Origin of the sequence: Halomonas sp., assembly GCF_014859505.1 — a bacterium.
Classification (GTDB): domain Bacteria; phylum Pseudomonadota; class Gammaproteobacteria; order Pseudomonadales; family Halomonadaceae; genus Halomonas.
In genome coordinates this window covers 1-55,322 of sequence record NZ_JACUUD010000008.1, presented here as the reverse complement: position 1 = coordinate 55,322, position 55,322 = coordinate 1, and the positions used below count along the sequence as shown (strand labels likewise).

The window sequence follows — 55,322 nt, the reverse complement described above, 5'->3', positions numbered from 1 at the left end:
TCCAGCGCCTCGCGCAGCACCGTCTCGCCGTCCCGCGGGGAGAAGCGGCGGATCACCCGGCCGTCCCTGCCCACCAGAAACTTGGTGAAGTTCCACTTGATCGCGGTGGTGCCCAGCACCCCGGGAGCCTCCTTGCGGAGCTCCACGAACAGCGGGTGGGCGCCGGCGCCATTGACCTTCACCTTCTCCATCAGCGGGAAGCTGACCTGATACTCCCGGGCGCTAAGGGTGCAGAAATCCAGGGCGGATTCCGGCGACTGGCCGGCGAACTGGTTGCAGGGAAAGCCGATCACCGCGAAGCCCCGATCGCGATAGCGGCGGTAGAGACGCTCCAGCTCCTTCAGTTGCGGCGTGAAGCCACAGCGGCTGGCGACGTTGACGATGAGCAGCACCTGACCGCGCAGCGCGGCGAAGTTGAAGGGTTCGCCCTGGGCGGTGCGGCACTGGTGGTCGTGGATGGACATGCGCGCCCCTTCGTGGTCGATGACTGTCACGATGCCACGCCGCCTGCGCCCGCGCCACCCCCCTGGCGGCGAGGAAGGCGCCGCAACCGGCGACGCAGCCGGCGACGCACTTCTGCCACCCGCCGGGCCAGCTGGCGAGTTCGCTCGCGATGCTCCTCTCGCCCAAGGGGGGCATAGCGCAGGCGCTCCAGATGATGGGCGCATTCGCGCAGCGCCGGCCCCGCATCGCCCGCCTCATCGGCCACCCGCCGCAGATGGGCCGAGGGGGACTCCCCGGGCCGAGCGCCCAGGCCGCGGCGCGCGAGCCAGTCCTGCAGGCGATGAATGCGCAGCGCCTCGTTGCGCCCCTCCCGGTGATGCCGCCAGGCCAGGCGCAGCAGCGCCGCCAGCCCGGCAGCGATGCCGGCCGCCATCAGCAGTCCCAGCAGGCCGCCCAGCCAGCCACGCCCGGGGGCCAGCGCCACGAGGCGCTCCCACAGGGCGTGGAGCCCCGCGGTCACGCGAGCCATCAGGGCGTTGCGCGCCTCGCGCTGGTAGCCGATGACCCCGCGCTGCCACTGGTACTCCAGGCGCTCCCAGTCCAGGCGCAGCCGATTGACCCAGCCCACCTCGCGCATGCGCAGCGGCGAGAAGGGAGCATCGGCCAGGAAGGCCTCGCGGCCATCATCGACGGCCTGGGCGCCCTCCTCGATGCGCTCCGGGGCGATGGCCGCGGTGGGGTCGATGCGCTGCCAGGCGCCATCGAGCCACACCTCGACCCAGGCGTGGGCGTCGTAGTCGCGGATGGTGAAATGGCCGTCGGGATGGCGCTCACCGCCCAGGAAGCCCGCCACCACACGGGCCGGGAGGCCCACCGAGCGGGCCAGCACCGCCATGGCCGAGGCATAGTAGGTGCAGTAGCCGGCCTGGCTCTCGAAGAGGAATTCGTCGACCCGGTCGGCGGAGGTCAGCCGCGGCGGCGACAGCGTATAGCGGAACGGCGCCCCGCCGAAGCGGGCCATGATGGCGGCCAGGAAGGCGCGGGGCTCTCCGCCGCTCTCTCGCCACATCCGCTCGGCCAGTTCGCGGGTGCGGGGGTTGCCCTCGGCGGGCAGCAGGGTGTGCCAGGTGGGGCCGGCGGGGTCGGGGTTGGCCGGCGCCTGGCCGGTGCTGCTCATGCGCAGCAGGCTGCGCGAGGCCAGCGGCGAGGTACCCTCCAGGGTGCCATCGGCCAGGAAGCGCAGGGGCTCGTCGCTGGCCAGCGCCGCGCCCAGCGAGGGACGCCAGGGGCGGCTGTCCGGCTCCAGCAGCAGCTCCGCTTCGAAGCGCGGTTCCCCGTCGAGCCAGGGCGACCGGCGGCCCTCGGCAACGAACTGGCCCAGCGGGCGACCCAGGGTACTGGCCAGGCGTTCGGGGGGGGTCCGACGCCAGCGCTCGCCGTCGAAGTCGGAAAGCGTATAGACCCGCCAGTAACGCTCGGCGGGGGTGGGCTCGGCGCCGTCGAAGCGCGCCCGGAAGGCGCGGGCATCGCTGCGCGAGAGCTGGGCGATGTCGCCGGGGGCGATCTCGTCGGTGAGCCCGGTGGAGGCACGGTCGGCCTGGGGCAGGTTCCACAGCGGGCCGATGCGCGGAAAGACCGCGAACAGCATCACCATCAGCGGCGCCGAGAGGATCAGCAGCCAGGCGCTCTCCCGCCAGGCCCGACGCCCGTCACCCCCGGAGAGCCACACCAGCGAGTGCACCAGCCAGGCCAGCGCGACCAGCCCACCGGCGGCCATGGGGATGCCCTGGTCGTGCAGGAAGGCCACGGTAATGGCCACCAGCCCGATCGCCACCACCACCCGGCCATCCCGGCGGGTGTGGGTCTCGAGCAGCTTGAGCAGGTAGACCCCGACCAGCAGGCCGATCATTGACTCCATCTGCCCCAGGGTGCCGTAATGCAGCCACAGGGCGCCGGTCAGCACCCCCACGCCGGCCAGGCGCAGCAGCACCCCGGCACGCCCGAGCCGCCGGCGCAGCTGCAGATAGCGATAGCCGGCCACCAGAGCGGCGATGCCCGCCAGCCAGGCGGGCATCCAGGCCAGGTGCAGGGCCAGCACCAGGCACTGGCCGAGGAACAGCTGGCGCAGCATGGCACCGCTGAGCATCCGGCCGTCGGCCAGCACCGCCTCGCCGCCGACGCGGCCGGTCATGTTCCGCCTCATCTTGAGCCTCATCGTCCGGCTTCCCGTTCGCCCGCAGGGGAAAAGCGTGCCAGCGCCTCCAGGGCCCGGCGGCGCTGGTGGGGACCCTCCCCCTGGGGCAGGGTCACCCCGGGCAGGCGCAGGCCGTAGCGGTCGCCGGCGCGGTGGTGGGCCAGCACCCGGGCACAGAGCAGGGAGAGCCGCCGCTCGGGGTCGCCACGGCAGGCGTCATAGTCGAGCCAAAGCTGCTGGCGGGGCGGCAGGCTGAAGGCCTTGGCGGCCAGCACCCCGGTGCGACTCCACTGCTTCCAGGCCAGCCGTGCCGGGCTGTCGCCGGGTTCGGCGCGGCGCAGGCCGGCGAAGTCGGTGGCCTCCAGGCCCGCGCCGGCGTGACGGTGCTCGGCCTCGTCCTCCTCCAGGGGGCACGGATAGACCAGCAGCCGCTCGTCGCTCTCGAGCCAGGCCAGGGCGCGCACCAGCCCCAGCGGCCAGCGAGTCTCCAGCCGCAGCAGCGGCAGGCGCTGCTCGCCCCGCACGGGGGCCGGCAGAGCCAGGATGGCCTCTCCCTGCCCCTCGGGCAGATTGATGCGCGCCGAGGCGCCTCCGGCGTGGAGTTCCAGCGCCGTGCGCGGCCGCCCGCCGGCCAGCGCCACGCCCAGGCGCGCCTCGCCGCCGGCGAACACCTCGTGGGGCAGGTGCAGGGTGGGGGTGACGCCGAGCAGGTTGCGCCAGGCGCGCAGCAGGGCCACCACCCCCAGGCCGAACAGCCAGAACGCCAGCAGGTAGGCGAGTGTGTTCTGGTAGTTGATGCCGAACAGCAGCAGGAGCAGGAACAGCACTGCCCAGCCCAGCCCGAAGCGGGTCGGCAGCAGGAAGAGCCGCCGCTGGGGCAGCGCAGATCCCGGGGCGATCGCCATGCGCCGCCACCAGCGCTCGCCCAGTGTCGCCAGCCGCATGCTCAGGTCGTCACCGGCACGCGGGCCAGCAGATGGCGCGCCAGGGCCTCGCCCTCCTCGCGCCGGCCGTTGCTGAGGCGATGGCCCGCCACCGGCCCCCACACCGCCTGGACGTCCTCCGGCAGCACATGGTCACGCCCCTCGAGCAGCGCCCAGCCGCGGGCCGCCTGCAGCAGCGCCAGCGCACCGCGGGTGGAGAGCCCCCAGGCCAGCTCCGGGTGGTCGCGGCTGGCCGCCACCAGAGCCTGGACATAGTCGAGCAGCGCATCGGCCACGTGAATGTCGTCCAGGCGCGCCTGCCAGGCGCGCAGGCGCTCGGCATCCAGCAGCACCGGCAGGGCATCGAGACGGACCCGCCCGGCGCGGCCGCGCAGGATCTCCCGTTCGGCGCCGCGGTCCGGGTAGCCCAGTGAGAGGCGCATCAGGAAGCGGTCGAGCTGGGATTCCGGCAGGGCGAAAGTGCCCGCCTGCTCCTGAGGGTTCTGGGTAGCGATCACGAAGAAGGGATCGGGCAGCGCCCGGGTCTCCCCCTCCACGGTCACCCGCCCCTCCTCCATGGCCTCGAGCAGGGCGCTCTGGGTCTTGGGGGTAGCGCGGTTGATCTCGTCGGCCAGCACCACGCCGTGGAAGATGGGCCCGGGGTGGAAGGTGAAACGCGCCTCGCGGGGGTCGAACACAGAGACCCCGAGCACATCGGCGGGCAGCAGATCGCTAGTGAACTGCAGGCGTTGCATGTCGAGCCCGGTGACCCGCGAAAGCGACTGGGCCAGAGTGGTCTTGCCCAGCCCCGGCAGGTCCTCGATCAGCAGGTGGCCGCGGCACAGCAGGCAGCAGAGCGCCAGGCGCACCTCCCGGGACTTGCCGAGCACCACCCCCTCCAGGGCAGCCACCACGGCCTCCAGGTCAGTGAGCCGAGCCGGGCGGTTCATGGCGCGACCTCCAGCAGGCCGCCATCGAGCAGCGCCTGCAACGCCTGACGAGTATCCGGAGTCACCCCGGGCAGCGCCAGGGCCTCGCCGGGCGTGCGCCAGAAGACCTCGGCCACCTCCTCCGCCTGCAGCGCCAGCGGGCCGTCGTGATCGACCAGGAACAGGCTGCCGAAGATATGGTGGCCACCCTCGGCGTGGACGAAGCCACCCGCGGGCCTCAGCGGCACGCCGCGGATGCCGAGTTCCTCGGCCAGCTCGCGTCGCGCCGCCAGGTGCTCCGCCTCGCCGGCCCCCACCACGCCGCCGGCGGCCAGGTCGAGCCCGCCGGGGAAGACCTCCTTGGTGAGGGTGCGGCGCTGCACGCAGATCTCGCCGCGGACGTTGCGCACCACGATATAGGTGGCGCGATGCCAGAAGCGGAAACGCCGCATGGCGGCGCGCCAGGCGCTGCCGCAGGGCCGGTTGCGGGCATCCACCAGTTGGATGCGCTCGCGGGCGACATGCGGCGTCGGCAGCGTCTCGTCGCTAAGGGCGTCGGTCATGGGCATCTCCCCGGGAAATGCTCCAAGCCTACCCAGTCGGCGCCGCGGCGTCACGTTGACCACGCCCCATCCGACCACCATGCTCAGTGCAACCCTTCTCTGCTGGAGGTACGCCATGTCCGACCACGCTCCCCGCACCCGGCTGGCCACCCATCGGGTGACCAACCAGCCCCCCCCGCCGGGCGACATCGACCTGCTGAGCGGCGACGCGCCCCTGCGCGAGGCCCTGGCCCGGGAGGCGCCGGACTGGGTGGCTCGCCGCCTGGCCCCGCTGGGCCGCGAGGCCGGCAGCGAGCGCGTCCAGGCACTCGGCGAGGCCGCCAACCACCACCCGCCGGAGCTGCGCCTGTTCGACCGCCACGGTCGGCGCCTCGACGAGGTCAGCTACCATCCCGCCTACCACGAGCTGATGCGCCTGGCCATCGACCACGGCTGGCATGCCGTGGCCTGGCAGGAGGAGGGCCGCGGCGGCCACCAGGCCCACGTGGCGGCACTCTACCTGCTGACCCAGGTGGAGCCGGGGTTCTGCTGCCCGGTGACCATGACCCATGCCGCCATGCCGGTACTGCGACACTCCCCCCGGGCGAAGGCCCACTGGGCGCCGGGGCTGCTGGCCTGGGACTACGACCCTCGCCCCCTGCCGGCCGAAGAGAAGACGGGCCTCACCTTCGGCATGGCGATGACCGAGAAGCAGGGCGGCAGCGACCTGCGTGGCACTTCCACGCGAGCCGAGCCCCTCGCCGCCACCCAGGCCGAGGCCGCCGAGGGGGGCTGGCGGCTCACCGGCCACAAGTGGTTCTGCAGCGCGCCGATGTCCGACGCCTTCCTGACCCTGGCCCAGACCGACGCCGGGCTCGGCTGCTTCCTGGTGCCGCGCTTCACCCCGGACGGCGAGCGCAACGCCATCGAGCTTCAGCGCCTCAAGGAGAAGTGCGGCAATCGCGCCAATGCTTCGGCGGAGATCGAGTACCGCGGCGCCTGGGCCGAGCCCATCGGCGCGCCGGGGCGCGGCATCGCCACCCTCCTCGAGATGGTCCAGCAGACCCGCCTGGACGCCGCCACCGCGCCGGTCGGCATGATGCGCCAGGCACTGCTGGCAGCCTGGCGACACGTGCGCGAGCGCCACGCCTTCGGCCGGGCGCTGGCCGAGCAGCCGCTGATGCGGGCGGTGATCGCCGACCTGGCTCTGGAGGTGGAAGCCGGGGTGGCCCTGGCAATGCGAACCGCCCGGGCCTTCGACGGCGCCGCTCGCGGCGACGAGAGCGAACGCGCCCTGGGCCGGCTGCTGCCGGCGCTGGCCAAGTACTGGCACAACAAGCGCAGCCCCGGCTTCATGGCCGAGGCCATGGAGTGCCTGGGTGGCATCGGCTACGTGGAAGAGTCGCCCCTGGCGCGACTCTACCGGGAGGCGCCGGTCAACTCGATCTGGGAGGGATCCGGGAACGTGATCTGCCTGGACGTGCTGCGGGTGCTGGGCCGCCACCCCGAGGCGCTGGCCGCCTGGTGGCAGGAGGTGGCACCCGCCCGGGGTCAGGATCGCCGGCTGGACGCCGCCCTGGCCGAGCTGGAGCGGCTGGTGGCCGAGCCCGCCGAGCGGCTGGAGCCCCGTGCCCGCTGGCTCACCCAGCGACTGGCCCAGTGCCTGCAGGCGGCGCTGCTGGTGCAGCACGCCCCTGCGGAAGTGGCCGACACCTTCTGTGCCACCCGGCTGGGCGACGAGGCCAGTCCCGCCTATGGCGTGCTGCCCAGCGGCTCGCCCTGTACCGCGCTGCTGGCACGCATTGAGTCATGAGTCGATCCCACCTCGAGGATCGCCTCCGCGGGCATCGGGCGGGCCAGCCCGTAGCCCTGCACGTGGGTGCAGCCGAAGCGCTCCAGCAGCGCCAGGCTGGCAGGATCCTCGACCCCCTCGGCCACCACCCGGATGCCCAGGCGCCGACCCAGCAGGGCCACCGCCTCGACGATGGCGGCGTCCTGGGACTCCTCCTGGAGATGCTGCACGAAGCTGCGATCCACCTTGAGTTCGCTGATCGGCAGCATCTGCAGCCGCGCCAGTGACGAGAAGCCGATGCCGAAGTCATCCACCGAGACCTCCAGCCCCCCCAGGCAGAGCCGCGCCGCCACCTCGCTGCCCAGCAGCTCATCCTGCATGGCGGCGGTCTCGGTGATCTCGAGCACCAGGGGAGGATCCTCGGGGGAGCGCAGGCAGGCCACTTCCAGCAGGTCAGGACACATCAGGTCATCGGCGGTCACGTTGACCGAGACCGATGCCGAGACGCCTTCGCGCAGCCAGACGGCCGCATCGGCCTGGGCACGCGCCAGCACGTGGCGGGTCAGGCGCTTGCCCTGGTCCAGGGAGAGCAGGGGCAAAAAGCTCGCCGGGCCGATCAGGCCAAGGGCCGGATGGGTCCAGCGCACCAGGGCCTCGACCCCGCTGAGCCGGCCCGTGGCGAGCTCGAACTGGGGCTGATAATGCAGGGTGAGCTCGTCCCGGGTGAGGGCCTGCTCGAGCTCGTCGGCGCTGAACAGCGGCTCGCCCCTCGCCTCCAGCGGCGCCCGACAGCCCACCCTCAGGTTGTCCAGGCAGCGGCGCAGCTCGGTCAGACGCATCGGCTTGTCGAGGCAGCCCAGCATCTGCAGGCCCAGGGTATGCCCCACCCGCTCGGCGATCCGCGCGATCTTGCGCTCGACCCCGGAGAGCAGCAGCACCCAGTCGCGGTAGCCGGTGGCCGCCAGGCGGCGCAGCAGCAGAAAGCCGTCCTCGCTGCCGAACCCCAGCCCCAGCACCACCAGGCGCGGCGGCCGCGCGACCACCGCCGCGAGCAGCGCGGTCGAATGCTGGAAGTAGCGGGTCTCCAGACCCAGTACCTCGAACTGCAGGGAAAGCACGGCGGCGACGTCCGGGTCGGCCTCCAGGACCAGCGCAAGTGGTGCAGGGGAGGAGTCGTACATCGGCGGGATTCCGGTCAACGAGTAACCAGAGCGTAACACCGCCTGATGAAACTCACACGACAGGTATGATGACCGGCATCAACTTTGCCTACGCCAGCGGCCCGGCCACCACGCGCAACGCCAGGGCCAGCAGCAGCACCCCGGTAATGCGATTGATCCAGTGGGAGCGCACCTGGAGCCAGGGCAGCACCCGGGAGTGGGAGAGCCCCACCGCCACCAGAACATACCAGGCGCCGTCGATGATCATCGCCGTGAGCACGATCACCGCCTTGGCGGCCAGGCTCATGTCGGGCGTGACGAACTGGCTGAGCAGGGCGATGAAGAACAGGATCAGCTTGGGATTGCCCAGCGCCACCAGCATGCCCTCCCGGGCCGCCTGGCGCCGGGTGGTGGGCACCGCGCCGGCCTCCAGCGGGCCGGCGCGACCGGCACGCAGGGCCTTGAGGCCGAGCCAGGCCAGATAGGCCGCGCCGGCCCAGGTGATCATCTGGAACAGCATCGGCTGGCGCACGATCAGCGCGCCTAGCCCCCACACCGTCAGCAGCGCATAGAGCCCAACGCCCAGCGCATGGGAGAGCCCCGCCACCACCCCGGGGGCGCGACCGCCGCCCAGCGTATGGCGCAGCACCAGGGCCAGACTTGGGCCCGGCGACATGGCCCCCATGGCGCAGACTGCCGCCAGGGAGAGCCAGAGAGAAAACGGCATGCTGGTAAACGCCCCTTCAGCGGTGGAACTGCTTCTCGCGTTCCGGCTGCCAGAAGATGGCATCGACGCGCAGCTTGACCTCGTGACCGTCCGGCAGCGGCCAGTCGATGGTGTCGCCGATGCGCAGGCCGATCAGCCCGGCACCCACCGGCGCCATGACCGAGATGCCATCCTCGGTGGTGGCCAGGGCGTGGGGGTAGACCAGAGTGCGGATCATCTGGCGGTTGCGGGTCAGGTCGGTGAACTGGATCCGGCTGTTCATGCTGACCACGTCCTCGGGGATCTCCTCGGGATCGACGACCTCGCCTCGCTCGAGCTCCTCCTCGAGGGCATCGGCAACGAACAGATCCTTGTCGCTGGCATCGTCGATCAGACGCTGCAGGCGCTCGGCATCGAGCCGATTGATGATAATGGGGGGGCGGTAAGACATGCGACCTCCTGATAGCTCGTCAACGCAGAGAGAAAGCCTTGGCGGCCATCCAATAAAAACAGCCCTCCACCCGAGAGGGGGGAAGGACTGTCGAATTCATCCATCATAAGCCCAATGAAGCGGCTTGTCAGGCCCCCGTGCCCGGGCCGCGATGCCGGGTGGCCAGCACCACCGCCCCCACCACAGCCAGGGTCAGCCCCACGAAGGCCACCGGATTCCAGGCGCTCCAGCCGAATAGCCCCAGCGCCACCCCGAGGACAATCAAGCCCCAGGCAAAGCTCTTCACACCCATGACATGCTCCTTGACCCCATGACACGCCCCCCCTGATTGTCGTCAATCACCCAGCATGGGGCCACCGGCCGCCACCTTCAACCGCAGCGGGCCCCACCACCTCATGACCGCAACGGCCCTATCGGCGCTCGTTGACAAACTCGTTGACAAAATCGTCCTCTCGGCATTGTTGACAACGCTGGCCATTAGGCTCTATGGATATGATCAAAGGCATTCGCCTTTTCCCGGCCACCCCGGGTCTTCCGTTCACACAGGATGCTGTCCATGGACGCCGTGCCCTGTCGCCCGTCTCTGTCCTCCGAACTGATCGACCAGCCGCTTGCCGATCCCGAAGTCCCCGACGCCTGCCTGGTGTTCGATACCGTTCTCGCCCGCCGCCTGGCCCAGGCCAAGGCGCTGCTCGACCGCCTGGAGCGCGACAGCGACTCCCGCGATTTCAGCGCCCTTGCCGCGGCACGCATCGAGTTCGCCCAGGCCTCCCGCGCCGTGGCCGACGACCTGCTGGGCCGCGGCCTGGGGTAGCAGCCTGCCGCCGTTCCCCATGGCATGATGCCGCTGATGCAGGCCGAGGAGTGGCTGACCCGAGGCGAACTGGTCAGCATCGCCCCCGGCCAGGTGCTGGAAGTGCCGCTCTACTGGCACTTCTGGCGCCACAGCGGCGAGCTGATCGAGCGTCTGACGGCGGCGCTGGACAGGGTGCAGCTGCGCTGATTTTGAGCACGGTTCGCTTCCAGAGCCTGGCGACCACGCTGACAAGACACTGATTATCATCCCTGTATTCACTGCCCCTGCCGATCGATGTGTCCTCGGCTCAGATTAGGGTAGCTGCATAAACCATTCTTTGCTGCAATGCAACAAAAAAGAGCCTATGGTGGAAGGTGTCCCACTCAGGAGGACTACTACCATGCAAGATTCCAACGCATTCACCTTCGATACCGAAGTCCTCGCGTTCTGGCATTGCCAGGCACAATGGCAAAGCGCCGCCTTCGAGGCCTACGTGGCCTACCTTGGCTGACACCCTGCCGCGGCCTGCTCGACACGTCCGGCGGCGTGACGCCGCCACGGCGCTACCGGCAGGATACCGGAAGGCCGTCATCTAGGCAGGGTGCAGGCAGGAGGCCCAGCAGCAAGTCGCCCTTCGAGGGGAACGCCACTCCTGGAAGGGCGCCCTTGCATCGGTACCACTGGCCCCTCACCCTGGCCGACAGACATCGCTGGCCCCGCCTCGGTGAGATTGGCTCGGGCGCCGCCGCCTGTCCTAGACTGGCGAATTCCCCGTCCCGCGAAGGAGAGACACCATGCAGTCACGCTACTTCACCATCAACGACGTCCCCCAGGGCACGCCGGCTCGCGAGCTGTTCGAGCTGCACGAGGCCGAACTACCCGCCCTGGCCGAGGGCGAGGTGCGCATCCGCAACAAATGGCTGTCGGTGGACCCCTACATGCGCGGGCGAATGAGCGGCGTGAAGACCTACATCGACCCTTTCGTCATCGGCGAACCGCTGGAAGGCGCCGCGGTGGGCGAGGTGATCGAGTCTCGTGACGCACGCCTGGCCGTGGGAGACAGGGTCCGCCACATGGCCGGCTGGCGGGACATTGCCCAGCTGCCGGGCGACCAGGTGGAGCCGCTGCCGAACATAGAGGTGCCGGAGCAGGCCTACCTTGGCGTGCTGGGCATGCCGGGCATGACCGCCTGGACAGGCCTGAACAAGATCGCCGAGATGCAGGAGGGCGACAATGTGCTGGTCAGCGCCGCCAGCGGCGCGGTGGGCTCGCTGGCCGTGCAGCTGGCCAAGGCTCGGGGCGGCACCGTGGTGGGCATCGCCGGAGCCCCCGAGAAGCTCGCGTGGCTGGAGTCCCACGGCATCAAGGCGGTGAGCTACCGCGACCGGGACACCCAGCAGCTGACCGAGGCGTTGCAGGCGGCCTGCCCCGAGGGCTTCGACGTCTATTACGAGAACGTCGGCGGCGTCTGCCTGGAGGCGGCCCTCAACACCCTGCGCACCGGTGGGCGCATCGCCGTGTGCGGAATGATCACCCGCTACAACGCCGAGGGGCCGACACCCGGGCCGAGCAACCTGGCCATGGTGCTGATCCAGCGCCTGCGCATGCAGGGCTTCATCATCTTCGACCACTGGGCCGACTATCCGCGCTTCCTGGAAGAGGTCGGCCCGAAGGTCGCCAACGGCGAGATCGACTACGCGGAGACCGTCGAGGAAGGCCTCGAACGCACGCCGGATGCCTTCCTGGCCCTGTTCGAGGGCGCCAACACCGGCAAGATGCTGGTAAGGCTCTGAATGACCTTCGCAATGGCTCCCCCGGAGAGAGACACCATGAACGCCATCAACCCCGACAAGCTGCACCACAGCAAGTGGACCGCGGCACGGCCCCGGAACAAGGAGAAGCACTTTCTGGTGACGACGCTGGAGCGCGATGAAGAGGAAAACGTGGTCGCGGTAACGCTCGAGGCCGTCTACACGAACCGAGAGACCACCCTGCCCTGGCAGGCGCTCAAGGATGACGACACCTGGCTGATGGGGTGGCGCTGATCGTCCACGCCAGGCATCAGAGCCTAGTCCGGCTTGCCCACCAGCCAATGTGTCACCCCCAGCGCCAGCACCACGGCGGCGATTGCCAGCATCTCCATGGCGGTGACGGTGGCGATATCCAGGATGATCACCTTCCGGGCGATCGCCATCAGCGCCGTGGCCACCACCAGGCGGATGGGCAGGATATTGGTGCCCAGGTAGAGGCGGATATTGACGAAGATCTCGACGGCGATCAGCACCACCATGAAGGCGCCGAAGATCACGAAGATGTCGCTGACCTCGAACAACAGCACCGGCGGCGAGATGAACTTGGTGTAGAGCACGTACATGACATCCAGGACACCCCAGATGATCACCAGCACCATCAGCACCGCCAGAAGCCTGATGGCATAACGGATGATGAGATGCAGCCGTCGGATCAGCGGGTCCTCGTGCTCCTTGGGCAGCTCGTCATGCTGCAGCTGCGGTCCGCGGTGCCTGTCGTGGTCATGCTGTTCCATCGCCGCCTCTCCCGGTAGCTCCCCAGCGGGGTCGGCTCCATTGATGCCCGACCGCGCGGCGCTGTCAATCCATTCCGCGCGCCCGGCATGGCGGCAAGCTCAGCCGAGCCGGGTATTGCCCTCGGCATCGATGTGCAGAGAGACCGGGCAAGGTCAGATCCCTCCAGAAGCAGGAAACCCGCCACATGGGCGGGTTTCCTGTCGGTCTTACGGCGCGGGATCACTCCCACTCGATGGTGGCCACTGCGCGCTGGGCAATCCACCGCACCCACCTTCGTCAGCCAGGCATCAGCACCCTTCCTTGGCCGCCTCCAGGACTCGCTTCTGGCGCGCAATGGCATTGCTGATGACCTTGGCACGCAGCGCCTGCTTCTGCTCATCGGAGGCATGCCGCTGAAAATGCGTGAGTGGAGTAGATTTCACCATTTTATGCTTCATGCTCAAACCCCCTCCGGGAGCAAGGCTTCCAGTTCATCTCGAGTGTAGCGCTCGGGTAGAAAACCATCAATCGACGCTATGTCAGTCTCCCATCGCTGGTTCGAGCCATCATTGTCCTTGATGATCATGTCCAGCGCCACTCGCCCACCATACTCCTGCTTGAGTTGCGTCACGACATCCTGAACGTCCAGGAACTGGCGGATGAAGCTCTCGCGGGGAATGTTGCGTCCTTCGACCTTCTCCCGACCGCACACAAACTGCCAGGCAAGCAGAGGGTTTTGATATACATAGAAAACTTGCACATCCCGCTGTCTGCGCAAGGAGCGAGCAATGTTCTTCCTCGCCACCTCGAGGCTGGCCAGGGTACCGTCCAGGATGAACGATTGCCGCTGCTTGAGCATAAGGTCATGAATCCGCTCTACCAGAAGGGATACCGCACTCTGAAACAGCCAAGAGTTGCTTCCTGTGTAGCCAGGAAGCTCCTCCCGCAGGTCATCGGGGTCGATGCGCAGGATGCCACCCAGGCCATCGCAACCTTCTGCCCTGAGCTCATCGATGGCCGCCACATACTCCTTTGAAACTTCGGTCTTGCCCGCGCCTGGTGATCCCGCCATGAAGATCGAGATCGGTCGTTCCTCGGCTGAGTAGCGCTCCAGGTTCGTTCTCTCCCGGGCAATACGCTGCCGATGGCTTCGGGCATAGGCCACTGCCTGGGCTATGAGCTCATCATCGCTGGCCATATCCGCTTCCTTGGGACCATGATTTCGCTCCCTCATCGAAAAGGCCACCTGACTGCATGGGTGGCCTCATCATTCCTAATGGCTGGCGCTGCGTCGCACCGTGATCACTCCCACTCGATGGTCGCCGGCGGCTTGCTCGAGACGTCGTAGGTGACGCGGGAGACGCCACTGATCTCGTTGATGATGCGGTTGGAGACCGTTTCAAGGAGCTCGTAGGGCAGGTGGGCCCAGCGGGCGGTCATGAAGTCGATGGTCTCCACGGCGCGCAGGGCGATGACCCACTCGTAGCGGCGGGCGTCGCCGACCACGCCGACGGACTTCACCGGCAGGAAGACGGCGAAGGCCTGGCTGGTCTTGTGGTACCAGCCGGAATTGTGCAGCTCCTCGATGAAGATGGCGTCGGCCTCGCGCAGGATGTCGGCATAGGCCTTCTTCACCTCGCCGAGGATGCGCACGCCCAGGCCCGGCCCCGGGAAGGGGTGGCGGTAGACCATGTCGTAGGGCAGGCCGAGTTCGACGCCGAGCTTGCGCACCTCGTCCTTGAAGAGCTCGCGCAGCGGCTCGACCAGCGTGAGCTTCATGGTCTCGGGCAGGCCGCCGACGTTGTGGTGTGACTTGATCACGTGGGCCTTGCCGGTCTTGGCGGCGGCCGACTCGATCACGTCCGGGTAGATGGTGCCCTGGGCCAGGAACTCCACGCCCTCGATCTTGGCCGCCTCGGCGTCGAAGACGTCGATGAAGGTGTTGCCGATGATCTTGCGCTTGAGCTCGGGGTCGGCCTCGCCCTCGAGCCGGGAGAGAAACAGATCCTCGGCGTCGACGCGGATCACCTTGACGCCCATGTGGCGAGCGAAGGTCTCCATTACCTGGTCGCCCTCGGCCTTGCGCAGCAGGCCATTGTCGACGAACACGCAGGTCAGCTGGTCGCCGATGGCCTTGTGCAGCAGGGCCGCCACCACCGAGGAGTCGACGCCGCCGGAGAGGCCCAGCAGCACGTGGCGGTCGCCCACCTGCTCGCGCACGCGATGGATCTGGTCCTCGATGATCTGGGCCGGGGTCCAGTTGCACTCGGCCTGGCAGATCTCGACCACGAAGTGCTCGAGGATGCGCTGGCCCTGGAGGGTGTGGGTCACCTCGGGGTGGAACTGCACCCCGTAGAAGCGCTTCTCCTCCCAGGCCATGGCGGCGATGGGGCAGCTCGGTGTGGAGGCCGTGACGGTGAAGGCGTCAGGCACCCGGGCCACCTTGTCACCATGGCTCATCCACACGTCCAGCAGGCCCTTGCCGGTGGCGTGGTCGATATGGTCGGAGATGTCGCGGAACAGCGCGGTCGGCTCGTCGACGCGTATCTGGGCGTAGCCGAACTCGCGGACGTGGGAGCCCTCCACGGCGCCGCCGAGCTGCTCGGCCATGGTCTGCATGCCATAGCAGATGCCCAGCACCGGCAGGCCCATCTCGAACACGCACTGGGGGGCGCGGGGCGAGCCCAGCTCGGTGACGGATTCCGGGCCGCCGGCGAGGATGATGCCGTTGGGGTTGTACTCGCGGATCTCGGCCTCGGTGATGTCGAAGGCACGGATCTCGGAGTAGACGCCGATCTCGCGCACGCGGCGGGCGATCAGCTGGGTGTACTGGGAGCCGAAGTCGAGGATCAGGATCTTGTGGGCGTGAATATCGGTCATGAAAGCATCTCGGTATGGCGGCAAGCCGGATCCAAAAGCGAGCGGCGGGGTTGCCCCCGCCGCGTCAGATCAGTGTGCGGGATCACCCGGCCCGGTAGTTCGGGGCTTCCTTGGTGATCTGCACGTCATGCACGTGGGACTCAGCGAATCCGGCCCCGGTGATCTGCACGAACTGCGGCTTGGTGCGCATCTCCTGGATGTCGCGGCAGCCGGTGTAGCCCATGGAGGCGCGCAGGCCGCCCATCATCTGGTGGACGATGGCGCTCATCATGCCCTTGTAGGGCACCCGGCCCTCGATGCCTTCCGGCACCAGCTTCTCGGCGCCGGCGTCCTTGTCCTGGAAGTAGCGGTCGGCGCTGCCCTGGCTCTGGGCCATGGCGCCCATGGAGCCCATGCCGCGGTAGGCCTTGTAGGTACGGCCCTGGAACAGTTCGACCTCGCCCGGGGCTTCCTCGGTGCCGGCCAGCAGGCCGCCGACCATCACCGCACTGGCACCGGCGGCGATCGCCTTGGCCAGGTCGCCGGAGAAGCGGATTCCGCCATCGGCGATCAGCGGGATATCGAAGGGCTCGAGGGCCGCGGCCACGTTGGCCACCGCGGTGATCTGCGGCACGCCCACGCCGGCGACAATGCGGGTGGTGCAGATGGAGCCGGGGCCGATGCCCACCTTGACGGCGTCGGCACCGGCCTCGGCGAGGTCACGCGCCGCCTCGACGGTGGCAATGTTGCCGCCAATCACCTGGATCTTCGGGAAAGCCTCCTTCACCCAGCGCACCCGGTCGATCACGCCCCTGGAGTGGCCATGGGCAGTATCGACCACTATCACGTCCACGCCGGCATCGGCCAGGGCGGCCACGCGATCCGGGGTCTCGGGGCCGGTGCCCACGGCGGCCCCGACCAGCAGGCGGCCATCGGCATCCTTGGCGGCCAGGGGGAAGGTGCGCGCCTTCTCGATGTCCTTGAAGGTGACGAGACCACGCAGGTGGAAACGGTCATCCACCACCAGCATCTTCTCGACGCGGTGCTCCTGCATCTTGCCCTTGATGACGGCGAGGTCGGTGCCCTCGGTCACCGTCACCAGACGCTCGCGTGGGGTCATGATGTCGGAGACGCTGTCACCGTGGTTAGGCTGGAAGCGCATGTCGCGCTCGGTGACGATGCCCACCAGGGTCTCGCCCTCGACCACCGGGAAGCCGCTGAAGCCATGCTCCTGGGCCATGGCCAGCAGGTCCTCCAGCTTGGCCTTCGGCCCTACGGTCACCGGGTCCTTGACGATCACGCTCTCGTGCTTCTTGACCTTGCGCACCTCGGCGGCCTGGTGGGGGATCGTCATGTTCTTGTGGATGATGCCGATACCGCCCTCCTGGGCCATGGCGATGGCCAGGCGGGCCTCGGTCACGGTATCCATGGCCGCGGAGACCAGGGGAATGTTGAGGAAGAGGTCGCGGGTCAGGCGGGTCCGAAGGCTGACGTCCTTGGGCAGGACCTCGGAGTAGCCGGGAACGAGCAGGACATCATCGAATGTAAGCGCTTCTTGGGCCATACGGAGCATAATCGGCAACACCCAGTGAGCTGGAGGGGAGAAAGAAGTTAATCTCCTATTATAGCGGCCAAGGGTAGGTGACGTCACGGGGTGATGGGGCCGCTCCGGAAGCGCCCGTGACATTAGAAAACCATTCATTACCCATGATTACGCCGGCTGCGCTAGGGTGGAGGTGAGCCCCTGCGGGGGCGTGACGCCATGAATAGGGAACCGATCAAGGGAAATGGCACGATCAAGGAGCGAACCATGAGCATGAAGAAGTCCACCCTGACCCTCGCCGTCGCCGCCCTGGCCGGCGGCCTCACCCTGGGCGCCCAGGCCCAGCCGGCCTACGAACCCCAGGGCCTCTACTCCGCCGAGGACATCCTCGACGCCGATGTCTACCTGACCAGCGACCCCGACGAGCGCGTCGGCGAGGTCGAGGACATTCTCTTCGACGAGGCGATGCAGGTGACCGCCCTGGTGATCGAGAGCGGCAGCGTGCTGGGCCTCGGCGGGCGCGACTTCATCGTCGAGTCGGGCCAGTTCACCCTTCTCACCCACTTTGATGACGACGGCGAGACCGAGCACCGCGTGATGCTGGAGGCCAGCGCCGAAGCGCTCGAGGGCTACCCCGTCTACAGCGATGACTGGTGGGAGCGGGCCCGCGAGCGCTCCCGCGAGGCCTGGCTGCAGACCCAGGAGGGCGCCGAGAGCGCCTGGGAGACCACCCAGGAAGGGGCCGAGCGCGCCTGGGAGACCACCCGCGAGAATGCTCAGCGCGCCTGGGAAGCCGCCCGTGATGCGGTGGGCGCCGACTGACTCGGCCCTGCCACCACCAACGACTGGACGATGCGCCGCCGGGCCCCGTGCCCGGCGGCGCTGTGTCAGGGGGGCGGCATGAGGGGGCCCCGACGCCAGGCGTCCATGGGGCCGTCGGCGCCATGGTAGGCTTGGGCCGTCAGCCCCAGGAGCCGAATCCATGACCGCCGCCCCCCATACCCTCTCCGTCAGCGAGGTCAACCGCCGCGTCCGCCAGACCCTGGAGCGGGATTTCGACGAACTGTGGGTGGAGGGCGAACTCTCCGGCGTGTCGCGGCCGAGCTCCGGCCATCTCTACTTCACTCTCAAGGACGACCAGGCCCAGCTGCGCTGCGCGCTATTTCGCACCCGTGCGCGCTTCGTGGCCGCCCCCATGCGCGACGGCGACCGGGTGCGGGTGCGTGGGCGGCTGTCGATCTTCGAGCCTCGCGGGGACTATCAGCTGATCGCCGAGGCCGTGCAGGCCGCCGGGGTCGGCGAACTGCTGGCCGCCTTCGAACGGCTCAAGGCGAAGCTCGCCGCCGAAGGGGTGTTCGCCAACGCCAGACCGCTGCCCTGCCCGCCCCGCCACCTGCTGGTGCTCACCTCCCCCACCGGCGCGGCGATCCGAGATGTGCTGGCAGTGCTGGCGGCGCGCTGGCCGCTGGTCCAGATCACCGTGATTCCGGTGCCGGTGCAGGGGCGCGAGGCGGCACCAGCGCTGATCGCGGCGCTGGGTCTGCTCAATCGACAGGCGGCGCTGGACCCGGCCCGGGACGCCATTCTGATCACCCGAGGCGGCGGCAGCCTGGAGGACCTGTGGGCCTTCAACGACGAGCACCTGGCCCGGGCGATCTTCCACTCGCGCCTGCCGGTGATGTCGGCGGTGGGCCACGAGGTGGACGTGACCCTGGCCGATTTCGCCGCCGACGCCCGTGCACCGACCCCCTCGGCCGCCGCCGAGCAGCTGGTGCCGGACCAGCGCGAGCTGGCCCGCCGCCTGGCAGCGCTGGAGACGCGCCTGGCCCGCACCGCCGAGGGGCGCCTGGAGCGCGAGGCCCAGCGGCTCGACCACCTGCGCGCCCGACTGCGCCACCCCGGCGAGGTGCTGGTGCGCCGCCGCGAGGCCCTGGGCCTGCTCCAGGGGCGACTGGATCGCGCCATGGCCGCGCGGCTCGAGACCGAGCGTCGCCACCAGCAGCAACTGGCGACCCGCCTGGCCGCGCACGGGCCGGCACGGCGCCTGACGGAGGCCAGCGAGCGCCTCGCGCGGGCCCAGGCGCGACTGCACGCCGCCATGCCCCGACAGCTGGCGAGCCACCGACAGCAGCTGGCGGCGGTGGTGCGAGAACTGCAGGCGGTCAGCCCCCTGGCCGTGCTGGGACGCGGCTACGCCATCCTGCAAGACGCCCGGGGGCAGGTGGTGAGGCGGGCGACGGACACCGCGCCGGGCCAGACGCTCAGCGCACGGCTCGGCGAGGGGATCCTCGACCTCAGGGTGGTCCGCGCCGACGCCTGCGACATCACGCCACAGGAGGAAATCTCCTCGAGGTGAGGGGTTCAAGGCACCGGCAGACCCGGATAGGCTTAGACTGACATCGAAACATTCGACCTGCCCCTGGATCCTGGCACCTCGCCAGGGCTCCCGGAGACCGGTCCCGCCCTGCAAGGAGTCACACCATGTCACTGCGTATCAATGATGTTGTCCCGGATTTCGAGGCCGATACCAGCCAGGGCCCGATCCGCTTCCACGAGTGGATCGGCGACAGCTGGGCCATCCTGTTCTCCCACCCCAAGGACTTCACGCCGGTCTGCACCACCGAGTTCGGCGCCGTGGCCAGGCTTGGCGCGGAGTGGAAGAAGCGCGGCACCAAGGTGATCGGCGTCTCGGTGGACGGCGTGGAGGAGCACAAGGGGTGGATCAGCGACATCGAGACCTACGCCGGCAGCGATGTCGAGTTCCCGATCATCGCCGACGAGGACCTGAAGGTCGCCAAGCTGTTCGACATGCTGCCCGCCGAAGCCTACCTGCCGGACGGCCGCACCCCGGCCGACAGCGCCACCGTGCGCACGGTGTTCATCATCGGCCCGGACAAGCAGCTCAAGCTCTCCATGACCTACCCGATGAACGTCGGCCGCAACTTCGGCGAGGTGCTGCGCGCCCTGGATGCCCTGCAGACCGCCAACGGCAAGGGAGTGGCCACTCCGGCAGACTGGACCCTGGGCGAGGACGTGATCATCCCGACGACGGTGTCCGATGCAGACGCCAAGGCCAAGTTCGGTGAGTTCGAGACCCTCTTCCCCTACCTGCGCCGCGCCAAGCTGCCCGAGTAAGGGCGCCGACGGTCCAGGCGATCCACCTGACGCCCCCTGCTTCGGCAGGGGGCGTCGTCGTTGCGTGGGTCAGGCGCCAGGCTTGAAGGCGCCGGGCTCCAGGTCGTGGCGACCCAGCAGCTTGTAGAAGTCGGTACGGTTGCGCCCGGCAATGCGCGCCGCCTGGGTGACGTTGCCCTCGGTGATCTTGAGCACCTTGATCAGGTAGCTGCGCTCGAAGGCGGCCCGGGCGTCATTGAAGGTGGGCAGGGCGCTGTCCTCGGCGATCAGGGCCTGGGACACCAGCGCCTCGGGAATCATCGCCGTGCTGGTCAGCGCCACGCACTGCTCCACCACATTGACCAGCTGGCGCACGTTGCCGGGCCAGGCGCTGGCGGCCAGCAGGTTGAGTGCCTCCGGCGAGAAGCCCTTCACGAAGGGCTTGTGACGCTCCGCCGCCTTGGCCACCAGGTGCTTGGCCAGCAGCGGGACGTCCTCGGCACGCTCCTTGAGGGCCGGCAGGCGCAGATTGACCACGTTGAGGCGGTAGTAAAGGTCCTCGCGAAACTCTCCCTCGCGCATGGCGCGGTCAAGGTCGCGGTGGGTGGCCGAGATGATGCGCACATCGATGGGGGTCGACTGGGTGGAGCCCAGCGGTCGGATCTGGCGCTCCTGCAGGGCGCGCAGCAGCTTCACCTGCAGCGGCAGCGGCATGTCGCCGATCTCGTCGAGGAACAGGGTGCCACCATCGGCGGCCTGAAACAGGCCCTTGTGCTCGCTCACCGCGCCGGTGAAGGCGCCCTTGGCGTGCCCGAACAGCTCGCTCTCCAGCAGCTGCTCCGGCAGCGCACCGCAGTTGATCGCCACGAAGGGCTTGTCGGCGCGGCGACTCACCCGGTGAATGGCATTGGCCAGCAGTTCCTTGCCGGAGCCGGACGCGCCGGTGACCAGCACGCTGACGTCGGAGCTGGCCACCATGCGCGCCTGCTCGAGAATCCGCTCCATCATCGGGCTGCGGGTGATGATCTCGGCACGCCAGGTGTCATCGCCTTCGAGGGCCGGCCCCGGAGCCTGGGCCAGCGCCTCATCGATGGCGGCGAACAGCTCGTCGCGGTCCACCGGCTTGGTGAGAAAGCTGAACACCCCCTGGCGGGTGGCGCTGACCGCATCGGGAATCGAGCCGTGGGCGGTGAGCAGGATCACCGGCAGCCCCGGCGCCTGGCGCTGCACCTCCTGGAACAGGGCCAGGCCGTCCATCTCGTCCATGCGCAGGTCGGTCAGCACCAGTTCCGGGCGATCGAGTTCCAGGGCCTTCAGCGCCTCGCGGCCACTCTCGGCGGTGGTGACCCGAAAGCCGCGGCTCTCGAGCCGCATGCCCAGCAGCTTGAGCAGGCTCACATCGTCATCCACCAGCAGGATATGCGGGCCGGTCGCGCCGCGCGGGCCCGACGCCGCACTGCCCGGCGTCCGGACGCCCTGGGCATGGGCCTGCAGGTGCAGGGAGGTCGCGTGCTTCACGGTCGTTCTCCTGTCAGTCGGTCTGCTGTCGCAGGTTGATGCTCTGCTCGATGGCGGTGAGCGCCTCGAGCTTCTCGGCCAGGGCGGCGTTCTCCTCTTCCAGCGCCGCGCGGCGTTGCTCGGTGCCGGCCAGCTCCCCCTGGGCACTCTCCAGACGACCAGCCATGGCACGGCGCCCCTCCAACTCGTTCAGCCAGTAGCGCAGTAGCGGCTGCAGCTCGGCTGGCGCCGCTGCCAGGTCGGCCTTGAAGAGCTCCGCCGCCTGGTCCCACTGGCGCTCGCTGCCCCAGGCCAGGGCCACGGCCCGCGCCAGGCGGCGCTCGACGGCGTTGCCCTGGAGCCGGGTAAGCATGGGGTCGCGCCAGGCGCGATCGCCTCGCTGGGAGGTCAGGCCGAAGGCCACCCAGTCGTAGAGCAGGCACGCCTCGTCGGCGAAGCTGGGAACCTCGGCCTGGCAGTTGCCGACCGCGGCCACCCCGCTGGTCGTTCGGCCGGTGGGCTGGTCGAAGGGTGACTCCGGCAGCAGCTCACAGCCAGCCAGCCAAAGGACGGTCGCGCAGGCCAGCAGGGGGCGATATCGCATGGCGTCAGTTCCTTGCATGGTGGCCCGCCTCCAGGGCGGGCATCCGGGAATCGGAAAGCTCGGCGTCAGGCACCCGCAGCGGCAGCGTCAGCCGGAAGCAGACCGCCAGCCGGGAATCCTCCACCAGCTCGAGCCGGCCATTCTGTAGCCGGGCGCAGTCGGCGGCCACCGAGAGGCCGATGCCGGAGCCCTTCAGTGGCCCCTTGCGCCGGATGCGGCCCTGGTAAAAGGCCTCGAACAGCCTCGGGCGGTCCTCCTCGGCGATGGGCTCACCGCTGTTGGCCACCTCCAGCTCCAGCAGGTCCCGGCGGCGCTGGGCGCGGATCTCCAGTTCGCCGCCATCCTCGCCGTAGGCGATGGCATTGGACACCAGGTTGTCGAGGATCCTCGCGGTGGCGATACGATCCAGCGACCACTCCAACGGGCCATCGAAGCAGGTCACCCGCATGCCCTTGGTGGTCAACGCCAGGCGGTGCTTGGCCAGCACCTCCCTTACCACGATGGCGATATCGAGACCCTCCGGGGCCACCTGCTGGCTGTGCTGCAGCAGGTTGTAGTCGAGCAGTTGCTCGATGATCCGTTGCAGTTCGGCACCGCTGGCATCGATCAGCTCGAGGACCTCGAGCTGGCGCGGGGTGAGCTCACCGGCCACGCCGTCGGCGAGCAGCGCCGACCCCTCGCGCACGCTGGCCAGGGGGGTCTTGAGTTCGTGGGACATATGGCGCAGGAACTGCTGCTTCTCGGCCTCGAGCTCATCCAGCCGGGAGGCGAGCCAGTCCAGGCGCTCGTCGAGCTGAACCAGCTCGGCCGGCCCCTGCACGGGCCGCGTCGCATCACGAGGGGCACCGCTGCCGATGCCGAGGATGCGCCGCTCCAGCTGGCGCACCGGACGAATGATCAACCAGGAGAAGAGCAGCATCAGCACGAGGCTCGACGAGACCAGCGCCGCGGTCTGCAGCCATAGCCGCGTCTGGACTGTCTCTGCTCGCTCGCGGATGGCCTCGATGCGGCTGTCGATGTGGCGGTTGGTGGCACGCCGGATCGCCTCGGTGCGCTCGGCGAAGGCGGGAAACAGCCCCAGCTGCTCGGTGAATGCCTCCAGGGGCAGGTCGGGCAGCTGCTCCAGCGCCTCCAGCTGGCGCTCCAGCACTGCCACATCGCGCTCCTCGCCGAGCAGCTCTCGCTGCTGCGCGAGAGTCGCCCGATACTCCTCGAGGCGCTCGGCGTAGATCTCGAGCAGGCTCTCCTGCTCTACCACGGCGTACTGGCGAGCGCTGCGCTCCATCTCCAGCGCCAGGGCGCCGAGGGTGCGAGCCCGGCGGGTCTCCTCCACCGCCTGGCGGGCGCTGACATCGGCCAGGCGCGACAGCTCCGAGAGCGCCTGGCCGGCCTGGAACATCAGCACGCCAAGCGGCAACATGACCACCAGGAAGGCGAGCAGGACGAGTTGAAACAGGGAGCGGGGGCGCCAGCGACGCGTCACACGGGTGGTCATGTCCAGCGTTCTTTGCAGGATGGTGCGTGGCAGAAAAGCAGGAGAAACCGCCATCATCTTGACCTGTAGGATACCAGAGTTCTGCCAGCCGACGCGGCACCGTGCTTCCGGCGACCACCCGACCCTGCGGCAGCGTGGCGGAAAAAAAAGGGCCGGCAGAGCCGGCCCAAGTACGCAGGGAACTGAAGGGGCTGGAAAGCGAGACGAGAGGCCGCCTGACCGGTACGCTCGATGCGCTTCCCATGGGCCCGAGGGCCCCGAAGCCATGGGGATCCATTCGCCGCCAGGGGCTGGCTCCTCATGTCGGTGGTCAACCATCGCCTGGTCACCGCCCTGCTTCGTTCCTGGCACCACCGCCTCGGCCGGACCGATGGCGATGCTGCGCGATTCGATCCCCCCGGAGGGGGGAGAGGCATCCTTGCCAGGGCATCCTTGCCCCTTGTGGTACACGTCCCTGACTGCGTCGGTACCCGTCTCATCGCAACCTAAGTCACACATCGCTAGGAGCAGACGCTGATCGCTTCGGTGGCCGGGCGCACAGGGCAGTGTTTGCCCGACACCCTTGGCGATCGAAGACGGTTCGAGCCGTTATGAACCGTCTCCGTTGCTCACCCAGATTATTGCGATCCGCGTGCCAGAAAAGGCATCAATGCTTACAAATCAATTAGTTAAAAATCAGGCGGCCGGCATGAAAGGGCCAGGAGGGACAAACAGGGCCGCCAGGAGGCTCTGGAGGGCAGTTTTCTGTTGCCAGTCGGCGACAGCTTTTTCCGGAAAGAAAAACAGACTTTTATAATCAACAGCTTGCGATGTCACTCTCTGGCGACAGCGAAAGCCGGGGCGACGCAGAAAGGCGACGCCCCGGCCTTCGAGCAGCGGTTCAACAGGGAAGATGGCCCCTCAGCCGCGCCCGGCGAGCAGCGGCTTGACCAGGATCTTGGACTTGCGGGCGTGGTTGTAGGCGTCGCGCTTGAGCGGCGGCAGCTCGTCGATATCGGCCAGGCAAAAGCCGTGCTCGAAGAACCAGTGGGTGGTGTGGGTGGTGAGGGCGAACAGAGAGGCCAGGCCGAGGCGACGGGCGCGCCGCTCGACCTCGGCCAGCAACAGCTCGCCGCGGCTGCCGCCGCGGTAGTCGCCGTGCACCGCCACGCAGGCCAGCTCCCCCATGTCGGCGGCGCTGAAGGTGTGCAGGGCGGCGCAGCCGATGATCATGCCGTCGCGCTCGATCACCAGATAGTCATCGATCTCGTGCTCGAGGCGCTCACGGGAGCGCGGCACCAGCATGCCGCGATGCTCCAGGGGCTCGAGCAGTTCCAGCAGGCCACCGATGTCGGCCAGCTCCGCCGGACGCAGCTGCTCGTAGCGATGCTGGGTGATCATGGTGCCCACCCCGTCGCGGGTGAACAGCTCGCCGAGCAGGGCGTCATGGTCGTGCCAGGAGAGCAGGTGGGTGCGCGCCACCCCGTGGCGGGCGGCCTGACAGGCGGCCTCCAGGTGGCGCGACAGCTCGCTGCCGGACGCCGCCTGGCCGAGCAGCGGCTCGGCTTCGGCCGGGGTCAGTTGCCGCTGCATCTGGCCGCTCTGATCGAACAGGCCACTGGCCTCGCCGAGCAGGATCAGCTTGTCGGCGCCCAGCGCCATGGCGGCGTGCTGGGCCACGTCGGAGGCGTTGAGGTCGAACACCTCGCCGGTGCTGGAGAAGCCCAGCGGCGGCAGCACCACCAGAGAGCCGCGCTCCAGCAGCCCCTTGATGGCCACGGCGCGCACCCGGCGCACCTCGCCGCTGCGGTAGAAGTCGACCCCGTCGCGGACCCCCAGCGGCTTGGCCATCACCAGGTTGCCGGAGACCGCGGTGAGCTCGACGCCGTGCATGGGCGTGTTGGGCAGACCCAGCGACAGCCGCGCCTCGAGCCACAGGCGCTGTTCGGCGGCGACCCGCTCGATGCAGGCCATCACCGCCCCGTCCGCCACCCAGCGCCCCTGGTGCAGGTCGGGCGCGATATCGGCCTCGTCCAGGGCCTGCTGCACCTGGGGGCGAATGCCGAACACCACGACCAGGCGCACGCCCAGGGTGTGAAGCAGCGCCAGGTCCTGGATCAGCTGCTCCCCTCGCCCACGCGCCATGGCCTCGCCCTCGATCAGGATGACGAAGGTACGCCCGCGGTGGGCATTGATATAGGGCGACGAGTTGCGGAACCAGTCGACGAAGGGGAAACGTGTGTCCAAGAACCTCTCTCCGGGGCGATGAATGCGGGGAAGCGAGAGTCGAGAATAGCAGAGCAGTGAAAGCCGCGGCACCGCCTCGGAAAGCGACCGGGCCCGCGACATCGCGGGCCCGATTCTGGCGCGGGGTGCCGGCGGCTAGCCGAAGATCCCCTTGAAGGTGAAGAAGAAGAGGATGGAGAGGCCGGCACCGGCCGGCAGGGTGATCAGCCAGGACATCACGATGGTGCCGATCACGCCCAGGTTGAGCGCCGCCATCCCGCGGGCCAGCCCCACGCCGAGGATCGCCCCCACCAGGGTGTGGGTGGTGGAGATCGGCAGCCCGGTGCCCGAGGCCAGCACCACGGTGGTGGCGGCGGCCAGGGTAGCGGCGAAGCCGCGGCTCGGGGTCAGCTCGGTGATGCCGGTGCCAACGGTGGCGATCACCTTGTGGCCGTAGGTGACCAGGCCGAAGACGATGCCGCCGCCGCCCAGCACCAGCACCCACCAGGGCACCAGGGCGGCGCTGTCGATGACGCCGTCGCTGCGCACCACGCTGATCACCGCGGCCAGCGGACCGACGGCGTTGGCCACGTCGTTGGAGCCGTGGGCGAAGGCCATGGCGCAGGCGGTGAAGATCATCAGCACGCCGAACACCCGCTCCACATTGCTGAAGCCGAATTGGTCATCGGCGCGGCGTTCGAAGACCACGCGCCGCTGCAACACGATGCCGATGCCCATGATGATCGCCCCGAACAGCAGGGCGAGCAGGAAGCTCTGGTTGAAGGTGAGATCCAGCCCCACATGGGTCAACCCCTTGGTCAGGGTCACCATGGCGACGATGAAGCCCACCAGAAAGACATAGACTGGCACGTAGCGCTTGGCCGCGGCGAAGGGCTCATGGGACTCGAAGATCAGGTGCTGCACCGACTTGAACAGCACGAAGGCGATGGTGCCGGCCAGCAGCGGCGAGATCAGCCAGCTCGAGGCGATGGTGCCCACCTTGCCCCAGGCCACCGCCTCCACGCCCAGGCCCACGGCGCCAAAGCCGACGATGGCCCCGACGATGGAGTGGGTGGTGGAGACCGGCCAGCCCTTGGCCGAGGCGATCAGCAGCCAGATGGCCGCCGCCAGCAGCGCCGAGAGCATGCCGTAGACCAGCAGCTGGGGGTTGGCCTCGAGCAGTGCCGGGTCGACGATGCCGCCGCGGATGGTCGAGGTGACCTCGCCGCCGGCCAGCCAGGCGCCGAGGAACTCGAAGATCACGGCGATGATGATCGCCTGCTTGATGGTGATGGCCTTCGAGCCCACCGAGGTGCCCATGGCGTTGGCCACGTCGTTGGCACCGACACCCCAGGCCATGAAGAAGCCGAAGAAGCAGGCCAGGATGATGAAGATTTCGCCGTGCTGCGCGATGATCGACATAGGGGATCCGTCCTATGTGGCTTGTCGGGAGTGGCGTGTCTGGACGGGGCTCGATATGGCCGAACCCCCGGGGGGGCTCAGCGAGCCGTGAGGATCTGCAGGCGGCTGCCGACGCGTTCGGCACGGTCGGAGAGCTCGCCGACCCAGTCGATGATCTTGTAGAGGAAGATCACGTCCACCGGCGGCAGGTCACTCTCCAGCGCGAAGAGCCGGCGGCGAATGTCCACCTGCTGGCCATCGGCCTGGTGCTCGAGCACGTCCAGCTGGCGGATCAGGCGATGCATCACGTCGGAGACGTTGCGCCCGAAGCCGGACTCGAGCAGGGTCTCGAGCTCCTCCATGGCTTGCCGTGACTGGGCCACGCAGGCGACCGAGGTCCGCATGTAGTCGCGCATGGGATCGGCCAGGGGCTCGGGTATCCGCATCTTGCGGCCGAGCATGATGCCGGTGATATCGCGCACCTTGTTGGCCATCTTGTCCTGAACGCTGATCAGCTCCAGCAGGTCGGTGCGCGAGACGGGCAGAAAGAGGGTGTTGGGCAGGTTGAGGCGCAGCTCGGTCTTGAGCTCGTCGGCCTCATGTTCCAAGCGTGTGATGGTCTCGCGAATCCTGGCGGCCTCGGCCCAGTCGTTGACCAGGGTAGCCTCGAAGAAGGGCAGCAGCTGGTCGGCACATTCCTGCGCCTTGACGATATGCGCCAGCAGCGGCTGGAATGGCGAGCGACCGAACATCGCAGAGAACGGGTTGGGAGTGACCATGGGATTCTGTCGACCAGGGAAATGGCGGCGACAGTATAGAGGCCACACCGGAGATCGTCATGAATAAATCATCCAGAATTCATCAAAATGAGGTGGCAATGCCATGAGTTGCGAGATCGAGCTGAAGCTTTCCCTGGGCCCGGAGGGTCCGACGGCGCTGCGCCGCCATCCGCTGCTGACATCGCTGCCGATGCAGGCATCCCACCTCGGCAACACCTACTTCGACACCCCCCAGGGTGACCTGGAGGCGGCCCGCATGGCGCTGCGCCTTCGACGGGTCGATGGCCGCCTGCTGCAGACGCTGAAGACACGCGGCGAGGGTGGCGGCGGGCTGTCGAAACGCGGCGAATGGGAGTGGGAGGTGCCCGGGCCGGGGCTGGATCTGGAAGGACTGGCGGACCTGCCTACGGCGACGCTCGGCCAGCAGGCGCTGGAACGGCTCGCCCCCCGCTTCACCACTGACTTCCATCGTGAGACCCGGATGCTCGACCACCGCGAGGCGCGCATCGAGGTGGCCCTGGACGAGGGGGAGATCCTGGCTGACGGCCGGCGGGTAGCCATCCGCGAGATGGAACTCGAACTCAAGGCCGGCGAACCCGAGGCCCTCTGGTCGCTGGCCGAGGCGCTGGCCGGCTCGGTGGCCCTGCGCCCCGCGGACACCAGCAAGGCCGCCCGAGGCGGCGCCCTGCTCGGCGCCTGGCGGCTGCCCGAGGGGGGCACGCCGAGCGCCTGGCTGCATCGTGCCGTCGTGGCGCTGGACGCCCTGGCCGACAGCGGCGATGACACCTGGCGCCACGCGGCCGCCGATGCCCTGGGTCGACTGGCCGAAGCGAGCGGCGACGACACCGGCGACACGGCCCGGGAGCTGGCCGAGGCGCTCTACAACCCGGCCTGGCTTACCCCGGCGTTTGGCCTGACCATGGTGCGCCTGGCCCGCCGCCTGCCCGCCGACCGGCCGCTGGGCTGACGGGCGGCAACCCCCTATCCCACAGGGAGAGCATGATGAATCTCGGATTCCACTCCGGCGGTGAAGGCCTGCGCACCCGCCTCTTCCAGATCATCTTCGAATCGGATACCCCCGCGGCCAAGGGCTTCGATATCGCCCTGATCGTGACGATACTCGCCAGCGTGCTGGTGGTGATGCTCGACAGCGTGGAGGCCTATGCGGCTCGCTGGGGCGAGCTCTTCTTCTGGCTGGAGTGGGGCTTCACCATCGCCTTCACCATCGAGCTCGCGGTGAGGCTCTACAGCCTGGAACGGCCACTCGACTACCTGAAGAGCTTCTACGGGGTCATCGACGTCATCGCCGTGCTGCCCACCTGGCTGGCGCTGATCATCCCCGGGGCCCAGGCCCTGCTGATCGTGCGAGTGCTCAGGGTGCTGCGCATCTTCCGCATCCTGCGGCTGATGCAGTTCGTCGGCGAGGGGCGGCTGCTGGTGGAATCGCTGCGCCGCGCCCTGCATCCCATCTTCCTGTTCCTGCTCACCGTGCTCTTCCTGGTGACCATCTTCGCCTCGCTGATCTACCTGATCGAGCCCGCCGAGGCCGGCTTCACCAGCATCCCCCAGGCCATCTACTGGGCAATCGTCACCCTGACCACCGTGGGCTACGGCGATATCGTGCCGGTCACCCCGCTGGGCCAGGGGCTCTCGGTCATGGTGATGCTCACCGGTTACTCGATCATCGTGGTACCCACCGGGGTGTTCTCGGCGGAGGTGATCCGTTCGGTCCGCCAGGAGCGCTACTCCGACCAGGCCTGCCCCGGCTGCGGCCACGACCAGCATGATCGGGCCGCGAAGTATTGCCTGAAGTGCGGCACCTGGCTCGACGAGGAGACACCCGACCCGCACCTCCCCGATGAGGAGCAGGAAGCCTGGTGGAGGGCCCGAGAGGCTGGGGGGAACGACAAGGACACGGACAAGCATGAGGAGACGCCGCCGGGCTGAGACGGCGGTGTCGGTCGCGGCGGCGCGGGTGCCTACTCGCGAAAGGGATCGACGTCGCCGCGCCCTTCGCGCAGGATCTTCGGCGGCAGCTCGCGCAGGTCGACCACGCTGGTGGGCTCGAGGTGGCAGGCGCCGCCGTCGATGATCAGGTCGAGGTGGGCCGCGAAGCGGTCGCGGATCTCCTCGGCATCGGTCATCGGCAGCTCCTCGTCCACCGGAATCAGGGTCACGCTCATTAGCGGCTCGCCCAGCGCCTCGAGCAGGGCGTGGGTGATGGCATGATCCGGCACCCGCACCCCGATGGAGCGGCGCTTGGGATGCAGCAGCAGCCGTGGCACCTCGTTGGTGGCCGTGAGAATGAAGGTGTAGGCACCCGGCGTATGAGCCTTGAGCAGCCGGAACACGGCGTTATCCACCTTGGCGTAGGTGCCAATCTCCGAGAGATCTGAGCAGACCAGGGTGAAGTTGTGCTTGTCGTCCAGCGAACGCAGCCACTTGATCTTCTCGACGGCCTTCTTGTCGCCGAGATGACAGCCCAGGGCATAGCCCGAGTCGGTGGGATAGGCCACCACCCCGCCGTCGCGGATGATCTGGATCGCCTGGTCGATCAGGCGCTTCTGGGGATTCTCGGGGTGAATCTGGAAGAACTGGCTCATGGTCAAGCTCCCTGTGAAATGGCCATGCGGTTCATGATGTGACTATAGCGCACCGACGCAAGCGGCAATCCTGGGGTGGGTCCACACCGGCGGCGTGGCGGTGCGCGGCACCGGGCTCATGCTGCCCGGCGCCAGGTGGCCGCCAGGAAAGTGGAAGTCGCTGCCCAGCGAGGCGTAGAGCTCCCGCTCCTGGAGCTGGCGGGCCAGGTCGCGGGTGGCATCGGGGTTCTGGAAGCCGCTGACCAGTTCGGCGGCCTGGCCCCCCGCCTCGCGGAAGGCATCCAGCAGCAGGCCGCGCTTGCGCCGGGTCAGGCCGTGGCGCAGCGGATGGGCCAGCACCGCCACGCCGCCCGCGGCGACGATCCAGGCCACCGCCTCGCTGAGCCCCGGCCAGTGGGACTTCACGTCCCCGGCCTTGCCATCCCCCAGGTGCTTCCTGAAGGCGGTGGCGACGTCGGGCACCAGGCCCGCCGCCACCAGCGCCCGGGCGAAATCGGGCCTGCCCAGGGGGCGCTCGCTGCCGGCCTGCTCCCGGGCCCTGGCCAGGGCATCGGCGAGGCCGATCTTCTCCAACCGCTCGGCGATCTTGTGCGCGCGCCGCTCGCGCGCCTCGGCCTGAGCCGCCAGCCCCTCGGCCAGGGGGCCGCGCACGCCCTCAGGCAGCAGCCCCACCACGTGGATGTTGTGGCCGCGCCACTGGGTGGAGAGCTCGGTGCCGGGGATGAGGGTGAGCCCCTCCCGCGCCGCGGCCGCCGCGGCCTCGGGCACCCCGGCCAGGGTGTCGTGGTCGGTCAGCGCGACATGGGTCAGCCCCCGCGCCTTGCACAGCGCGAGCAGCGCCTCGGGCGAGAGGGCGCCATCCGAGGCGGTGGAGTGCATGTGCAGGTCGATGGTCAGCGGTTCGGGGTCGCCCTCGAAACGGGCGGGAAGTGGGGACATTGGCATGACGCCGGCTGGGGACTTTGTCAGAATAGCTTTCCATGGTGCGCGCCAGGCCGTGCGCGGTCAATCGCAGGCGCATCCTGCAGCGCCAGCCATCCAACCCGAGGAAACCACTGCCATGCTCTACGCCATCATCAGTGAAGACGTGAACAACAGCCTGGAACGGCGCCTGGCCGCCCGCCCGGATCACCTGGCTCGCCTGGAGCTCCTGCGCGACGAGGGCCGCCTGGTGCTGGCCGGCCCCCACCCGGCCATCGACAGCGAGGACCCGGGCGAAGCGGGCTTCACCGGAAGTCTGGTGGTCGCCGAATTCGAGAGCCTCAAGGAGGCCCAGGCCTGGGCCGACGCCGACCCCTACATGATCGCCGGGGTCTACGCCAGGGTCACGGTGAAGCCGTTCAAGAAAGTGATGCCCTGACCCTCGCCCCACTCGCCAGCCTGTCCACAGCCGAGTTTTGCACAGAGGCTGTGGATAAGACTGTTGAAACGCCGCGGACGCTTTTCCCCAGCCGGCATGGGGCGCCGCCGCGGCGCCATTGATCAGATAGTGACCAGCCCTCTCCCCTGACCATTCCCGCCATGGAGCCCCCGTGACCGCCGCCCCCGATGGCCTGCCCCCGCTCGCCGCCCTGGAGACCGCCCGCCTCGACTGGCAGCGCGATGACACCGGCGAGGAGGCCCCCCGCTCCGCCGACTTCGACGACGTCTACTTCTCGCGCCACGACGGCCGCGCCGAGACCGAGCATGTCTTCCTCGGCGGCAACCGGCTGCCGGAACGCTTCGCCGGCTGGCAGGAACGGCGCCCCTTCGTGATCGGTGAGACCGGCTTCGGCACCGGGCTCAACATGCTGTGCGCCTGGGCCTGCTTCGATGCCCATGCCCCGGCACGGGCGCGGCTGCACCTGGTCTCCACCGAAAAGTACCCGCTGGGCCGCGAGGACCTCGCCCGGGCCCTGGCCATCTGGCCCGACCTGGCCAGCCTCGCCGAGGCGCTGGTGGCCCAGTGGCCCGAGCCGGTGGCGGGGGTGCATCGGCTATGGCTAGACCCGCGGGTCACCCTGGACCTGCACTTCGGCGATGCCGCCGAGCGCCTCTCCCTGCTCGATGGCCAGGTCGACGCCTGGTTCCTGGACGGTTTCGCTCCCTCGAAGAATCCCCAGATGTGGCAGGCCGACCTGTTCGCGGCCATGGCCGCGCGCTCGCGCCCCGGCGCCACCTTCGCCACCTTCACCTGCGCCGGGGTGGTCAAGCGCGGCCTCAAGGCGGCCGGGTTCGCCTGGCGCAAGGTGCCGGGGTTCGGTCGCAAGCGCGAGATGCTGACCGGCGGGATCGCCGCGCCGCCCGAGGATGGGCGACGCACCGCCACCCCCTGGTTCGCGCCGCCCGCGGCTCGGCCGGTGCGCCATGTGGCGGTGATCGGCGCCGGCATCGCCGGCGCCAGCGTGGCCGGCGCCCTGGCCGAGCGCGGCGTGGCAGTGACCCTGCTCGACCGCGAGGGTCCCGGGGCCGCTGGCTCCGGCAACGCCCAGGGGGCGCTCTACGTCAAGCTTGCCGCCGAGACCAACCCACAGAGCCGTGTCTATCTCGCTGGGCTGCTCCACAGCCGGCGCTGGCTGGCCCGCCTCGACCCGGGCCAGTTCCTGTGGTCGCCCAGCGGCGTGCTGCAGCTCGCGCTCGGCAAGAAGGAGCCGGCGCGCCAGGCGCGCTTCCTGGCACGCCATCCGCTGCCGTCAGGCGTGGTGGAGGGGGTCAGCGCCGAGCAGGCGGCCGAGCGTGCGGGCGTCGAGACCGGGGCACCGGCCCTGGACTACCCCGATGCCGGCTGGGTGCGGCCGGATGCCCTCTGCCGGCGGCTCGCCGAGACGCCCGGCATCCTCCTTCGCCGGGCCGAGGTGACCCGCCTGGAGACCGGGCTCAACGGCTGGCGCCTGCTGCTCGGCGACGGCACAACGCTCGAAGCCGACCAGGTGGTGATTGCCACGGCGGCACTGGCCAACCGCTTCGCCCAGACGGCGCGGCTCCCCCTGCAGCCAGTGCGCGGCCAGGTGAGCCGAGTACGCCTGCCGCCGCACGCCCCGGACCTCGGCCGGGTGGTCTGCGCCAGCGGCTATGTGCCGCCGGCACTGGACGGCTGGCTCACCTTCGGCGCCACCTTCTCCCCCAATGACGCCGACGGCGAGGTGCGCGAAAGCGACCATGCCGCCAACCTGGCCGAGTTCGCGCGCACCCTGCCTGCCTACATGGCGGCGCTGCGCGAGGCAGGCGCTGACCTCACACCGGGTGGCCTCGAGGGCCGCGCCGGGGTGCGAGCGGCAAGCCCGGACAAGACCCCCTACGCCGGCCCGGTCCCCGATGCCGAGGCGTGGCGGGAGGCCTACGCAGGGCTGGCCAGGAACGCGACGCGCATTCCCGACATCCCCGGCCGCCACCATGCCGGGCTCTGGATCAGTGCCGCCCACGGCTCACGTGGCCTGGCCAGCGCCCCGCTCTGCGCGGAGCTTATCGCCTCGCGGATCTGCGACGAGCCGCTGCCCCTGGAGCAGCCGCTCGCCGACCACCTGCATCCCGGCCGGCGGCTGATCCGCGACCTGATCAGAGGAAACTAACCCTCCTCGTCATCGGCCAGGTCCCGCCCGAAGGCCCGCCACTGGGCCAGGGTCATCACCTCGGTGGTCTCGGTCTGCAGGTCGTGGGCGATGATCAGCTCGTCGCGCCCGAGCTGGCGCCGGAGTTCCCCCACCCAGCCGCGCATCCCCTCGCCCGTGTCGGAGGTGTCATAGCCCTGGCGGGTGACGAAGGCCTCCAGCAGGGCCTCCAGGGTCTCGGCGGGAAGCATCCGCCAGGGCACCTCGATAAAGCGTCCGCTCATGCCTCGCCCTTCTCGTCGTCACCCTGGTGCATGTCGCTATCGCCCGCCTCCCAGGCGGCCAATCTCTCGAGGAAGGCCGCCTCGTCGAGCACCGGCACGCCGAGCTGCATGGCCTTCTCCAGCTTGCTGCCGGCGGCCTCGCCGGCCACCAGCCCGGCGGTGTTCTTCGAGACGCTGCCGGAGACCTTGGCGCCCAGCGCCTGCAGGCGCGCCTTGCCCTGATCGCGGGTCATGCTCGCAAGGGTGCCGGTGAGTACCCAGGTCTGCCCGGCCAGCGGCTGCGGCCGCTCGCCCACGGCCTCCTCCTCCCAGCGCAGGCCGCAGGCGATCAGGTCGTCGATGGTCTCGCGGTTGTGGGGCTGACGAAAGAAGGTGTGCACATGGGCCGCCACGATGGGCCCCACGTCCTCCACCGCCTCGAGATCGCTCAGTTCGGCACTCATCAGCGCCTCCAGGGTGCCGAAGTGGCGTGCCAGATTGGCCGCCGTGGCCTCCCCCACCTCGCGGATGCCCAACGCATAGACGAAGCGCGCCAGGGTCGTGGCCCGGGCCTTCGTCAGGGCCGCCACCAGATTCTCCGAGGACTTCTGCCCCATGCGCGGCAGTTCGGCCAGCCGCTCGGCCTCCAGGCGGAAGAGGTCCGCCGGCGTGGTGACCCAATCGCGCTCGACCAGCGCCTCGATCAGCTTCTCGCCGAGGCCATCGATATCCAGCGCCCGTCGCGAGGCGAAATGCTTGAGCGCCTCCTTGCGCTGGGCGGGACAGTAGAGCCCGCCGGAGCAGCGCGCCACCACCTCGCCCTCCAGGCGCTCGATCTCGGCGTCACACACCGGGCAGCGCTCGGGAAAGACGATCTCCCGGGCGTCTGACGGGCGCAGTTCCTCCATCACCCGTACCACCTGGGGAATCACGTCGCCGGCGCGGCGGATGGCCACGGTGTCACCGATCATGACGCCGAGCCGGCGGATCTCGTCGGCGTTGTGCAGGGTGGCATTGGAGACCGTGACGCCGGCCACCGAGACCGGCTCCAGGCGCGCCACCGGGGTGATGGCGCCGGTGCGCCCCACCTGGAACTCCACGTCATTGAGCCGGGTGGTCTCCTCCTGGGCAGGGAACTTGAAGGCGATGGCCCAGCGCGGCGCCCGGGCGACGAAGCCCAGCTCGCGCTGCAGGCGCAAGTCGTCGACCTTGATCACCACCCCGTCGATGTCATAGCCAAGGCCGTCGCGCTTCTCCCCCAGGGTGCGACAGTAGTCGATCATTCCCCGGCTGCCGGTCACCACCCGGAGCTCGCCGCTGGTGCGGAAGCCGAACTGGCCCAGGTGCGCCATCAGGGCACTGTGGGTAGGGTCGCCCGGGGCGGGCTCGATACGCGCCACCTGGTAGGCGCTGAACGCCAGCGGTCGGGTGGCGGTGACCCGGGGGTCGAGCTGTCGCAGGCTGCCGGCAGCGGCGTTGCGCGGGTTGGCGAAGACCTTGGTGTCCTCCTGTCGGGCGCGCTCGTTCATCGCCTCGAAGCCGGCATGGCCCATGATCACCTCGCCGCGCACCTCCAGCAGGTCGGGCCAGTCCTCGCCGCGCAGCCTCAGCGGGATCGACTTCAGGGTCCTGAGATTCGAGGTGATCCCCTCGCCGGTGCGTCCGTCCCCGCGGGTGGCCCCGCTCACCAGCACGCCCGCCTCGTAGACCAGCGACACCGCGGCGCCGTCGAGCTTGGGCTCGCAGCAGAAGGCCAGCGACTCGCCGTCCACCTCCAGGCGGTCGCTGACGCGCTTGACGAAGGCGGTCAGCTCCTCCTCGCTGAAGGCGTTGTCCAGGGACAGCATGGGCACGGCGTGCTGGATCTCGGGGAAGCCCGCGTCCGGCGGCGCCCCGACCCGCTGGGTGGGCGAGTCCGGGATGACCAGCTCGGGGTGGGCGTCCTCGAGCGCCTGCAGTCGACGCAGCCGACGATCATAGTCGGCGTCAGTGAGGGTCGGGTCGTCGAGGACGTAGTAGCGGTAGTTGGCGTCGTCGAGTTCGGCGCGCAGGCGCACGACCTCGTCGAGGATCTGCTGGTCGGGCTGACTCATGGTGTCCCTGGTCCGGTATCACGAAGGCCAAGCTATTCTCGCATACCCGCGTTTCCTGCACCCCATAAAGGAACAACCCCATGAATTCATGGGGTTGTTCCTCTTCAAGCTCCCAGCCCGGGACTAGTTCACCTGATAGCGGTGCAGCCGATGGCGACGCACGAACTCCTGCACACGCTGGCGGGCAAACTCCACGGTCTGGGCGGTCATCACGCTGTGATTCTCGTCCTTCAGCTCACCACCCAGGTGGCGAACGATCACCATGGCGGTCTCCACCATGGCTTCGAAGGCCGCGGAGGGGTCCTCGGCGCCGGGCAGTGGCATCAGCAGGGTGATTCCCGGGGTACGGAATTCGTCCATGGACGCGATAGGGAAGCTACCGGGCTTGACCACGTTGACCATGGAGAACTGCAGGCGGCTCTCCGGATCCTCGGTCTCGAAGCGGTGGAAGACCCCCATGTCGCGATCGTAGCGCAGGCCACACGCCAGCATCAGGTCGAGCAGGGCAGCGCCGGAGAACCCTTCTTCATCGCGAGACATCACGCTGATCACGATGAGCTCGCTGGCAGCCCCCAGGGTCTCACGGGCATGCGCGGCGCTGACGTCATGGCGCAGGGCCCTCTCCAGGACCGGATGCACGCGAACCTTGCCGCTGTTCATGGCGGGTTCCAGTTCAGGCTCCGGCTCGAAGACGTCATCCGGACAGGACCCATCGTACTCGGCGTACGCCGATTCGGACAGGCGAGTGCGGGGCGGCGCGAAGAGCGGATCGTTGTCGTCGGCCTCGGCAAGGGCCTGTGCCTCGAGGCGACGGCGCTCGGCTTCCCGGGTCGCCTGTTCCGCCTCGGCCTGCTCCCGGGCCAGGCGCTGACGCTCGGCGTCCAGTGCGGCCTTCTCGGCCTTCTCCTTCTCGCGGCGTGCCTTCTCGAGGCGCTTCTGTTCCCGACGCTCGGCCAGGGTCTTCTGCAGGGAAGCACCGAAACGCTGGACAGACGCCCCGACCCGCTTCGAACCGCTCTTGAAGGAGTCGCCCATGCCCTCCAGATCCACCAGACGATAGTGCTCGTCATCATGATGGGGGTGGATATCATGATCCTTCGGATCAGCCGCCAACGGCGCATCGGCGCCCACCGCCTGGTCAGACTCATCGTCCAGCGCGGAGAGACTGGGCTCACGGCGATCGGTCGCCTGCTGATCGGGCTCGGTCTGAACGGATTCGGTCTGAGCGAGCTCCGCCGAGGCGGGCGCCATTGACACCGCGCTCCGGTCAGACTCCGTCTTGCCGGTCTTGGCAACCGTATCCTGCAATGGCCGGCGAGCGGTCGCCACGCTCTCGGGTATGGGCACGTGGTTCTCGGCACGAGGCCCGGCGGATGCCGTTGCTGCGGCATCTTTTTTTACTGCTGATGAGCTTTCTGCTGCACCTTCCGTATCGCTGGCACGAAACCTGTCGGCCTGTCGGCGGAAGCCGGCCAGCACCCGAGAGGGTCCAGGATGCTCCTGGCGCTCCAGCTTCGGTTTGGGTTGCACACGGCTGTAATCCGCGGGCCTGACGACTCGCGCCCCTCCGTTGGGCAGTTCCCAGTTGATCTCGGCCTCGCGGGCCTGCTCGTCGGGGTCGGTGCTCCGGGTGTCCTCCTTCACCTCATCGAGGCGGGGAACTCGCCGCTGGCGCTGAAGGCGACGCACCCCATCCACCACGATGAGGGTCACCAGCGCCAACCCCAGGATGATCAGCCACTCTCTAAGTTCCATGGGTCGTCAGCCTTTCGCTTAGGCGCCATGCCTGATGGTTGTCCGTCACTAGCATAGCGCGATCGCCAAAAAAGGGGCCACTTTTTTTGTTTGTCAACCCTCGGGGATTTCCTGCCCCGAGTCGACGATGCCCCGCGCAATCACCCTGCGATGATCTTCCCGCATCCGTGCAATGCAGCATTATCACTCTCCTTGTTACCCCTTTTAACGCTTGGCATCAAGCCCGTCAGGCGTCGGCCAGAGCGGCGGCTTCCTCAACATCCACGGAAACCAGGCGCGATACCCCCGGCTCCTGCATGGTAACCCCCATCAGTCGATCGCCGGCTTCCATGGCAATCTTGTTGTGGGTGATATAGATGAACTGAACGCTCTCCGACATCTCCTTCACCAGCCTGGCATAGCGACCCACATTGGCGTCATCCAGGGGCGCATCCACCTCGTCCAGCATGCAGAAGGGGGCCGGGTTGAGCTGGAAGATGGCGAAGACCAGCGACAGGGCGGTCAGCGCCTTTTCGCCCCCGGAGAGCAGGTGAATGGTGCTGTTCTTCTTGCCCGGCGGGCGGGCCATGATGGCGACTCCGGTCTCCAGCAAATCCTCGCCGGTCAGGGTCAACCATGCGGTTCCACCGCCGAAGACTCGCGGAAAAAGTGACTGCAGGCCGGCATTGACTCGCTCGAAGGTGTCACGGAAACGGGCCCGGGTTTCCTGGTCGATCCGCCGGATCGCCCGGTCGAGGGTCTCCAGGGCCTCGCTGAGCTCGGCATGCTGGGCCTCCAGGTAATCGCGCCGCTCGGCCTGCTGGTCATACTCCTCGATGGCCGCCAGGTTGATGGCACCGAGCCGGCGTATGCGCTCGCCGAGCTCCTCCAGGCGGGCCTGCCAGGCGGACTCGGTGGCGTTGGGATCGAGTCCCTCGGTCAGCTCGCGCTCCTCGAGGCCCAGCTCGCGCAGCTGCTCGTCCTGGGTCTCGGCCTTGAGGTGCAGCGCCTGGACCTGCATCCGCGCCTCCTGGAGGCGTTCGCGAATGCCCTCCAGGCGGCGCTCATGACCCTGGCGCGCCTGCTCGTCCTCGCGCAGGCGCTCCACCAGCTCGGCGGAGCGGGCGCGCACCGCATTGAGGGCCCGCTCCTCCCGCTCGCGGCGGTCGAGCAGTTCGTCGAGGCGCTCCCGGCGCTCCTCTTCCGGCTCGCGCAGCAGCTCGCGCTCCTCATCGAGCTCCTCGCGTCGCCCCTGCAGGCGCTCACGGGCCTCGGCGGCGCGCCCCTGGTGCTCGGCGAGGCCGGTACGCTCGGCGGCCAGGCGCTCCTGTTCGAGGGCCAGCCGCTGCAGCTGCTCGGCCAGGGGGCGCTGGCGGGCGCGCAGAGAGGCGAGGCGCTCGCGGGCAGCCTGCCGTTCGCGCTCGAGCCGCTCCCGGCGCTCGGCGCCCTCCTCCAGTCGCGTCATGGCCTGCTGCCAGCGGTCACGAGCCTCCTCGATGTCGAGCCGGGCCTCCTCGCGAGCCTCGGCCAGGCCGGCGAGCTCCTCGGCCAGCTCAGCGGCACGCCCCTCCAGGTGCTCCAGCCGGCTGGCCAGCCCACTCTGCTGAACCGCCAGTTGCTGGCGGTGCCGATCCAGGTCGCGCTCCTCCAGGCGGCTCGCCTCCAAGTCACGCTCGGCCTGTTCGGCACGTTCCAGTTGCTCGGCCAGCCGCTGCTCCTGCGCCTCCAGCCGCGACCCCACTTCCGTGAAGGCGGCCTCGGCCTCGGCCTGGCGACGCCGGCTCACCAGCAGGGCGTCGGGACCGTTGCCCAGGCCGCGATGGCGCACCCAGCCCGCTCCCAGCCAGAGGCCGTCGGGGGTGATCAGGCTCTCGCCGGGGGCGAGGGTCTCGCGCTCGGCCCAGGCGGCCTCGCGACTCTCGACGCAGCGGATGCCCGCCAGCCAGCGGGCCGCGGCTCCCGCGCCCCGCACGCGGCTGGCCAGGGTGCCGGCGGGCGCCTCGATCTCGCGCGGCTCGACCAGCCCCAGTTCCGCCGGCGGCACCGCCAGGGCGGTAGCGTCCAGGGAGGCCAGCCTGGCACGCAGCCAGGGCGCCAACACCCAGGAGACGGCCTCTTCCCAGCCGGCATCGACCGAGAGGCACTCACCGAGGCGCGGGGCCCCGGCGAGGCCCAGCCCGGCCAGGTGGGCATCCAGCGCCTCGTCGTGATCGGCCAGCCCGGCCTGGATCAGCGCCTCCAGGGAGGCGAGCTCCCCCTGCAGTTCACTGCGTCGCTGGCGATCCGCCTCGCGGGCCGCCTCGCTCTCGCGGGCCGCCTCCCGCGCCGCATCGCGGGCCTGCTGCAGCCCCTCGCGGCGCGCCTCCAGGGCCTCGCGCCTGAGCTCCAGCTCGGCCAGCTGCTCGCCGAGCTCGGCACGCTGCTCGGCCAGCGCCGCGATGTCGGGCAGCTCCGCGTGCTGCTGGCGGCGGCGCTGCTCGTCGGCGCCGAGACGCTCCAGGCGTGACTCCTGCTCGCGCAGGCGATCCTGACCGCGCTCGGCCTCGCGACTCGCCTCGCGCCACTGCTCGCTGAAGGCCTCCCAGGCGGCGTCGGCCTCCTGGGCCTCGGGCTCGGCCTCCTCGAGGGCCGCCTCCAGCTCCTCTAGCTGCTCGGCCAGGGCCTCGCGCTCCGGCGTGAGGGTCTCCAGGCGCTCCTCCAGGCGCGCCAGCCGTTCGCCGTCATCCTCGCCCAGGCGCGCCAGCTCCTGCAGGTCGCGGTGGGCGGCCTCCAGGTCACGGGCCAGTTGGGCATCGCGGGCGCGGGCATGCTCGAGATCCTGCTCCAGCCTGGCGATGGCGGTGGTGGTCTCGAAGAAGCGCGACTGCTCGGCGTCCAGCTCGGCGGCCAGGCGGTCGTGGTCGACCCTGGCCTCCTCGAGGCGGGTCTCGCACTGCCGCAGCCCCAGCACCTCGCGCTCCACCGCGGTCTCGAGCTCGCTGACGCGGCCCTCCTCCTCGCCCTGTCGGGCACGCAGGGCCCGGGCGCGCAGCAGGGCCAGCTCGCCCTTGACCCGATGCTCCTCGTTCTTGAGCTGCTGGTAGCGCCGCGCGGCCTCCGCCTGGCGCCTCAGGCGCTCGAGCTGCTTGTCCAGCTCCTCACGGATATCCTCCAGGCGGTCCAGGTTCTCCTGGGTGCGGCGCATGCGGCTCTCGGTCTCGCGGCGGCGCTCCTTGTACTTGGAGATGCCGGCGGCCTCCTCCAGGGTGGCGCGCAGCTCCTCGGGGCGCGCCTCGATCAGGCGCGAGATCATGCCCTGGCCGATGATGGCGTAGGAGCGGGGCCCGAGGCCGGTACCGAGGAAGAGGTCGGCGATGTCGCGACGGCGACACTTCTGGCCGTTGAAGAAGTAGGAGGACTGGGCGTCGCGGGTCACCACCCGCTTGACGGCGATCTCGGCGTATTGGGCATAGACGCCTCCCATGGTGCCATCGCGGTTGTCGAACAGCAGCTCGATGGCGGCCTGCCCCACCGGCTTGCGGCCGGTCGAGCCGTTGAAGATGACGTCGGTCATCGACTCGCCGCGCAGGGTCTTGGCGGAGGACTCCCCCATGACCCAGCGCACCGCGTCGATGATATTGGACTTGCCACAGCCGTTGGGGCCGACGATGGCGGTCATGTTGCCGTCGAAGGGCACCGTGACCGGGTCGACGAAGGACTTGAAACCCACCAGGCGGATCGACTTGAGGCGCATCGACGGCTATCCGCCGAGGCTATTCGAAGACACGGTCGACCACCACCTCGACGGGCTCGCCGTCGGTGGCGCCCACCGAGACCCCCTCGCGGTCGCCGAACAGGTCGCCGGCCTGGGGCGCCGCGTCGCCGCTGGCCGAGACGCGCACCATCAGCCGCGCCTCGCGAACCTGGGCGAGACTCGCCTCCGGCGACATGGCGTTGCGCTCGTCAAGCACCACCTCAACCGGCAGCTCGCTGGCCCGGAAGCGGGCCACGGCCAGGGGGGGCAGATCGCCCCCCATGTCACGGGCCACCACGAACACAGTGGCATCGTCGCCCAGCCGGCCGTTGAGGGCCTCGTCCAGGCTCACCCGGACGCGAATCCCCGGCCCCTCGCCCTCACCCATCACCGGCTCGGCATCCGGCGTGACGCCCAGGCGCTCCTGGGCGATGCGGATGCCTTCGCGCAGCGCCTCGCCAGATGCCGGGTCGCTCATGCCGGCGATGGCACGGCGCCAATAGTCGATAGCCGCCTCGTAGGCGCTGCGGTCGAAGGCCTCGATTCCCAGCACGCCGAGCACCGTGGACTGGCTGGAGTCACGCTCCAGGGTCTCATCCACCAGCGCCTGGACCCGGGGGGTCAGCTGGCGGTCGGCCACGAAGAACTCGATCTGGGCCAGCTGGCCGAGCAGCGAGGGGTAGCGCCCTTCGATCTCGATCAGCCGTTCCAGAGCGTGGATCGCCTCGCGTCCCTGCCCCATGTCACGGTAGAGCGGGAACAACGAGGACCAGACGTTGGGGTTGCCGGGCTGGCGCACGGCCTGCTCCTCGAGGCGCTCGACCAGCATCTCGATGGAACCCTCCGGGTGGTTCTGCACCTCCTCCTGGATCGCGAGCAGGGTCAGGTCGCCCTCGGCCCCCTCGCGCTGGTACCAGAGCACGCTGGCCACCACCACCAGTACCATCACGATCGGCACGGCCAGGCGGCCGGAGGCGGAGGCCTTCAGCGGTGAACGCTTGAGGCTCTCGGTATCCTCGAGCAGGCCACGCTCCAGCTCCAGGCGGCTCTCCTCGAAGCTGGCCTGGTCGAGGTCGCCGCGCTCGCGGGCCGCCTCCAGCGATGCCAGACGGCGCTGGAAGATCGCCACGTTCTGCTCGGCGGTACGATCGTTGGCCTCGTGGTCGCGTTGGGCATCATGCACGGCACGCGCCCGGCGCAGCGGGGCGATGAGCAGCCAGAGTGCCGGCAGCAGCAGGACGGCAAAGGCAATCCATAACAGGGTCATTCGGTTCTCTCGCGGTTTATCAGGGCTTGCAGTCGGGCGCGCTCCTTGGCAGAGAGCGCCTGCGCGGAGGCGTTCCGGCGGGACCTGACGATCAGCACCACCAGGAGTGCCGCGAGCACCACCAGTCCCGCGGGCAGCCCCCAGAGCAGGAAGGTGCGGCCCTCCAGGCGGGGGTTGTAGAGCACGTAGTCGCCGAAGCGCTGCACCATGTAGTCGAGGATCTCGATGTCAGCACGGCCATCCTGCAGCAGCAGGTAGACGCGGTCGCGCATGTCGCCGGAGACCGGTGCATTGGAGTCGTTGATGGCCTGGTTCTCGCAGGTGGGGCAGCGCAGCGAGGCGGTCAGGCTGCGATAGCGCTGCTCCAGCACCGGGTCATCGAACTCGCGCACCTCGATGGCCCCGGCCTGGGCGAGGCCGGCCACCAGCAGCAGCAGCAGCAGCAGCAGCAGGGCAAGCGTCGTGATCAGGGATCGCATCAGCGCCATCTTTCCACCTCCGGCAGGATCTTTTCGCGCACCTCACCCGGGGCGATATAGCCCACGTGGTGATAGCGGATCACCCCGTCGGCATCCACCAGGAAGGACTCGGGCGCACCGAACACGCCCAGTTCGAAGCCCAACTCGTTGTCCGGGTCGAAGATATTGATCTCGAAGGGGTTACCGAACTCCTCAAGGAAGCCGAGCCCCTTCTCGCGGGTGTCCTTCCAGCTGATGCCGACCATCCGGATATCGTGGCGATGGGAGAGGTCGAGCAGCTGAGGCATCTCTCGCTTGCACTCCGGGCACCACTCGCCCCAGACATTGACCAAGGTCAACTCGCCGGTGGTCAGCAGCGAGCGGTCCACCCGGCGGTCGGGGTCCTCCAGGGTGGCGAGGTCGAAGGCCGGGAAGTCGCGCGCCATCAGCGCCGACTCCCGGTGAAAGGGATTGAGCGACAGGCCCTGATAGAGGAAAAGCGACAGCGCCAGGAAGCCGACCAGGGGCAACAGCAGCAGCAAACGATGCTTCATGCGGTCGCCTCCTTGCCGCGATCGCCGGCGGCGGCCTTGAGCACGGCCTCCTCGGGGTCGGGGGCGGTGGCCATGCGGCGGTAGCGCTTGTCGGCCACGGCGAGCAGGCCGCCGATGGCCATCAGCAGTGCGCCAAGCCACAGCCAGCGAACGAAGGGCTTGTACTGCACGCGCATGGCCCAGGTGCCGTCTCCAAGGTCCTCGCCCATGGCCACGTAGAGGTCACGGAACAGGCCGGGGCGCAGCGCCACCTGGGTCATCGGCATGCCGGTGGCCAGGTAGAGGCGCTTTTCGGGGGTCATGGTGAAGCTGCGCTGGCGATCGTTGCGCTGCACCTCGATCACCGCGCGGTCGGCCAGGAAGTTGGCGCCGCGGCGGTCGGTGAGCTCGGTCATGGTGAAGGTGTAGCCGACGACCTGGACGCTGTCGCCCGGCCCCATGCGTACGTTGCGCTCGATGTTGTAGTTGGAGACGACTGCCACGCCGATGATGGTCACCGCCACGCCCAGGTGGCCGAGTTGCATGCCCCAGTAGGCCAGCGAGAGCTTCCTGAAGCCCGCGCCGATGGAACTGGCGCGGCGAACCTTGTCGTAGAGGTCGCGCAGCATGGGCAGCACGATCCACAGCGCGGCGATCAGGCCAATGGCCACCGGCGCGCTCCAATGCTCGGCGAAGAGCAGCGGCAGCGCAGCCCCCAGCACCACGGCCACCACGGCAGCCAGCCACAGACGCCGGACCAGCAGGTTCGGGGCGGTGTCCTTCCAGCGGGAGATCGGGCCCAGGCCCATGAACACGGACATGATCAGTGTCAGCGGCACGAACAGCGCATTGAAGTAGGGGGGGCCCACGCTGATCTTGCCGAGATTCAGAGCATCGAGCAGCAGCGGATAGACGGTGCCCATCAGCACGGTGACCGTCATGATCACCAGCATGAGGTTGTTGACCAGCAGCAGGGCATCGCGGGAGAGCCAGCCGAACCCAACCTTGTGGCTGACCCGCGGCGCGCGCAGGGCGAAGACCAGCAGCGACAGACCCACGGTGATGCCCAGCAGCATCAGGATGAAGAAGCCGCGGGAGGGGTCGTTGGCGAAGGCGTGGACCGAGGTCAGCACTCCGGAGCGCACCAGGAAGGTGCCCAGCAGTGACAGCGAGAAGGTGGTAATGGCCAGCAGCAGGGTCCAGCTCTTGAAGGCGCCACGCTTCTCGGTGACCGCCAGGGAGTGCATCAGCGCCGTGCCGGTCAGCCAGGGGAGCAGCGAAGCGTTCTCGACCGGGTCCCAGAACCACCAGCCGCCCCAGCCCAGTTCGTAGTAGGCCCACCAGCTGCCCAGGGCGATGCCCACGGTGAGACTGGCCCAGGCCAGGTTGGTCCAGGGCCGCGCCCAGCGCGCCCAGGCGGCATCCAGTCGACCGCCCAGCAGGGCGGCAATGGCGAAGGCGAAGACCACCGAGAAGCCCACGTACCCCATGTAGAGCATCGGCGGGTGCAGGATCAGGCCGATGTCCTGGAGCAGCGGATTGAGGTCCGCGCCGTCCGCCGGCACATGGGGCAGAATCCGTTCGAAGGGGTTCGAGGTGACCAGGATGAAGAGCAGGAAGCCCGCGCAGACCAGGCCCATGACACCCATGACCCGAGCGACCATGTCCCGGGGCAGCTCGCGGGAGAACCGCGACGCGAAGTAGCCCCAGCCGGCCAGCATCAGGCTCCACAGCAGCACCGACCCCTCGTGGTTGCCCCACACCGCGCTGAGCTTGTAGTACCAGGGCAGCATGGAATTGGAATTGTTGGCCACGTTCATCACGCTGAAGTCGTCCAGCAGATAGCTGGCGGTCAGGCAGGCGTAGGCAATGGCCACGAACAGGAACTGACCGGACGCCATGGGCCGGGCATAGGCCATCCACAGCGGGCGACGGGTCGCCGCACCGGCCAGGGGCATCACCGCCTGCACCGCCGCCAGCAGCAGGGCGATGACCAGAGCATAGTGGCCGATCTCGGGAATCATCTGGGTCAGCATGGGCACTCCTGGTCAGTACGAACTGCTGGTGGGACCGGCGCCGCTCTCAGCACCGGCACCTTCTCCGGCTTCCAGGCGCTTGGCCACCTCGGCGGCCTTCTGCTGGAAGTCCTCGGGCTTGTAGCCGGCCTCTTCCAGGGCCTGGGCCACCTCCGGCGGCATGTAGTTCTCGTCGTGGCGGGCCAGCACCTGGTCAGCCTTGAGGTAGCCGTCGTGCTGCAGTTGGCCGACCACCACCACGCCCTGCCCCTCGCGGAACAGGTCGGGCAGGATGCCGCTGTAGTGGACGCGCAGGTCGTCGACGTAGTCGGTGACGGTAAACTCCACGTCGAGGCTGTCGGGGTTGCGGGCCACCGTGCCCTCCTTGACCATGCCGCCGGCACGAATCTGGCGCTCGATGGGCGCCTCGCCGGCGGCGATCTGCACCGGACTGAAGAAGAGGTTGATGTTGGCGCGCAGGGCATAGAGGGTCAGCCCCACAGCGATGGCCGCCAGGGCGACCAGCCCCAGAATAACGTAGAGCTTCTGCTTGCGCTTCGGTGTCAGGCTAAGTGTCATGGTGATTACCACCCGTTTGATGTGAAACTCCAGCCATCTCGCCCCGATTGGCACCCTGGCGCTCCTCGCGCCGCACCCGGCGCTGAAGGTTGCGCAGCAGCAGGCGCCGTTCGGCCCGGGCATGCAGGACGACCGCCACCAGCAGTGCGCCGGTCACCCCCCAGGCGGCCCAGACGTAGGGGGCATGCCCCCCCATGGCAATGAATTCATTGAAGGACTCGAAGGCCATCAGCGCTTCTCCCCGGCCAGGTCACGCACCCAGCGCTTGTTGGACTCTCGGCGCAGGATCTCGCTGCGGGTCCTCATCAGGGTCAGGGCGATAAAGAAGCTGTAGAACCCCAGCACCATGATCAGCAGCGGCGCCCACATCTCCATCGGCATGGCGGCGCGTCCGGTAATGGAAAAGGTGGCCGGCTGGTGGAGGGTATACCACCAGTCCACCGAGTACTTGATGATCGGGATGTTGATGACCCCCACCATGGCCAGCACCGAGGCCGCCCGGGAGGCGCTGTCGCGGCTCGAGAAGGCGCCGCGCAGGGCGATCACCCCCAGGAAGAGGAAGAGCAAGATCAGCATCGAGGTCAGACGCGCATCCCACATCCACCAGGTGCCCCAGGTGGGCACGCCCCAGACGGCTCCCGAGAAGAGCGACACGAAGGTCATGGCAGCACCCAGCGGCGCCATCATGGCGGCGGCCATGTCGGCCACCTTGATCTTCCAGACCATGTAGACCAGGCCACACATCGCCATGCTGACGAAGATCGACTGGGCCAGGAAGGCCGCCGGCACGTGCACATAGATGATGCGGAAGCTGTTGCCCTGCTGGTAGTCGGCCGGGGCGAAGGCGAGACCCCAGACCGTACCGACCAGGATCAGTGCCGCCGCGGCGACCCAGAAGAACGGCTGCAGCCTGGCACCAATGGCATAGAACCACTTGGGGGAACGCAACTTGTTAATAAAGGCCCACATGCCTGTCCACCTCTCAACCGTTGATACTGATGCGCAGTGATGCCGCGATAGCCCAGGGTGCCAGCATCAGCGCCAGGGCCAGCAGGGCCCCCAGGATCGCCAGGTGAGCCGCCGCCCCATCGCCGACGATACCCGCCTGTACCGCGCCGGCGCCGAAGATCAGCACTGGAATGTAGAGCGGCAGCACCAGCAGCGACAGCAGCACACCCCCCCGTGAGAGCCCCACGGTGAGGGCCGCGCCGATGGCACCGATCAGGCTCAGGCTGGCCGTACCCAACACCAGCGAGAACGCCAGCACCAGGTAGCTGCCGGCGGGCAGCGACAGCATGATGCCCAGCACCGGCGCCATGAGTGCCAGAGGCAGGCCGGTCAGCAGCCAGTGAACCGTCACCTTGGCCAGCGCCAGCATCGGCAGCGGCTGCGGCGTCAGCAGCAGCTGCTCGAGGGAACCGTCGTCGTAGTCGCCGCGAAACAGGCTGTCCAGAGAGAGCAGCGCCGCCAGCAGCGCCGCCACCCACAGCAGTCCCGGCGCGATGGTGGCGAGCAGCTGCGGATCCGGCGAGATACCGATCGGAAACAGGGTGATCACCAGCGCAAAGAACACCAGGGGATTGAGTACCTCGCTGCGCCGGCGCATCAGCAGCAACAGATCGCGCTTGAGTGTCGCCCACAGTGCGACCGCCAGGCCGCTGCGAGGTTCCCGCCGCGACACGCCGCGCCCCTCCCCGGCGACCAGCCGAGTCTCAGAACCCGCCATGGGACTGCCCTCCTCTCCCCAGGTGCACCCGGCGCAGCTCGTCGGTATTCCTGAGCTCATGATGGGTGGTGACCAGCACGCAACCACCGGCGCGGGCATGCACGATCAACCGCTCCTCCAATGCCGCCACGCCGTCCCGGTCGATGGCGGTAAAGGGCTCGTCCAGCACCCAGAGGGGCCGAGGCGTCAGCTCCAGCCGCGCCAGGGCCACACGGCGCTGCTGACCGGCCGAGAGCTGTCCGGCCGGCACGTCCTCGAAACCCACCAGCCCCACGGACTCCAACGCCGCCAGGCGTGCCGCCTCGTTGTCGCGCTGACCGGCCAGGGCCTGGTACCAGGTCAGGTTCTCCAGCGGTGTCAGGGCACCCTTCACCCCCGGGGCGTGGCCCAGATAGAGCAGGCTCTCCAGGAAGGCCTGGCGAGCTTCTCGCATCGGCGCACCGTTCCAGTAAAGCTCGCCCTGATAGTCGGCCAGCTGGCCAGAGAGGATCTTGAGCAGCGTGGTCTTGCCGCTGCCGTTCGGGCCCTCGATGCGCACGATCTCGCCCGCCTGGATGTCCAGATCGAGATCCTCGAAGAGCCAGCGATCATCCCGTTCGCAGGCCAGCTTTCGGGCTTGCAGGCTCAGGGTCAAGGCACACTCCGGGATGGGTAATTTGGCTCGAGACTCTACACGGAAAGCGGTTTTCCCGCCAGATTCGTGGCTGCGTCAGCCGGTCGCGGTTGACCCGAGTGAAGCCTTGCGACGATGGTCTCTCCTTGCGTGATCGGCCACCCCTGCTATCCTTTCCAGATACTGTATATGCCAACAGTATCCGGCCGACAAGGCTGACGACAGGAGACCCACGCCATGCCCGAGGTCAACCCCCGGTACCTTCTTCGCCGCCCCAACCTTCCCCTGGCCGAGGCCTGGGCCCTGCTCGACGGCGCGGACGCCGCCGACGACCATCTGGTCGAGGTGGCGCTGCTCGGCAGCGTCTCGGCAGGGCTGCCCATCGAGGCCTGCCTGGACAGCGCCAGTATCCGGGTCCCCGGACGCATGGTGCGCCGCAACACCTACGCCCTGCGGGTGCGCGGCAACTCCATGGTCGATTGCAACATCTTCGACGGGGATGTGATCATCATCGAGCGTCAGGAGAGCGCCGAGAACGGCGAGACTGCCGTGGTGATGATCAACAACCAGGAGGTCACCCTGAAGAAGCTCTACATCGAGAAGTCCGGGGTGCGCCTGCAGCCCGCCAACGAACGCATGGCACCGATCTACCTGAAGAACAGCGATATCCAGGTGCTGGGGCTGGTGATGGGCGTGGTGCGCCAGGAGGAACTGGCCGCCTGATGCGCTACCCCGTCCCCGACCTCCCCCCGGACGAATGGCAGGAAAGCGAGCTGGAGGTGGAGAAGAGCCGCTTCATCACCTGGCTGTGCCACGCCCCCGACGTGGCCGCCTTCGAGGCCCTGCTGGCCGAGGCACGGCGACGCCACCCCAATGCCAGCCACCACTGCACCGCCTTCATCGCCGGCCCTCCCGGCGAACAGGCCGCCATCGGCTACTCGGACGACGGCGAACCCGGCGGCACCGCCGGGCGGCCCATGTACCGCGTGCTGGAGGGCTCGGGGCTCGGCCAGGTGGGCTGCGTGGTGACCCGCTACTTTGGCGGTACCAAGCTGGGCACCGGCGGGCTGGCCCGCGCCTATGCCCAGGCGGTCGCCCAGGGCCTGGATGCCCTGCCGCATCGCCAGGTGGTGGAGCGAACGCCCCTGCGGCTGAAGGTCGACTTCGCCGGCGAGGCCGAGGCTCGGGCCTGGCTGGGCGAGCACGAGATCCCCGTGGAGGCCGCCGACTACGCCGCCGAGGGCGTGACCCTGCGCGTGGGCTGGCCCAGCGACACCCCGGTGGATCTCGGTGAGCTGGAGTCGCGGCTGCGCGGGCGGCTGGCACTGCTCGACGAGTGACGCCCCCACGAACCGACAGAGTCGACACACAGACGGCGCCCCGCGGGGCGCCGTTTGCGTGACGGTACCGGTGAGCCTCAGCCCAGGTACTTGATCATCACCCCCGCGGCCACCGCCGAGCCGATCACCCCGGCCACATTGGGCCCCATGGCGTGCATCAGCAGGAAGTTGTGGGGGTTGGACTCCAGCCCGACCTTGTTGGCGACACGCGCCGCCATGGGCACCGCGGAGACGCCGGCGGCGCCGATCAGCGGATTGATCGGCATCTTGCTCATCACGTTCATCAGCTTGGCCATCAGGATCCCGGCCGCGGTACCGATGGCGAAGGCCACCATGCCCAGCGCCATGATGCCGAGCGTCTCGAGGGCCAGGAAGCTCTCGGCCATCAACTTGGACCCCACGGCCAGGCCCAGCACGATGGTGACGATGTTGATCAGGGCGTTCTGGGCGGTATCGGTCAGGCGCTCCACCACCCCGCACTCGCGCATCAGATTGCCGAAGCAGAACATGCCGAGCAGCGGCGCGGCATCCGGCAGGAACAGCGCCACCAGGACCAGCAGGGCCAGCGGGAAGACGATCTTCTCGAGCTTCGACACCGGACGCAGCTGGGTCATGGTGATCTCGCGCTCACGCCTGGTGGTCAGCAGCTTCATGATCGGCGGCTGGATCATGGGCACCAGCGCCATGTAAGCGTAAGCGGCAACGGCGATCGCCCCCAGCAGCTCCGGGGCCAGCATGCTCGACACATAGATCGAGGTGGGGCCGTCGGCACCGCCGATGATGCCGATGGCCGCGGACTGCTCGAGGGAGAAGTCCATCCAGCCCATGGCCGACATGCCCACCGCCCCGAACAGGGTGGCGAAGATGCCGAACTGTGCCGCCGCGCCCAGAAAGAGGGTACGCGGGTTGGCCAGCAGCGGGCCGAAATCGGTCATCGCCCCCACGCCCATGAAGATGATCAGCGGGGCGATCCCCGACTCCACCGCGACCTTGTAGAAGACGTAGAGCAGGCCGTCGCCGTAGCCGACGTTGACCGCCACATCATGGGCCCCACGCAGCTGATCGGGCGAGGGACCCTCATCCACCAGCGCCTTGAGGGTGGCCCGCCACGTCTCTTCGGCGGCCAGCGGATCCAGGGTCGCGCCCAGGGCACTGGCCATCTGCTGGAGCACCGCCGGGCGCGCCACCTCGATGGCCTGATCGAGCGCCGAGATGGCCAGCCCCGCTTCGGGGATGTTGGCCAGGATGCCGCCGAAGCCGATCGGCACCAGCAGCAACGGTTCGAACTTCTTGGCAATGGCCAGGTACAGCAGCACCATGCCCACCACGATCATCACGGCCTGGCCGAGGGTCAGGTTGTAGGCCCCCGACCCATACCAGAGGGTTACCAGCTTTTCCATGAGGAGGCCCTTAGAGCTCGATGAGCACGTCGCCGACGGCGACGCTGTCGCCCTCACCGACCTTGACGGCGGAGACGGTGCCGGCACTAGCCGAGCGCACCTCGGTCTCCATCTTCATCGCCTCGAGGATGATCACCACATCACCCTCCTTGACGGCATCGCCAGGGCGTACGTTGACCTTGAAGATATTGCCGGCCAGCGGCGCACTGATCACCTCTCCGGTAGCGGCCGGCGCGGCCTCGGCGGCAGGCTGAGTATCGCCCTCCTGCGCCTGGACGTCGGCGATCTCGCCTCCCTCGGCGACCTCGACCACGTAGGCCTTGCCGTTGACCTTGACGGTATAGGTCTCGGGCCCGACCGGTGCGCCACCGCTGACGGCAGGCGCCCTGGCAGGCGCCTTCGCTGGCAGGTTGGCGGTTGCCTCGGCGGCGTCCTTCTCGGGCGCCTGGGGCGCCGGCTCGAAGGCGTCGGGGTTGTCGCGATTCTTGAGGAACTTCAGGCCGATCTGCGGGAACAACGCATAGGTGAGCACGTCATCGATCTCGCGCTCCCCCTCGGCCAGGCGTATACCATCCGCCTTGGCCTTTTCCTTGAGCTCGGCGGCGAGCCTGTCCATCTCCGCCTCGAGCAGGTCGGCGGGGCGACAGATGATGGGCGCCTTGCCCTCCAGTACGCGGGCCTGCAACTCCTTGTTGAGCTCGGCCGGTGCGGCGCCATACTCGCCCTTGAGCAGTGCCTGGACCTCCTTGGAGATGGACTTGTAGCGCTCACCCATCATCACGTTCATCACCGCCTGGGTGCCGACGATCTGGGACGTCGGGGTGACCAGCGGGATGAAGCCCAGGTCCTCGCGCACCCTGGGGATCTCCTGGAGGACGTCGTCGAGCTTGTCGGCGGCGCCCTGCTCCTTGAGCTGGCCTTCCATGTTGGTGAGCATGCCGCCCGGCACCTGGGCGATCAGGATGCGCGAATCGATGCCTCTCAGCGAGCCCTCGAAGGCGGCGTACTTCTTGCGCACCTCGCGGAAGTAGGCGGCGATCTCCTCGAGCAGCTCGAGGTCCAGGCCGGTGTCGCGCTCGGTGCCCGCCAGGATCGCCACCACCGACTCGGTGGGGCTGTGGCCGTAGGTCATGGACATCGAGGAGATGGCGGTGTCGACGTTGTCGATGCCCGCCTCGGCGGCCTTGACGATGGTGGAGGTGGAGAGGCCGGTGGTGGCGTGGCACTGCATGTGGATCGGGATGTCCACCGCGGCCTTGAGCTTGGTGACCAGCTCGAAGGCGTCGTAGGGCTTGAGCAGGCCGGCCATGTCCTTGATGCAGAGCGAGTCGGCGCCCATGGCGGCGATGGTCTTGCCGAGCTCGACCCAGCCGTCCAGCGTGTGCACCGGGCTCACTGTATAGGAGAGCGTGCCCTGGGCATGGCCCTCGACGTTGCGCACCGCCTGGATGGCGCGCTCCAGGTTGCGGGGGTCGTTCATGGCATCGAACACGCGGAACACGTCGACGCCGTTGGTCCTGGCGCGCTCGACGAACCTGTCCACCACGTCATCGCCGTAGTGGCGATAGCCCAGCAGGTTCTGGCCGCGCAGCAGCATCTGCTGGGGGGTGTTGGGCATGGCCGCCTTGAGCTCGCGGATGCGTTCCCAGGGATCCTCGCCCAGATAGCGGATGCAGGCGTCGAAGGTGGCGCCCCCCCAGGATTCCAGCGACCAGAAGCCGACGCGGTCGAGCTTCTCGGCGATGGGCAGCATGTCGTCCAGGCGCATGCGCGTGGCGAACAGCGACTGGTGGGCATCACGCAGGACGACGTCGGTGATGCCGAGCGGGCGAGCGGTGTCAGTCATGGAAGGGGCCCTGTATTTTTTTAGGAGTTGGATGAGGTGAAAGAAAGAGGGGCGTATCAGCGACGATGGCGCTGGCGATAGCGATGCAGGGCGGCGCCGATCACCGCCATCAACTCAGCGTCCTGCTGGGCAGGCGCCGGCGGGCGGGCGGCACCGGTGGCGGCCTGCTCGACCGGTTCGGGAGCGAAGCGGCGGAGAAGTAGCGACATCAGGGTGATGGTCATCACCAGAACGGTAAGAAAAACAAAAACGAAGCCCATGCCCAGGGCCATCAGGGTCAGGCCTTCCTCCAGCAGCTCGAAATCCCGCATGTGGTGCCTCCGTGTGATCTTGAGCCACCATGCAGAGATCACTCAACAACATGGCGCCTTGCGCAATTTTTCTGATGCTATAACCTGCCAGATTGTCGACAAATTGCAATGGTGTCATGGTGGAAGTCAGCGTTGTTAATTTACTACAGGAACCGCCGGGGCGGCTCGGCCTGGCGCCGATGGAGGGCGTCATCGATGCCCACACCCGGGACCTGCTGACCCGACAATCGGGGTTCGACTGGACGGTGACCGAGTTCGTCAGGGTCGTCGATGCTCGCCTGCCGCCGCGCGTCTTCCACAAGCACTGCCCGGAGCTGCTTCACCCCGCCGTCGCGACCCCCGGAGGCGTCCCGGTGCACCTGCAGCTGCTGGGCTCCGACCCGAAAGCGCTGGCCGCCAATGCCCGCCAGGCACTGAGCCTCGGGGTCACCAGCCTGGACCTCAATTTCGGCTGTCCCGCCAAGCTGGTCAACCGCCACGACGGCGGCGCCTCCCTGCTGCGCGACCCGGCACGAGTGCATGCGGTGGTCGCAGCGGTCCATGAGGCCGTGGGTCATGCCATCCCGGTCACCGCCAAGCTCCGACTCGGCTTTGCCGACCGCCGTCTGGCCGTGAACTGCGCCCTGGCCGCCGAGGCCGGCGGCGCCCGCCAGCTGGTGGTGCACGCCCGCACCCGCAACGAGGGCTACCGACCTCCCGCCCACTGGGAGTGGATCGGGCGCATCCGCGCCCGCCTGTCGATCCCGGTGGTCGCCAACGGCGACATCTGGAGCCTCGAGGACTACTGGCGAGCCCGCACCCTCTCGGGCTGCCGCGACGTGATGATCGGCCGCGGCGCCCTGGCCGACCCCTGGCTGGCCCCGCGCATCCGCCACTGGCAGCTTACCGGGGAGCGTCTGCCACCAACGTCCTGGGCGACCCGAGCCGAGGTCCTCACTCGCTTTGCTGCATTGCAGCGTAGCACACTTGCCGAACGCGTGGTCAGCTCGCTGATCAAGCAGTGGCTGAGCCACATGCGCGCCCGGGACCCCGAGGCCGCCCGGCGTTTCGAACGACTCAAGCGCATCAGCAACCTGGATGCGTTGCTCACCGGGCTTGCGGCATAAAAACTTGCGACATAAAAAAGAGGCGCAGTCGCAATAGCAACGGCGCCTCAAACGATCGCGGAGTCACACACGAGGTCGTGCGACTCCGGCTAGCAGAAAAGCGATCAATACGACCCTGGGAAAGCAGAAGACCCGCCCTCCTAGGAGGGCGGGTCTGAATCTGGCGCGCCCGGGAGGATTCGAACCTCCGACCCCCTGATTCGTAGTCAGGTACTC

53 protein-coding genes (1 of these 53 running past the window's edge) are annotated in these 55,322 nt (G+C 68.7%); 15 read left to right on the top strand and 38 right to left on the bottom strand.

Features of this window, described 5'->3' with window-relative positions; genetic code table 11:
• The 5 genes in view from IBX53_RS02470 to IBX53_RS02450 are tightly spaced (at most 26 nt apart) and all read right to left on the bottom strand, a layout consistent with a single transcriptional unit that may run on beyond the window.
• Positions 1-464, bottom strand: the 5' portion of a protein-coding gene (locus IBX53_RS02470) for a glutathione peroxidase (RefSeq protein ID WP_290904839.1). It extends 22 nt beyond the left edge of the window; only the first 464 of its 486 coding nucleotides appear in the window; it begins with the start codon at positions 462-464; its stop codon lies beyond the left edge, outside the window.
• A 26-nt stretch (positions 465-490) separates the two neighbouring features.
• Positions 491-2,635 carry a DUF3488 and transglutaminase-like domain-containing protein gene (locus tag IBX53_RS02465; protein ID WP_290904824.1) on the bottom strand — a complete coding sequence of 715 codons (2,145 nt, stop codon included), beginning with the start codon at positions 2,633-2,635 and terminating at the stop codon, positions 491-493.
• Positions 2,636-2,655: 20 nt separating this feature from the next.
• Complete coding sequence (locus tag IBX53_RS02460; protein WP_290904822.1) at positions 2,656-3,582, bottom strand: DUF58 domain-containing protein; 927 nt, start codon at positions 3,580-3,582, stop codon at positions 2,656-2,658.
• Between the two features lie 2 nt (positions 3,583-3,584).
• On the bottom strand, positions 3,585-4,511 hold the full coding sequence (locus IBX53_RS02455; protein WP_290904819.1) for a MoxR family ATPase: 927 nt from the start codon (positions 4,509-4,511) through the stop codon (positions 3,585-3,587).
• The gene (locus tag IBX53_RS02450; RefSeq protein WP_290904816.1) at positions 4,508-5,053 is read right to left on the bottom strand and encodes an NUDIX domain-containing protein; all 546 of its coding nucleotides are present in this window, start codon (positions 5,051-5,053) and stop codon (positions 4,508-4,510) included. Before IBX53_RS02450 ends, IBX53_RS02455 begins: the two co-directional genes overlap by 4 nt.
• A gap of 115 nt (positions 5,054-5,168) precedes the next feature.
• Here IBX53_RS02450 and IBX53_RS02445 point away from each other — a divergent pair, with 115 nt between their 5' ends.
• Positions 5,169-6,845, top strand: a complete 1,677-nt coding sequence (locus IBX53_RS02445) for an acyl-CoA dehydrogenase family protein (protein WP_290904813.1) — start codon at positions 5,169-5,171, stop codon at positions 6,843-6,845.
• Here the strand turns inward: IBX53_RS02445 and IBX53_RS02440 are convergent.
• The 4 genes from IBX53_RS02440 to IBX53_RS02425 all read right to left on the bottom strand — a co-directional run bounded on the left by IBX53_RS02440 (position 6,785) and on the right by IBX53_RS02425 (position 9,433).
• Positions 6,785-8,005 (bottom strand): EAL domain-containing response regulator, encoded by a 1,221-nt coding sequence (locus IBX53_RS02440; protein WP_290904810.1) that lies wholly within the window; start codon positions 8,003-8,005, stop codon positions 6,785-6,787. The two genes, IBX53_RS02445 and IBX53_RS02440, sit on opposite strands and share 61 nt — an antisense overlap.
• Before the next feature lie 88 nt (positions 8,006-8,093).
• A complete protein-coding gene (locus IBX53_RS02435; protein ID WP_290904808.1) occupies positions 8,094-8,711 on the bottom strand; it encodes a LysE family transporter in 618 nt (205 codons plus the stop codon).
• A 16-nt stretch (positions 8,712-8,727) separates the two neighbouring features.
• Entirely contained in the window at positions 8,728-9,141 is a 414-nt protein-coding gene (gene rnk, locus IBX53_RS02430; RefSeq protein ID WP_290904806.1) for a nucleoside diphosphate kinase regulator, read from the bottom strand.
• Between the two features lie 127 nt (positions 9,142-9,268).
• Complete coding sequence (locus IBX53_RS02425; protein ID WP_290904803.1) at positions 9,269-9,433, bottom strand: hypothetical protein; 165 nt, start codon at positions 9,431-9,433, stop codon at positions 9,269-9,271.
• Between the two features lie 264 nt (positions 9,434-9,697).
• On the opposite strand from IBX53_RS02425, the gene IBX53_RS02420 reads away from it, so the two are divergent.
• The 4 genes from IBX53_RS02420 to IBX53_RS02405 all read left to right on the top strand — a co-directional run bounded on the left by IBX53_RS02420 (position 9,698) and on the right by IBX53_RS02405 (position 11,982).
• Entirely contained in the window at positions 9,698-9,955 is a 258-nt protein-coding gene (locus IBX53_RS02420) for a hypothetical protein (RefSeq protein WP_290904800.1), read from the top strand.
• A gap of 24 nt (positions 9,956-9,979) precedes the next feature.
• Complete coding sequence (locus IBX53_RS02415; RefSeq protein ID WP_290904797.1) at positions 9,980-10,144, top strand: hypothetical protein; 165 nt, start codon at positions 9,980-9,982, stop codon at positions 10,142-10,144.
• A 587-nt stretch (positions 10,145-10,731) separates the two neighbouring features.
• On the top strand, positions 10,732-11,730 hold the full coding sequence (locus IBX53_RS02410; protein ID WP_290904794.1) for an NADP-dependent oxidoreductase: 999 nt from the start codon (positions 10,732-10,734) through the stop codon (positions 11,728-11,730).
• Between the two features lie 36 nt (positions 11,731-11,766).
• Complete coding sequence (locus IBX53_RS02405) at positions 11,767-11,982, top strand: TIGR02450 family Trp-rich protein (RefSeq protein WP_290904791.1); 216 nt, start codon at positions 11,767-11,769, stop codon at positions 11,980-11,982.
• Between the two features lie 23 nt (positions 11,983-12,005).
• On the opposite strand, the gene IBX53_RS02400 is transcribed toward IBX53_RS02405, so the two are convergent.
• The 5 genes from IBX53_RS02400 to guaB form a co-directional block, all read right to left on the bottom strand.
• A complete protein-coding gene (locus tag IBX53_RS02400) occupies positions 12,006-12,482 on the bottom strand; it encodes a phosphate-starvation-inducible PsiE family protein (protein ID WP_290904788.1) in 477 nt (158 codons plus the stop codon).
• A gap of 288 nt (positions 12,483-12,770) precedes the next feature.
• Complete coding sequence (locus IBX53_RS02395) at positions 12,771-12,920, bottom strand: hypothetical protein (protein ID WP_290904785.1); 150 nt, start codon at positions 12,918-12,920, stop codon at positions 12,771-12,773.
• 2 nt (positions 12,921-12,922) lie between these two features.
• Complete coding sequence (locus IBX53_RS02390; RefSeq protein ID WP_290904782.1) at positions 12,923-13,660, bottom strand: zeta toxin family protein; 738 nt, start codon at positions 13,658-13,660, stop codon at positions 12,923-12,925.
• A 104-nt stretch (positions 13,661-13,764) separates the two neighbouring features.
• Positions 13,765-15,342: a glutamine-hydrolyzing GMP synthase gene (gene guaA, locus IBX53_RS02385; RefSeq protein ID WP_290904779.1), complete on the bottom strand. Its 1,578-nt coding sequence runs from the start codon at positions 15,340-15,342 to the stop codon at positions 13,765-13,767.
• Between the two features lie 82 nt (positions 15,343-15,424).
• Entirely contained in the window at positions 15,425-16,894 is a 1,470-nt protein-coding gene (guaB, locus tag IBX53_RS02380) for an IMP dehydrogenase (protein ID WP_290904776.1), read from the bottom strand.
• A gap of 237 nt (positions 16,895-17,131) precedes the next feature.
• Here guaB and IBX53_RS02375 point away from each other — a divergent pair, with 237 nt between their 5' ends.
• The 3 genes from IBX53_RS02375 (at position 17,132) to IBX53_RS02365 (ending at position 19,999) form a co-directional block, all read left to right on the top strand.
• Entirely contained in the window at positions 17,132-17,686 is a 555-nt protein-coding gene (locus tag IBX53_RS02375; protein WP_367171536.1) for a PRC-barrel domain-containing protein, read from the top strand.
• A gap of 160 nt (positions 17,687-17,846) precedes the next feature.
• Positions 17,847-19,220 (top strand): exodeoxyribonuclease VII large subunit, encoded by a 1,374-nt coding sequence (xseA, locus tag IBX53_RS02370; RefSeq protein WP_290904774.1) that lies wholly within the window; start codon positions 17,847-17,849, stop codon positions 19,218-19,220.
• 125 nt (positions 19,221-19,345) lie between these two features.
• Positions 19,346-19,999, top strand: a complete 654-nt coding sequence (locus tag IBX53_RS02365; RefSeq protein ID WP_290904772.1) for a peroxiredoxin — start codon at positions 19,346-19,348, stop codon at positions 19,997-19,999.
• 69 nt (positions 20,000-20,068) lie between these two features.
• Here the strand turns inward: IBX53_RS02365 and glrR are convergent, their stop codons facing one another.
• From glrR to IBX53_RS02335, 6 genes are all read right to left on the bottom strand, one after another.
• A complete protein-coding gene (glrR, locus tag IBX53_RS02360; protein ID WP_290904833.1) occupies positions 20,069-21,397 on the bottom strand; it encodes a two-component system response regulator GlrR in 1,329 nt (442 codons plus the stop codon).
• Between the two features lie 112 nt (positions 21,398-21,509).
• Positions 21,510-22,079, bottom strand: a complete 570-nt coding sequence (locus tag IBX53_RS02355; protein WP_290904770.1) for a hypothetical protein — start codon at positions 22,077-22,079, stop codon at positions 21,510-21,512.
• Positions 22,080-22,083: 4 nt separating this feature from the next.
• A complete protein-coding gene (locus tag IBX53_RS02350; protein ID WP_290904768.1) occupies positions 22,084-23,574 on the bottom strand; it encodes a HAMP domain-containing sensor histidine kinase in 1,491 nt (496 codons plus the stop codon).
• 900 nt (positions 23,575-24,474) lie between these two features.
• Positions 24,475-25,800: an amino-acid N-acetyltransferase gene (gene argA, locus IBX53_RS02345; RefSeq protein WP_290904766.1), complete on the bottom strand. Its 1,326-nt coding sequence runs from the start codon at positions 25,798-25,800 to the stop codon at positions 24,475-24,477.
• Positions 25,801-25,935: 135 nt separating this feature from the next.
• Positions 25,936-27,201 carry an inorganic phosphate transporter gene (locus IBX53_RS02340; RefSeq protein WP_290904764.1) on the bottom strand — a complete coding sequence of 422 codons (1,266 nt, stop codon included), beginning with the start codon at positions 27,199-27,201 and terminating at the stop codon, positions 25,936-25,938.
• 77 nt (positions 27,202-27,278) lie between these two features.
• Positions 27,279-27,959 carry a TIGR00153 family protein gene (locus IBX53_RS02335; protein ID WP_290904762.1) on the bottom strand — a complete coding sequence of 227 codons (681 nt, stop codon included), beginning with the start codon at positions 27,957-27,959 and terminating at the stop codon, positions 27,279-27,281.
• A 103-nt stretch (positions 27,960-28,062) separates the two neighbouring features.
• On the opposite strand from IBX53_RS02335, the gene IBX53_RS02330 reads away from it, so the two are divergent.
• Both IBX53_RS02330 and IBX53_RS02325 read left to right on the top strand, forming a co-directional pair.
• Complete coding sequence (locus IBX53_RS02330; RefSeq protein ID WP_290904760.1) at positions 28,063-28,926, top strand: CYTH domain-containing protein; 864 nt, start codon at positions 28,063-28,065, stop codon at positions 28,924-28,926.
• Between the two features lie 35 nt (positions 28,927-28,961).
• Entirely contained in the window at positions 28,962-29,906 is a 945-nt protein-coding gene (locus IBX53_RS02325; RefSeq protein WP_290904758.1) for an ion transporter, read from the top strand.
• 32 nt (positions 29,907-29,938) lie between these two features.
• On the opposite strand, the gene IBX53_RS02320 is transcribed toward IBX53_RS02325, so the two are convergent.
• Together IBX53_RS02320 and IBX53_RS02315 are read right to left on the bottom strand one after the other, a co-directional pair.
• Positions 29,939-30,562, bottom strand: a complete 624-nt coding sequence (locus IBX53_RS02320; protein WP_290904756.1) for an L-threonylcarbamoyladenylate synthase — start codon at positions 30,560-30,562, stop codon at positions 29,939-29,941.
• Between the two features lie 42 nt (positions 30,563-30,604).
• Positions 30,605-31,507, bottom strand: coding sequence for a PHP domain-containing protein (locus IBX53_RS02315; RefSeq protein WP_290904752.1), 903 nt, complete (start codon positions 31,505-31,507; stop codon positions 30,605-30,607).
• A 115-nt stretch (positions 31,508-31,622) separates the two neighbouring features.
• On the opposite strand from IBX53_RS02315, the gene IBX53_RS02310 reads away from it, so the two are divergent.
• Entirely contained in the window at positions 31,623-31,922 is a 300-nt protein-coding gene (locus tag IBX53_RS02310; protein WP_290904749.1) for a YciI family protein, read from the top strand.
• 172 nt (positions 31,923-32,094) lie between these two features.
• Complete coding sequence (gene mnmC, locus IBX53_RS02305) at positions 32,095-34,110, top strand: bifunctional tRNA (5-methylaminomethyl-2-thiouridine)(34)-methyltransferase MnmD/FAD-dependent 5-carboxymethylaminomethyl-2-thiouridine(34) oxidoreductase MnmC (RefSeq protein ID WP_290904745.1); 2,016 nt, start codon at positions 32,095-32,097, stop codon at positions 34,108-34,110.
• Here mnmC and IBX53_RS02300 read toward each other — a convergent pair.
• The 13 genes from IBX53_RS02300 to ccmA form a co-directional block, all read right to left on the bottom strand.
• Positions 34,107-34,373, bottom strand: coding sequence for a YheU family protein (locus tag IBX53_RS02300; RefSeq protein WP_290904742.1), 267 nt, complete (start codon positions 34,371-34,373; stop codon positions 34,107-34,109). The two genes, mnmC and IBX53_RS02300, sit on opposite strands and share 4 nt — an antisense overlap.
• Positions 34,370-36,445 carry an NAD-dependent DNA ligase LigA gene (gene ligA, locus IBX53_RS02295; RefSeq protein ID WP_290904738.1) on the bottom strand — a complete coding sequence of 692 codons (2,076 nt, stop codon included), beginning with the start codon at positions 36,443-36,445 and terminating at the stop codon, positions 34,370-34,372. The genes IBX53_RS02300 and ligA overlap by 4 nt, the downstream gene beginning before the upstream one ends.
• A 123-nt stretch (positions 36,446-36,568) precedes the next feature.
• A complete protein-coding gene (gene zipA / locus IBX53_RS02290; RefSeq protein ID WP_290904734.1) occupies positions 36,569-38,200 on the bottom strand; it encodes a cell division protein ZipA in 1,632 nt (543 codons plus the stop codon).
• 226 nt (positions 38,201-38,426) lie between these two features.
• Positions 38,427-41,912: a chromosome segregation protein SMC gene (smc, locus tag IBX53_RS02285; RefSeq protein WP_290904729.1), complete on the bottom strand. Its 3,486-nt coding sequence runs from the start codon at positions 41,910-41,912 to the stop codon at positions 38,427-38,429.
• A 19-nt stretch (positions 41,913-41,931) separates the two neighbouring features.
• Positions 41,932-43,179: a c-type cytochrome biogenesis protein CcmI gene (gene ccmI / locus IBX53_RS02280; protein WP_290904725.1), complete on the bottom strand. Its 1,248-nt coding sequence runs from the start codon at positions 43,177-43,179 to the stop codon at positions 41,932-41,934.
• Positions 43,176-43,667: a cytochrome c-type biogenesis protein gene (locus IBX53_RS02275; RefSeq protein ID WP_290904723.1), complete on the bottom strand. Its 492-nt coding sequence runs from the start codon at positions 43,665-43,667 to the stop codon at positions 43,176-43,178. The genes ccmI and IBX53_RS02275 overlap by 4 nt, the downstream gene beginning before the upstream one ends.
• Positions 43,658-44,191, bottom strand: a complete 534-nt coding sequence (locus IBX53_RS02270) for a DsbE family thiol:disulfide interchange protein (protein WP_290904719.1) — start codon at positions 44,189-44,191, stop codon at positions 43,658-43,660. Before IBX53_RS02270 ends, IBX53_RS02275 begins: the two co-directional genes overlap by 10 nt.
• Complete coding sequence (locus tag IBX53_RS02265) at positions 44,188-46,206, bottom strand: heme lyase CcmF/NrfE family subunit (protein WP_290904714.1); 2,019 nt, start codon at positions 46,204-46,206, stop codon at positions 44,188-44,190. Before IBX53_RS02265 ends, IBX53_RS02270 begins: the two co-directional genes overlap by 4 nt.
• A gap of 12 nt (positions 46,207-46,218) precedes the next feature.
• A complete protein-coding gene (gene ccmE, locus IBX53_RS02260; protein ID WP_290904830.1) occupies positions 46,219-46,752 on the bottom strand; it encodes a cytochrome c maturation protein CcmE in 534 nt (177 codons plus the stop codon).
• Between the two features lies 1 nt (position 46,753).
• Positions 46,754-46,993: a heme exporter protein CcmD gene (gene ccmD / locus IBX53_RS02255; RefSeq protein WP_290904712.1), complete on the bottom strand. Its 240-nt coding sequence runs from the start codon at positions 46,991-46,993 to the stop codon at positions 46,754-46,756.
• Positions 46,993-47,733 carry a heme ABC transporter permease gene (locus IBX53_RS02250; RefSeq protein WP_290904708.1) on the bottom strand — a complete coding sequence of 247 codons (741 nt, stop codon included), beginning with the start codon at positions 47,731-47,733 and terminating at the stop codon, positions 46,993-46,995. Before IBX53_RS02250 ends, ccmD begins: the two co-directional genes overlap by 1 nt.
• 13 nt (positions 47,734-47,746) lie before the next feature.
• The gene (gene ccmB, locus IBX53_RS02245) at positions 47,747-48,490 is read right to left on the bottom strand and encodes a heme exporter protein CcmB (protein ID WP_290904705.1); all 744 of its coding nucleotides are present in this window, start codon (positions 48,488-48,490) and stop codon (positions 47,747-47,749) included.
• Complete coding sequence (ccmA, locus tag IBX53_RS02240) at positions 48,477-49,124, bottom strand: cytochrome c biogenesis heme-transporting ATPase CcmA (protein ID WP_290904703.1); 648 nt, start codon at positions 49,122-49,124, stop codon at positions 48,477-48,479. The genes ccmB and ccmA overlap by 14 nt, the downstream gene beginning before the upstream one ends.
• A gap of 216 nt (positions 49,125-49,340) precedes the next feature.
• Between ccmA and IBX53_RS02235 the strand changes: the two genes are divergently transcribed.
• Entirely contained in the window at positions 49,341-49,826 is a 486-nt protein-coding gene (locus IBX53_RS02235; protein WP_290904700.1) for a S24 family peptidase, read from the top strand.
• On the top strand, positions 49,826-50,443 hold the full coding sequence (locus IBX53_RS02230) for a YigZ family protein (protein WP_290904697.1): 618 nt from the start codon (positions 49,826-49,828) through the stop codon (positions 50,441-50,443). The genes IBX53_RS02235 and IBX53_RS02230 overlap by 1 nt, the downstream gene beginning before the upstream one ends.
• A 77-nt stretch (positions 50,444-50,520) precedes the next feature.
• Here IBX53_RS02230 and IBX53_RS02225 read toward each other — a convergent pair whose 3' ends face one another.
• From IBX53_RS02225 to IBX53_RS02215, 3 genes are read right to left on the bottom strand one after another with little or no spacing between them, the layout of a single operon-like run.
• Entirely contained in the window at positions 50,521-51,843 is a 1,323-nt protein-coding gene (locus tag IBX53_RS02225; protein ID WP_290904695.1) for a sodium ion-translocating decarboxylase subunit beta, read from the bottom strand.
• 10 nt (positions 51,844-51,853) lie between these two features.
• Complete coding sequence (gene oadA / locus IBX53_RS02220) at positions 51,854-53,689, bottom strand: sodium-extruding oxaloacetate decarboxylase subunit alpha (RefSeq protein ID WP_290904692.1); 1,836 nt, start codon at positions 53,687-53,689, stop codon at positions 51,854-51,856.
• 56 nt (positions 53,690-53,745) lie between these two features.
• A complete protein-coding gene (locus IBX53_RS02215; RefSeq protein ID WP_290904689.1) occupies positions 53,746-54,000 on the bottom strand; it encodes an OadG family protein in 255 nt (84 codons plus the stop codon).
• Positions 54,001-54,179: 179 nt separating this feature from the next.
• On the opposite strand from IBX53_RS02215, the gene IBX53_RS02210 reads away from it, so the two are divergent.
• Positions 54,180-55,106 carry a tRNA-dihydrouridine synthase family protein gene (locus tag IBX53_RS02210; RefSeq protein ID WP_290904827.1) on the top strand — a complete coding sequence of 309 codons (927 nt, stop codon included), beginning with the start codon at positions 54,180-54,182 and terminating at the stop codon, positions 55,104-55,106.
• The last annotated feature ends 216 nt before the right edge of the window (positions 55,107-55,322 follow it).

What these genes read in the sequence shown, in the direction of transcription:
- IBX53_RS02465 (WP_290904824.1), bottom strand. Translation starts at nt 2,635, where the DNA reads ATGACCGGCCGCGTCGGCGGCGAGGCGGTGCTGGCCGACGGCCGGATG.
- IBX53_RS02460 (WP_290904822.1), bottom strand. Translation starts at nt 3,582, where the DNA reads ATGCGGCTGGCGACACTGGGCGAGCGCTGGTGGCGGCGCATGGCGATC.
- IBX53_RS02455 (WP_290904819.1), bottom strand. Translation starts at nt 4,511, where the DNA reads ATGAACCGCCCGGCTCGGCTCACTGACCTGGAGGCCGTGGTGGCTGCC.
- IBX53_RS02450 (WP_290904816.1), bottom strand. Translation starts at nt 5,053, where the DNA reads ATGACCGACGCCCTTAGCGACGAGACGCTGCCGACGCCGCATGTCGCC.
- IBX53_RS02445 (WP_290904813.1), top strand. Translation starts at nt 5,169, where the DNA reads ATGTCCGACCACGCTCCCCGCACCCGGCTGGCCACCCATCGGGTGACC.
- IBX53_RS02440 (WP_290904810.1), bottom strand. Translation starts at nt 8,005, where the DNA reads ATGTACGACTCCTCCCCTGCACCACTTGCGCTGGTCCTGGAGGCCGAC.
- IBX53_RS02435 (WP_290904808.1), bottom strand. Translation starts at nt 8,711, where the DNA reads ATGCCGTTTTCTCTCTGGCTCTCCCTGGCGGCAGTCTGCGCCATGGGG.
- rnk (WP_290904806.1), bottom strand. Translation starts at nt 9,141, where the DNA reads ATGTCTTACCGCCCCCCCATTATCATCAATCGGCTCGATGCCGAGCGC.
- IBX53_RS02425 (WP_290904803.1), bottom strand. Translation starts at nt 9,433, where the DNA reads ATGGGTGTGAAGAGCTTTGCCTGGGGCTTGATTGTCCTCGGGGTGGCG.
- IBX53_RS02420 (WP_290904800.1), top strand. Translation starts at nt 9,698, where the DNA reads ATGGACGCCGTGCCCTGTCGCCCGTCTCTGTCCTCCGAACTGATCGAC.
- IBX53_RS02415 (WP_290904797.1), top strand. Translation starts at nt 9,980, where the DNA reads ATGATGCCGCTGATGCAGGCCGAGGAGTGGCTGACCCGAGGCGAACTG.
- IBX53_RS02410 (WP_290904794.1), top strand. Translation starts at nt 10,732, where the DNA reads ATGCAGTCACGCTACTTCACCATCAACGACGTCCCCCAGGGCACGCCG.
- IBX53_RS02405 (WP_290904791.1), top strand. Translation starts at nt 11,767, where the DNA reads ATGAACGCCATCAACCCCGACAAGCTGCACCACAGCAAGTGGACCGCG.
- IBX53_RS02400 (WP_290904788.1), bottom strand. Translation starts at nt 12,482, where the DNA reads ATGGAACAGCATGACCACGACAGGCACCGCGGACCGCAGCTGCAGCAT.
- IBX53_RS02395 (WP_290904785.1), bottom strand. Translation starts at nt 12,920, where the DNA reads ATGAAGCATAAAATGGTGAAATCTACTCCACTCACGCATTTTCAGCGG.
- IBX53_RS02390 (WP_290904782.1), bottom strand. Translation starts at nt 13,660, where the DNA reads ATGGCCAGCGATGATGAGCTCATAGCCCAGGCAGTGGCCTATGCCCGA.
- guaA (WP_290904779.1), bottom strand. Translation starts at nt 15,342, where the DNA reads ATGACCGATATTCACGCCCACAAGATCCTGATCCTCGACTTCGGCTCC.
- guaB (WP_290904776.1), bottom strand. Translation starts at nt 16,894, where the DNA reads ATGCTCCGTATGGCCCAAGAAGCGCTTACATTCGATGATGTCCTGCTC.
- IBX53_RS02375 (WP_367171536.1), top strand. Translation starts at nt 17,132, where the DNA reads ATGAGCATGAAGAAGTCCACCCTGACCCTCGCCGTCGCCGCCCTGGCC.
- xseA (WP_290904774.1), top strand. Translation starts at nt 17,847, where the DNA reads ATGACCGCCGCCCCCCATACCCTCTCCGTCAGCGAGGTCAACCGCCGC.
- IBX53_RS02365 (WP_290904772.1), top strand. Translation starts at nt 19,346, where the DNA reads ATGTCACTGCGTATCAATGATGTTGTCCCGGATTTCGAGGCCGATACC.
- IBX53_RS02355 (WP_290904770.1), bottom strand. Translation starts at nt 22,079, where the DNA reads ATGCGATATCGCCCCCTGCTGGCCTGCGCGACCGTCCTTTGGCTGGCT.
- IBX53_RS02350 (WP_290904768.1), bottom strand. Translation starts at nt 23,574, where the DNA reads ATGACCACCCGTGTGACGCGTCGCTGGCGCCCCCGCTCCCTGTTTCAA.
- IBX53_RS02340 (WP_290904764.1), bottom strand. Translation starts at nt 27,201, where the DNA reads ATGTCGATCATCGCGCAGCACGGCGAAATCTTCATCATCCTGGCCTGC.
- IBX53_RS02335 (WP_290904762.1), bottom strand. Translation starts at nt 27,959, where the DNA reads ATGGTCACTCCCAACCCGTTCTCTGCGATGTTCGGTCGCTCGCCATTC.
- IBX53_RS02330 (WP_290904760.1), top strand. Translation starts at nt 28,063, where the DNA reads ATGAGTTGCGAGATCGAGCTGAAGCTTTCCCTGGGCCCGGAGGGTCCG.
- IBX53_RS02325 (WP_290904758.1), top strand. Translation starts at nt 28,962, where the DNA reads ATGAATCTCGGATTCCACTCCGGCGGTGAAGGCCTGCGCACCCGCCTC.
- IBX53_RS02320 (WP_290904756.1), bottom strand. Translation starts at nt 30,562, where the DNA reads ATGAGCCAGTTCTTCCAGATTCACCCCGAGAATCCCCAGAAGCGCCTG.
- IBX53_RS02315 (WP_290904752.1), bottom strand. Translation starts at nt 31,507, where the DNA reads ATGCCAATGTCCCCACTTCCCGCCCGTTTCGAGGGCGACCCCGAACCG.
- IBX53_RS02310 (WP_290904749.1), top strand. Translation starts at nt 31,623, where the DNA reads ATGCTCTACGCCATCATCAGTGAAGACGTGAACAACAGCCTGGAACGG.
- IBX53_RS02300 (WP_290904742.1), bottom strand. Translation starts at nt 34,373, where the DNA reads ATGAGCGGACGCTTTATCGAGGTGCCCTGGCGGATGCTTCCCGCCGAG.
- ligA (WP_290904738.1), bottom strand. Translation starts at nt 36,445, where the DNA reads ATGAGTCAGCCCGACCAGCAGATCCTCGACGAGGTCGTGCGCCTGCGC.
- zipA (WP_290904734.1), bottom strand. Translation starts at nt 38,200, where the DNA reads ATGGAACTTAGAGAGTGGCTGATCATCCTGGGGTTGGCGCTGGTGACC.
- smc (WP_290904729.1), bottom strand. Translation starts at nt 41,912, where the DNA reads ATGCGCCTCAAGTCGATCCGCCTGGTGGGTTTCAAGTCCTTCGTCGAC.
- ccmI (WP_290904725.1), bottom strand. Translation starts at nt 43,179, where the DNA reads ATGACCCTGTTATGGATTGCCTTTGCCGTCCTGCTGCTGCCGGCACTC.
- IBX53_RS02275 (WP_290904723.1), bottom strand. Translation starts at nt 43,667, where the DNA reads ATGGCGCTGATGCGATCCCTGATCACGACGCTTGCCCTGCTGCTGCTG.
- IBX53_RS02270 (WP_290904719.1), bottom strand. Translation starts at nt 44,191, where the DNA reads ATGAAGCATCGTTTGCTGCTGCTGTTGCCCCTGGTCGGCTTCCTGGCG.
- IBX53_RS02265 (WP_290904714.1), bottom strand. Translation starts at nt 46,206, where the DNA reads ATGCTGACCCAGATGATTCCCGAGATCGGCCACTATGCTCTGGTCATC.
- ccmD (WP_290904712.1), bottom strand. Translation starts at nt 46,993, where the DNA reads ATGGCCTTCGAGTCCTTCAATGAATTCATTGCCATGGGGGGGCATGCC.
- IBX53_RS02250 (WP_290904708.1), bottom strand. Translation starts at nt 47,733, where the DNA reads ATGTGGGCCTTTATTAACAAGTTGCGTTCCCCCAAGTGGTTCTATGCC.
- ccmB (WP_290904705.1), bottom strand. Translation starts at nt 48,490, where the DNA reads ATGGCGGGTTCTGAGACTCGGCTGGTCGCCGGGGAGGGGCGCGGCGTG.
- IBX53_RS02235 (WP_290904700.1), top strand. Translation starts at nt 49,341, where the DNA reads ATGCCCGAGGTCAACCCCCGGTACCTTCTTCGCCGCCCCAACCTTCCC.
- IBX53_RS02230 (WP_290904697.1), top strand. Translation starts at nt 49,826, where the DNA reads ATGCGCTACCCCGTCCCCGACCTCCCCCCGGACGAATGGCAGGAAAGC.
- IBX53_RS02225 (WP_290904695.1), bottom strand. Translation starts at nt 51,843, where the DNA reads ATGGAAAAGCTGGTAACCCTCTGGTATGGGTCGGGGGCCTACAACCTG.
- oadA (WP_290904692.1), bottom strand. Translation starts at nt 53,689, where the DNA reads ATGACTGACACCGCTCGCCCGCTCGGCATCACCGACGTCGTCCTGCGT.
- IBX53_RS02215 (WP_290904689.1), bottom strand. Translation starts at nt 54,000, where the DNA reads ATGCGGGATTTCGAGCTGCTGGAGGAAGGCCTGACCCTGATGGCCCTG.
- IBX53_RS02210 (WP_290904827.1), top strand. Translation starts at nt 54,180, where the DNA reads ATGGAGGGCGTCATCGATGCCCACACCCGGGACCTGCTGACCCGACAA.